Source organism: Agathobaculum sp. Marseille-P7918 (assembly GCF_900625105.1).
Taxonomy (GTDB): domain Bacteria; phylum Bacillota; class Clostridia; order Oscillospirales; family Butyricicoccaceae; genus Agathobaculum.
In genome coordinates, this window is record NZ_UYYD01000007.1 from 57,672 (window position 1) to 111,117 (window position 53,446).

Consider the following 53,446-nt stretch of genomic DNA (forward strand, 5'->3'; position numbering starts at 1 on the left):
GTACAGGTCGTCGATGACGGCATCGGCTTTGACACCGCAGCCGTCCCCCTGTCGGATACCGGCACGGATTCGCACAACAACATCGCTTTATCCAACATCCACCGACGGATTCGGCTGCTGTACGGCAAAGAATACGGTCTGCAAATCCACAGCACGCCCGGCAAGGGCACCGAAGCCTTGCTGACGCTGCCGCATGACACATCCAACGTATGATTCGCATAATATAGAGGGATTTTTATGCTCAAAGTTTTGATTGTTGACAATGAAGCCGTCATCCGTCACGGACTGATGCATTGTATCGACTGGAATGCATTGGGCTGCGAAGTGGCCGCAGAAGTCCGTGACGGCACGGAAGCGTTCGAATGCATCCCGGACGTGCAGCCCGATATCATCATCAGCGATATCCGCATGCCGGGCATGGACGGCATGCAGCTTGCCGAACGGGTTTCCGTTACCTATCCGAACATCAAAATCATTATCCTGACCGGATTTCCTGATTTTGAATACGCGCAAAAGGCCATCCAATATCATGTGGTGGATTTCGTGCTCAAACCCACCTCTATCGAACAGCTCACCAACGCGGTGCGCAAAGCCATCCAAATGATCCATCAGGAAGAGCAGCAGCGTGAACTGTACCGCACCATTCAGGCGCAGTCCGAACAGAACCTGCAGCTGGAGCAAAGCATCCTGCTGCGCGACCTGATCCAAAACGAACACCTGTCCGAAGCCTTCATCAGCAAGCGCACCGCACAGAGCGGACTGGACTTGCAGCAGTATTACATCCTGCTTTTCCATGTCGAACCCGATCAGGACGCCGACCCGGATTTCTCCTCCTGTCTGGACGAAGCCCGGAAAATCCTGGGCAAATGTCTTGCCGCTTGCAAGCTCTATTCCGTGCCCGCCGGCGAAAAGTCCTGCTATATCGTCGTCAACGTGCCGGATGACCGGAGCATCATCGGCGCCTGCAAGGAAACCGCGGCCATCGTCCGCAACCTGACCCGCGCCATCCTGAGCATCGGCATCAGCCTGCTGCACAACGGGCCGTTTGAGGTGCATCAGGCTGCGCGCGAGGCAAAAAGCGCGCAGAAATTCGCGGAATACAACACCGATCTGCAAGTAACCTCTTATGAAGACCTGCCGCAGACCGGTGCGGAAACGCTGGAGCATATCACACAGGACCTCAAGCTTCTGAAGGCCGCGATCGAAAACCAGAATCTCTCCGTCTCACAGTCGCTTTTGCATTCGCTTTTCCAGTATATCCGCCAATGCCGCCTGCCGTTTAACGAGATCCGCGGCATCTGCATCTATATTTATAACTTCTGCATCGGCCCATTGTTTCTGCACAAAGCGGAAAGCTGCGTGGCCTCGCTCGTCTCCATCGAAGATATTCTGGACGGCCAGAACATCGACGGTATCGAATCGCGGCTGTCCGAATTTCTCGACAGTTGCCTGGAACTGGCCAACTGCAACCCGGAAAAACTGGACCATTTGGTGCTCACCATCAAAAATTATATCGACGAGCACTATGCGGACAATATTTCTCTGGAGATGCTGGCAGGCGTCGTACACTTAAGCCCCAGCTATCTGAGCAAGCTGTTCAAAAAGGAGCTGGGCGAAAACATCAGCACCTATCTGCAAAACGTCCGCATCGAAAAGGCGAAAATGCTGCTGCAAAACACCTCCATGAAATCCTACGAGGTGGCGGAAGCCGTCGGCATTTCCAACCCGATCTATTTCTCCCGCATTTTCAAGCGGGCCACCGGCATCAAACCCAAGGATTACAAAAACGCCATCAGCCACAAAAATGCCGCATCCGATTCGCCCTCCACACCGGATGAACCATAAGAAAAGCTCCTGATGCAAACTGCATCAGGAGCTTTTCTTTTTCACTTGTCGCCCACTCTCCGGATAGAAAGACGGGCGATTTGCATCGCCCGTCTTTCGAGAAAGGAGAGAGAATCAGAGTGCCTGCTGGAAACGCATCAGCACAGAAGCTACCTCGGCGCGGGTAGCGGTACCCTGCGGTGCCAGTTCTGTGTTGCTGCGGCCAGAGATCAGGCCTTCTGCAACCGTCCATGCGAAGGGAGCCTTTGCATATGCAGATACTTCGGACGCATCCGCAAACGCATTCAGCGACGCGCTCTTGGAAACATCATAGCCCTTGTACTCTGCATAGCGGTACAGGATCGCTGCCATCTGCTCACGCGTGATGTTGTTATCCGGTGCAAACTGGGTTGCGGAAACACCGTTTACGATGTTCTTCTCCGCCGCCCATGCAACTGCCTCTGCGTACCACGCATTGGCTGCCACATCGGTGAACGAGCTGGAAGCGGCATGCTTTGCGCCTTCCATACGGTAGAGAACGGTAACCAGCATCGCGCGGGTCATGCTGCTGTCCGGCGCGAACTTGGTATCGGATACGCCGTTGAACAGATCGTTTTCGACGACGTAGCAGATCGCATCCTTGCCCCAGTGATTCTGGATATCGGTGAACGCTGCGCACTTATGGCCTTCGGTGTCCACCTTCGCGAAGGTAACGACGACCTTGTCGCCGGTCTTCAGGTTGGCAACCTGCGTTACAGCGCCCTTGGAAGTGCCGTTTACGGTGACGTCCTTGACCTCATAGCCGGCGTCCGGCTTGATGGTCAGGGTCTTGCCGTCGCTCGAGAGCGTCGCGGAGCCGCCGGTGCCCGTCGAGATCGAGGGCTTCTGCACGGTAACGGACGAACCGCCGCCGCTGCTGCTGGAACCGCCGGAGCTGCTGCCGCTGCCGGAGCCGGAGCCGCTGCCGTCGTCCGGATCTTCGGTCACACCGACATTACCGGAGCCTTCGGTGCCCATCGAGATCAGGTTTGCATACAGCTTGTACGCACCCGGGGTGAGTGCCTGCAGCTGACGATCCCAAACCACTGCGCTGTAAGTGTAGTGGCCGCCGTTTTCCATTTCCTTGTACAGGATCGCAGGACGCATCTCGCCTTCCGGATCCTGGCCTTCAAACAGTACGGTGTAGCCCAGTGCTTCCATGGCCTCTACCTGGCCGGCTGCTGCCGTGCCCGGAGTCCATTCGCAGCGCTGCTGGGTCCAGCCGTCCCAGATCGAGGACTGGGAGAGCTCGCCGTCGCGCTCGAGGTCGATCTTGTTGATGCCGGTGTAGAACGGAGTCTCCGCCGCTGCATCGCTGACATAAACGTCGCAGTCTTCCTTGTTGATGTTGGAGTTGCCCAGCGTGAACGGAACCGGTGCAAACGGCATCATGCCGTCCTGCTTCCAGTTCTGATAATGCAGAACCAGGTTGCCGCCTGCGTTTGCATAATCCAGCAGGTTCTGCATCGCGCTGCGCAGTGCGCTGCTGACCGGGCTCTGATCCGCCAGTGCGGTCTTGCCGATGATGATGGTGTCAAACTGCTGCGCCAGTTCCGCACCCGACTTGGTGATGTCGGCAGTGGTCAGTTCCTTGAGGTTTGCGTCCGCCTTAGCGGTGGAAGAATACATGCCGCGGATGTAATCGTATACGAAGTCGTCGCTGCCGCCCTTGAGGAAGCCGATGCGGATATCGTCGGTCGGGAGCTGATACTCAGCTACGGTCACATTCTGGACTGCCTTCTTGTAGTAGTTCTGGGTGTTGATATGGTCATAGTCAATGACCTGATAGCCTTCCGAGAACGCCTCGCCATCGGGCAGGGTCGCGGTTACTACCAGAGCAGTGCCCTTGTCCTTGTACGCCGCCGGAACAGTCACATCCAGAGTGACGGAAACGGTCTGGTTCTCCGAGGACATGGAGACCGTCTTGGAGGAAACCTTGATGCCGGAGGAAGCGTCTTCCGGTGCCGCGGTCACGGTGACTTCACCGGTCGCGCCCGGAATGTTGTTGCGGATGACAACGTCAATCGTGCTGTTGATATCCTTGCCGGTGTACTTGAGCATGGAGGACTCATTGTTGACCGTCAGGGACAGCTTGGGAACGACGCGCATTTCCGGCTCGCCTTCGATGGAGTACGACACATTGTCGCTTTCCGCCGTCAGTTCCGCACGGATCGGGGAATGAGAGTACGGATCGGTCGGGTTGACCGTCACGCCGAAATCAATGTCTTCATATGCGTTCTGGTTCTTGATCATCGCAGCCGTCATCTTGGCGGGGTCCTGATGATCTTCCACACCTGCCAGCGCCGGGGTATTCGGGGTCGCGCCTTCTACCACGCCGCCGTTCGGGTACGCATCGTTGGTGTACGGCTCGTCGTACGGTGCATTGTACGGGCCGGTGTATTCCTTATAGCTCTCCGGTACGGTTACTTCACAGACGAACTTCTTGCCGGCAACCTTGCCGTTGGAGCGAACGTCGGTTGCGGGCTGTTCATTTGCAATCGACCAGCCGGACGGCAGAACCAGCAGATCGCTGATCGAGCTCGGCAGAACCACATCGTCGCCGCTTGCGTTGCGCGCCCATGCGGTTGCCGTGACCGTTACGGTCTGCCCAGGAACTACGTCGGTGTCGTTGACACTGATGTCGATATCAATCGCATAGATTTCCTTGAGCACGGTGGTGATGTGTTCGCGGATGCGGCGGGCATATTCCAGATTGTCCGCATCGTCTGCACTCAGATTTGCTTCGATCACATCCAGCGCCTTCAGGGCGGTGGTCAGCTTGTCCGCGTTGGCCGTGACGTTCTTGGTGCTGAACTCATCCTGGAACTCGTTCAGGTTATCCACCAGAGTCTTGACCGCGGTATCCGGCGTGATCGTATAAACATCGCCGCGTGCCTGCGGTACGCTCAGTGCAACAGGCGTATCACCGGTGTCTTCCGAAGTCTCGATATCATTTTCAACGGGTTCGGCAGGCTGTTCCGAAACCTCGCCATCATTCTCGACGGGTTCGGCAGGCTCTTCCGAAATCTCGCCATCGTTCTCGGCGGGTTCGGCAGGCTCTTCCGGAATCTCGCCATCGGTCTCGGTGGGTTCAGCAGGCTCTTCCGAAACCTCGCCATCGGTCTCGGCGGGTTCAGCGGTCTCTTCCGGAACCTCGCTGACCTCTTGCTCTGCCGGGAGCACATCCTGTGCATCCAGCTGATCGTCAACGGTCATGTACGAAATCGAGCCGGTGCCCAGCGGATCCCAATCGTCGATATCCACAACATCCAGGCCGCCGAAAATGGTGGAGCTGAAGTCGCCGGATACATCCGCGCCGGGCGCGGCTTTCTTCAGGATATAATTGCGATCGGATTCGCCCTTGGTCGGCGTGCCGATCATCTTCTGGCACTTGTGCATGTTGCGGCCGAGAACGCCCCACTCGTCATAGCTCATGCCGAGAATCGGGTCATACTCGCCCAGATCGAGCACCAGATCGGAATCGGTTGCGTTTTTCGAGGATTTCTCACCGACTGCCGTGAACTCATCCGGATAGGCGTTGAGCAGGCTCTGGCTCGGCGTGGTGGAGAAGAATTTCTGTACCTGCCATGCCTCCAGCTCGGAGCCGTCCTCATCATAAATCGTATAGGAGTCATCCGCCGCCAGATCGATCGCGTATTCGATCAACCAGCCGACTGCACGGTGCTGGCCGTGGTCCGTGTTCGGCGCCTTGTGGTTGGAGAACATGACCTGCGGACGCGTCGAACGGATGATCTTGGCCAGATTGTAGCCCAGCGCATCAATGCTGTAAATGCCGTCCGAATTGGTGTCCGGATCGCCCAGCAGGGATTCCTTCAAGGAGACCGAATAGCCGAAGTCAACGGCGCCGCCGTACATCTGTTCCGCCAGATCAAACATACGGGCGGAGTTGAGTTCCTGCGAACGCAGGACGCCCAGCGCGCCATACAATTCTGTACCGATGGAGTTCTCGCCGCCTTCGCCCCAGTTGATGGTTGTGTAAATGGCGTCGGCGCCTTCCTTGCGGTTGAGATAAACCAGCAGGGAGTTGGTCTCATCGTCAGGATGCGCACCCACGAAGAGCACACGTTTCAGGCTGTCCAATTGCCCGACGTAGTTGATGGTATCGGTAATACCCTTATCCGGAGCATATTTCAATTCGTTCAGCCGTGATGCCGAAGCCGTCGGCACCATTGTCGCGAACATTACCGCAGCCATGGTGGATGCAAGCAGCCGTTGGTGTTTTCGTTTCATAATGACCCTCCTTTTTATTTTTCCTTTATGGAATCTCAAGTTTTTCCCCGAGCCTCGCCCCTTTCCTTCAACCTTGTGCCTGTTATGACGGGCGCTTGTTGTTTCTTCATTTGTTTTGAAATTTCTTGCTGCAAAACGGAATGTTTTTCTGGCGTCCATGTTTTTAAGTATAATAACAAACCATTCCTTGTCAATAAGTTCAATTAAGCGCCAAAATTTCCCCGTAAAATTATGCACAACGCCAATTTCTGCGATATTGTGCGCAGATAGCCAACTTTTAATTATGTTTTTCCGGTTTGTGTTCCGTCATTTTTGCAAGTATCCCATCCGTCGTTTTTTTCTGAAACAAACTTTGTTCACAAATCCCCGTGTTCCACAGTGAAAATCAAGAATATCCTACGGTTTTCCATGGTTTTTTCAGCAATACGGAAAAATATACCAACTTTTCCCGTGTCATTCGGATCTCTCTCCTCTTATCCCTTTGTTTTTCCCCATCGTCTCCGCATTGTCGTTTCAGAAACAAAGATTGTTGTTTCCGACAATTGAAGCATCTCCCTGTGCCCGATATACTAATAACGATCACTCCATGTTTCAGAAATACAGATGGGAGGAATTTCTGTGAAACTTACCGTTATTGGCGGCGGCGGCGTCCGCTCCATGTTCCTTGCAAAAAGCATTGCCCAGCGTGCACAGGCCCTGCATATCACAGAGCTTGTTTTTATGGATACCGATCCGGAAAAACTGCGCATTTACGGCGGTATGGCGGCGCATGTGTCCCGCCTGCTCAACCCCGACCTGTCTTTCCGGCTGACGACCAACGCGATCGACGCCATTCGGGATGCGAACTATATTATCACCACCATCCGCGTCGGCGGCGACCACATGCGCGTGCGTGACGAGCGGATCGCGCTGGCGCAAGGCGTCCTCGGGCAGGAAACCACCGGCGCGGCAGGCCTGTCGTTTGCCATGCGTTCGGTCCCGGCGCTTGCGCAGTATTGCGAGCTGATTCGTCAATATTCCAAACCTTCGGTCAAGGTATTCAACTTCACCAACCCGGCCGGCGTGGTGTCGCAGGCGCTCCGCGATCTCGGATATGATTTCACTTACGGCATCTGCGATGCACCGAGCGGCATGCTGCATCAGTTTGCCGACCTCTATGGCTGCGCCCCCGAAGCGGTCACCGGAGAGTGCTACGGTCTGAACCACCTGTCCTTTTTCCGCCAGATCATGCTCGACGGCCGCGACATCGTGCCCGAGCTGATCGAGCGCAGCGACGCCTACCAGCATACCGATATGCGCTTTTTCGGACAGGATCTGCTCCGGCATATGGGCTGCATCCTGAACGAATATCTCTACTACTACTTTTACCGGGAGCAGGCGGTCGCCAACATCCTGCACGCCGGTGTCACCCGCGGCGAAACGATCGAGCGCATCAACCGCGGCATGACCGCCGAGCTGTCTAAGATGGACATTGAAAACGACTTTGAAAACTGCCTGAAGTGCTATGAATCCTGGTACGGCCAGCGCGAAAACGCCTACATGGCCAACGAGACCGGCATCAAGCGGGATACTCCGTGGCATTTCGATATTTATGACGGCGACGCCGGCGGATACGCGGGTGTTGCACTCCGCTTCATCGAGCTGGTCGAGACCAATACGCCCGGCAGCATGATCCTGTGCGTGCCCAATCAGGGCGCCATCCCGGGTCTGGCGGACACGGATATCATCGAATCGACCTGCGATATCTCGCGCGAAGGCTGCCGTCCGCACGCCGTTCCCGATCCCGATCCTCGCGCGCTCGAGATCATCCACCGCGTCAAGTGCTACGAACGTCTGGCCGCGCAGGCGATCATTCATCGCGACAAAAAAGCGGCCATCGACTGCCTGATGCTGCACCCGCTTGTCAATTCCTATTCCATCGCGTGCAATCTGGCCGACGCATATTTTGAACTCAACGCACCGTACATGACAGAACGGGGGTAAGGAACATGTTTGTTTCCGGTGTCGGCAACACCAATATCGACCTGATTTTCTCCGGTCTCCCCCGCATCCCCAATGAAGGAGAAGAGCTGTATTCCGAATCGTTCACCCTGCAAATGGGCGGCGGCATCCCGGCCACACTGATCAATCTGGGCCGTCTGGGCGTGCCCACGCGCATCCAGACCATGCTCGGCAGCGATATGTTTTCCGACTTTGCCCGCTCGGTCTTTGCACAAAGCCATGTTCAGCCGGTCAACCTGTACCACGGTGACAAGATCCCGCTCAATATCACCGCCGTCATCCTCACCCCGGCCGACCGCACCTTTGTCTCCTTCAGCGACCAGATTCCCATCACCGACGATATGAAGCAGGCGGTCTATGAAGCCTCCCACGGCGCGCGGATCGTGGAAATGCATCTGGGCTATCTGGATGTGTACCGCACGCTCAAAAAAGAGGGCACCACGCTGATCTTCGACACCGGCTGGGAGGACGACCTGAGTCTGGAAAAGTATATCGACTATATCGAACTGGCCGATTACTATACGCCCAACCAAAAGGAAGCGCTGAAAATCACCGGCACCTCCACGCCTGCCGCCGCCGCCAACGTGCTGGCCGATTACTTTGACCATGTGATCGTCAAACTGGACAAGGACGGCTGCCTCATTCAGGAAAACGGCAAAAACACCCTGATCCCCAACATTGCGGAATATGTCCATCAGGACTCCACCGGCGCGGGCGACGCGTTTCTTTCGGGCTTGATTTATGGGCTGTACCACGGTTATAATTTTAAAGAGAGCATCCTGTTCGGCAACATCACCGGCGGGAAATGCATCACCGGAACCGGATGTCTGACCGCGTATTGTACCGAAAACGAGCTTCTGGAAACGGCTGAAAAATACCGCAGCCTGTTGAACGGATAGAAGATCACAGGCGATGAGGAGTGACCCGACATGACCATCCGAGAATTCGCCCAACTGTGCAACGTTTCCCCCGCCACCATCTCCCGTTACTTCAGCGGACAGGGCAATATCCGCGAAGAAACGCGCAAACAGATCGAAAAGGTGGCCAAAAAGACCGGATATCACCCGCCGGACGGGTATCGCACGCGCCGCAAAAACAACGCAACCATCGCCGTCCTCCTTCCGCACCTGCAGCACACCTTTTTCGCCGATATGGTGGAGGAGCTGCGCCGTCAGGCGGATTATTTACAGAAAAAGCTGGTCTTCCTCATCATGGATGAGAAAACCCCACAGAATACCCTTTCGCTGATCCAGGCGATCTCGCCCATCGGGATCATCCTGCTGCACGAGAGCACGGAGGACCCGATCTCCGACGCCCTGAGCCGGCAGAATATCCCCATCGTGGTGTGCGGCGCGCTGGCGGTCGGCCGACGGTTTTCCTCGGTCCATATCGACGATATGATGGCCACCTACGACGGGATGAACTACCTGATCGGCATCGGACACAAGGAAATCGGCGTCATCTCGGACAACAGCCACGCCATCAGCTCGGGATTCCAGCGCATCACCGGCTGCAAAAAGGCGATGGAAGACGCTGGGCTCAGCCTGCCCGAAACCCGTATCGTGCATGGCGGCCTGACCTTTGAGGCGGGCTACAAGGGCGCGCAGCAGCTTTTGCAGCAGGCAGCCACGATCAGCGCCATCTTCGCCTTCAGCGACGACGCTGCGGCCGGGGCGATTGCCTATCTGCAGGACGCCGGCAAAAACGTGCCGGACGACATTTCCGTGCTCGGCTTTGACGACAATTCGCTGGCCGAGAAGCTCCGCCCCCGACTGACCACCGTGCACCAGCCATTCACCCTCATTGCGCAAAAAAGCATCGAACGACTCCTGGCCATCCAGGGGACCCACGATATGGCATCTTTCACGTTATCCTACGAGATCATTGAGCGTGAAAGCTGCCGTTCCAAAAACTGACACCCAATGCAACCCCCTCAACAGTGAGCGGAGCATCTTTTCCGGCCATCGGAAGGATGCTCCGTTCGCTTTTTGGGGCAGCGCGGCCGGTCCGCGGCGCATGTTGTCCTCGCCCGACGCATACATATGGGTGAGGAGGGATCGCATCCATGACCACAACCACCCGCATCTCCCAAAGCCCCGATGCGCCCAGTCCCGGCGCACTCAAGGCGCAGATCATCCGCATCCGCCAGGGCTTCGACCGCCCGCCGACGTCCGGCAGCGCGCCCGCACGTCCCTCGTAAACCGACATGCCCCCTGCAATCCGGAAAGGAGCTTGACCATGGTCGCCATCTACACCCGGCAATCCGTCGAGCGGGCGGACAGCATTTCGGTCGAGCAGCAGGCACAGATCTGCCGCGACGCGCTGACCGCGCGCGAGCTGGCGGACTGCAAACTGTATACCGACAAGGGGTTTTCCGGCAAAGATGTCAACCGCCCGGCCTTGCAGCAGCTGCTTGCGGACACGGAACGGCGGCAGATCAAAAAAATCCTGGTCTACCGGCTCGACCGCATCAGCCGTTCGGTGCACGATTTCACCGGTCTGTGCGCACAGTTATCCGCGTGCGGCGTGCATTTCCAGTCGGTCACCGAGGGCATCACGCTGGACGACTCCCCCTCCGGCACCGTCATGGCGCAGATCATGATGGTGTTCGCGCAGTTCGAGCGCGAAACCATCCAGCGCCGCGTCACCGATAACTACTTTGCCCGCGCCAAAACCGGCATGTATTTGGGCGGGCGGCCGCCGTTCGGCTTCCGCAAAGGGGAAACCACGGTGGACGGCAAGAGAACCGCCTGCTATGTCGCCCAGCCGGCGCAGGCTGCGCTCGTGGCGCAGCTGTATCAGCGCTATCTGGAAGAGGGTGAAACCTTAGGCTCTCTGGTGCGCTGGCTGAACGCCAACCGGCTGCGCACCGCGCGGGACGGCAGCTGGTCCACACTGCCGCTCGGCCGGCTGCTGCGCAATCCGGCCTTTGTCCGGGCGGACGCCGCGGTCTACCGCTATTTACAAGCGAAAGGCGCCGCCATGAACGACCCGATCCAAGCCTATACCCAGCAGCGCGGCTGCTACTGTTATGCCCCGCTCCACGCCGTCCCGCCGGGCCAGCCTGTCACCCGACGGAAATTCACCGATCTGTCCGGCAGTTTTGTCACGCTCGCGCCGCACGAAGGGCTTGTCGATGCCGCGCTGTGGCTGGACGTCCAGCACAAACTCGACCGAAACCACGGGCTGAAAAACAGCGGTTCCGGCTCGCACAGCTGGCTTTCCGGCCTGATGAAGTGCCGCAAATGTGGTTACGCCATCACGGTCGTGAACAAACCGGCCGGCAGAGGCGGCCATTACATCAACTGCGGCGGACACAAGCGCGGCAACGCCGTCTGCCCCGGGCGCAGCAAAGTTGTCACGCTCGAGCAGATCGAACACGCCGTCGAGATCCAGCTGCTGCTCTTTCTGCAAAGCTACCGCACGGTCGCCATTCAGACGCCACAGCGCCGCAGCGCGCAGGTTAACCACTTGGAGATCGAAATGACCCAGCTGGAAGAGGAGATCCGTCAGCTGACCCGCAACCTCGCCCAGATCTGCGAGACCGACGTCATCCAGATCCTGTCCGCGCAGATCCACGCCGCAAACGGCCGCTTGACCGCGCTCCGCGCACAGCGAGACGCCCTGCTGCTGCAAGCGCAGGGCCCGGATTTGCAGCCGGTTTTTGACGCTGTGCTGACCGAATGGCCGTCCTACACCATCCCGGAAAAGAAACAGATTGCGCGCGCGGCGATCGAGCGCGTGCTGGTCGATGAGGACTGCGTGGATATCACGTTCCGCGCGCCCTACGGCAGCACATAAAAAAAGACGTTCCCAAAAGGAACGTCTTTTTGCTTGTATTATCCGGATGCGCCGGCTCTTACCTTTGCGGCGTACCGGCGGCATGCGCCGGAGTGTCCACGTCGTACAGTTCCCGCTCGCAGCCCGCCTGCACCAATACGCAGTCCGCGCCGCGCAGCAGCTCGCGGCCGCCCTCGTCGCCCCGCAGGGCGTACAGTTCGGGCACCAGCGCCGCGCAAAACAGGTTGGGGTTGCCGCGCCGCTCGCCGAACACCACGCGCGCCATGCGCACGCCGGGCGCTGCCGCGTCCAGCAAGTGCGCGACCGTTTTTCCGGTCAGGTACGGCTGGTCGGCCACGACGAACACGACAAAATCCCCGTCCTGCACGTCAATCGCGTCCAGCCCCGCGCGGATGGTGTAGGACAAGCCCTTTTCGCTCTCCGGGCTGTCCACCGCGCGCACGCCCAGCGCCTGCGCGCCCGCGCGCACCGCCGCATAGCGCGAAACCACGGTCAGCGTGCAGTCGTCCCGCTCGTGCATCAGCTCCGCCAGCGTGTCCAGCCCATGCCGGTAGAGCGGCTTGCCGTCCAGCATATACAGCAGCTTGTTTTCGCCGAACCGACGGCTATTGCCCGACGCCAGAAACAGAATATGCTTCATTCTTGCCCCTTCTTGATGCCCCACAGCACTTTTTCCGGCGTGATCGGCAGCTCGCGGTGCCAAACACCGGTCGCGTGTGCGATCGCATGCGCGAGGGCGGGCGACGGCGTGTTGATGACGATCTCGCCGATCGACTTCGCGCCGAACGGGCCGGTCGGCTCGTAGCTCGACTCAAACTCAACCCGCAGCTTGCCCATATCGAGGCGCGTCGGAATCTTATACTGCATGAAGGAATTTTCCATGATGCGGCCGGTCGGCTCGTAGGTCACGTCCTCAAACAGCGCCATGCCGATGCCCTGCACCAAGCCGCCTTCGACCTGCACACGCGCCAGATGCGGGTTGACCGGCGTGCCGCAGTCCACGACCGCCACATAGTTCAATACGTCCACCTGTCCGGTTTCCTTGTCCAGCTCGATCTCGACCATGCCGACCATGAACGGCGGCGGCGAGACGGGCGACGAGTTGGACGCGGTCGCCTCCGCGGCGATCCCGTTGCCGCACATCGACTTGGTGGCAATGTCAAAGAGCGAAACCTCGCCCGTGCCGTCCAGCTTCTTGATCGACTTGCCGGCAAATTCGACCTCGGAAACGTCGCAGTCCAGCATGCCCGCGGCAATCCGGCACAGGTTTTCCTTGAGCTGCGCGCACGCCTTTTCGACCGCCTTGCCGGTGACATAGGTGGTCGAGGACGCATACGAGCCCGAGTCATAGGGCGACGCGTCCGAATCCGCGCCGAACACCGCAATATCGTCCACCGAGCAGTCCAGGCACTCGGCCGCCATCTGCGCAAGGATGGTGTCGCAGCCCGTGCCCATGTCGGCCGCGCCGATGGACAGGTTGTAGAAGCCCTCGTCGCTCAGCTTGATGGTCGCGGAGCCCACGTCCACGCCCGAAATGCCCGAGCCTTGCATCGCCATCGCGACGCCCGCGGTGCGCACCTTGCCGTTTCCCATGTCGCGCACGGGATACTTCTCGTCCCAGCCGAACAGCTCTTTGCAGCGCTCCATACAGCGGTCGAGCGCGCAGGCGTTGGCTTGCTCGTTGTAATATGCGGTCATTACCTGTCCTTCGCGCACCATGTTGCGCTCACGGATGACGACCGGGTCGATTCCCAACCGGTCGGCCAGCTCGCTGACCGCGCTCTCGACCGCGAAAATGCCCTGTGTCGCGCCGTAGCCGCGGTACGCGCCCGCGGCCTGCACGTTGGTGTATACCACGTCATACGCAAAGCGGAACGCCTCGAGGTTGCCGGTGTAGAGCGGAATGGACTTGTGGCCGGACAGGCCGACCGTTGTCGGGCCGTGTTCACCAAATGCGCCGGTATTCGACAGCGTATAGACGTCGATTGCACGGATAACGCCGTCCTTATTTGCACCGACACGCACGCGAACTTCCATCTCGTGGCGCGGCGAACCTGCAATCTGGCATTCCTCGCGGGAGTAGATCATCTTGGCCGCCTTGCCGGTTTTCCATGTCACGAGCGCGGGATACACCTCAGCGACCACGGTCTGCTTCGCGCCGAAGCCGCCGCCGATGCGCGGCTTTTCAACGTGGACCTTGCTTTTCGGGATATCCAGCGCGTTTGCAATGATGCGGCGCACATGGAACACGATCTGCGTCGAGGAAATGATGTGCAGCCGCCCGTAGTGGTCGATCTCGGTGTAGGTGCGGAAGGTCTCCATCATGGTCTGCTGGCAGGCCTTGGTGTGGTAGGTGTGCTCAACGACCTCGTCGCAGTCGGCCAGCACCGCGTCCACGTCGCCGTCGCCGCAGGTTTCACTCGCGCACAGGTTGCGCTGGTTGTCCGCTCCGACCGGGCAGAGCGCGCGCCAATTATCCTCGGGATGCACCAGGATCTTGTTGTCCTTCGCCGTGTGGAAATCCAGCACCGGCTCGAGCACCTGATACTTTACTTTGATGAGTTTTAACGCTTTATCGACCGCTTTTTCGGTTGCGCCCGCGACGATCGCGACCGCGTCGCCCACAAAGCGCACCCGCTGATCGAGGATCAGCCGGTCGTAGGGCGACGGCTCGGGGAAGGTCTGGCCCGCCATGGTAAACCGCTTCTGCGGCACATCCTTATAGGTGAAAATGCACTCGATGCCCGGCACCTTGCACGCAATATCGGTGTTGATCTCCTCGATCAGCGCATGCGCGTGCGGCGAACGCAGCACCTTGACGACCAGACAGTCGTGCGGGGTGACGTCGTCCACATAAGCGGGCTTGCCCAGCAGCAGCTGCATCGCGTCCTTTTTGCGGACGGGCCGGTTTACCACGCGAAAATTGTTCTCCGCCATCACGCCTCCCCCTTTCTGCCGTCCAGATAGGCACGGATGCCGCGCAGCTGGCCTTCATAACCCGAGCAGCGGCACAGGTTACCCGCGAGATACGCGCGGATCTCGTCGTCGGTCGGGTCGGGGTTTTCGCGCAAGAGCGCGATCGTATTCATCACAAAGCCGGGGTTGCAGAAGCCGCACTGCTCCGCGCCCTGATCGGCGATAAAGCCGACAAAGTCCTCGGCCTCCTCCTGTAAGCCCTCGAGCGTCTGGACATGGTGTCCCGCCGCGCGCGCGGCCAGCACGCTGCACGATAACACCGGCGTGCCGTCCAGCAGCACGGTGCACAGGCCGCAGTTTGCAGTTTCGCAGCCGCGCTTGACCGAATAGCAGCCATGCGCGCGCACAAAGTCGATCAGCAGCGTGTCCGCCTCGATCTCGGCGGACAGCGGCTTGCCGTTGAGTGTCAGTTTGATCTCCATGCCTTATCCCTCCTTTGCCAGTGCGAGCGCCGCGCGGCGCACCAGCACCTTGCAGATCTCGCGCCGGTAGTCCGCGCTGCCGCGCATGTTGCCGCCGAGCGCCGCGCGCGACGCGATATCCTCCGCGAAGGCACGCGCGCTGTCCTCGGTGATGCCCTGCGCGAGCAGTCCCTTCTCGTCCGCGAACACGGCCGCGGGCATGGGCCGCGCGCCGATGACGCAGGTATACGCCCCGTCCCGCGCGGCAAGCGCCACGGTCAGCACAGGGAAATCGGTCGAAATGTTGCGCTGGGACAGATAAACCACCCGTCCCGCCGTCTTGGGCACAATGACCTCTACGAGAATGTCGCGCGTCGTGCGCGGCAGCGCCGCGAAGTCCGCAAGCGCCATTTCTCCCGCGTGGTGCAGCCGGACCCGCGCGTCCAACGCGAGAAACAGCGTCAGCACATCGGAAAAGCCGAACCGGCCCCACAGGCTGCCGCCGAGCGTTGCGCAGTTGCGGAACTGCACGCCGACGATATGGCGTACCGCTTCCTCCATCGCGCCCTGCGTGAGTTTTGCAAATCCCTCGTGCAACTCAAGTGCGCGCAGCGGCACCATCGCGCCGATGCGGTATGCGGTTTCGGTTTCCTCGATTTTGTCCAGCCCGAGATCGCACAGGTCGATCGCCGTGCCGATGTTCCGTTTCTGCATTTTGAGCCACAGCATGCCGCCCAACACCACATTATTTTTCTTTTGGCAAAGTGTATATGCTTCGTCCAGGCTCTGCGCCCGTACATATTGATTGATCGAAAGCACCTTTCTCATCCTTCCGTCCTCATTTTCCCGTATCCTGTCCTTGCGGCGTCCGGCGGCCCACAGCCGCCTTGCCGTCACGGTTCATTTTCGGTCTTCTTTGCAGTCATTATACCATAGCAAACGGGTTTTCCAAAGCGGTTTCCACTATTTTTCCAAAGAAACCGCGTTTCCCTTTTTCCCGCTTGACTTTGGTCCGAAACCGTACTATACTATAATCCGAATTCGGACTGTTGGAGGGAATATCCTATGGAACTGCGTGCCAAAATGGAGCAGCTCAACACCTGCATCTGCAAGATGACCGAACTGTACCGCACCTGGGCCAAGCGGCACGGCATGAGCTACAACACCATGATGACGCTTTACGCGCTCGCCCAGTCACGCAAATGCACGCAAAAGCAGATCGCAGATGAATGGCTGATCCCTAAGCAAACGGTCAACACCATCATCAAGGAGCTGGAGCGGCTGGGCTACATCCGCTTCGAGCCGCTGCCCGGCAGCAAGCAGAAGGTCGTCTGTCTGACCGAAGCCGGCCATACCTATGCTGACGGCTGTCTGCATGAACTGTACGAGATCGAATCCAGCGCGCTGCGCTCACTCGGGCAGCCGCTGACCGATATTTTCATTGAGTGCAATCTGGCTTTTGTCGAACGATTGGATGAGGAGGTGCACCGTCATGCCGGAACATAACGCACTGGCGCGGCAGTTTACCCTGCCTTCCCTGATGCGCTTTGCGCTGCCCAATATCATTATGATGGTTTTCCTGTCCATGTATACCATCGTGGACGGCATGTTTATCTCCCGCTATGTCGGCACGCTGGCGCTTTCTGCCGTCAACATGACCTATCCGCTCAACTGTCTGGAAATGGCGCTCGGCATCATGCTCGCCTCGGGCGGCAGCGCGGTCATCGCGCGGCAGCTGGGCGAAGGAGCGCCGGAAAAAGCGCGGCACAACTTTTCTTTCCTGCTGATCGTATCGGTTGCCGTCAGTCTGGTGTTCCTGCTGGCAGGGCTGTTTGCGCTCGACCCCATTGTGCGTGCGCTCGGCGCGAGCGAAGCGCAATTCGAGCTGTGCTGCACCTATGCGCGCATCCTGCTGCTGTTTTCGCCCGCGTTTTTCCTGCAAACCGCCTTCCAGACACTGTTTATCACGGCGGGCCGGCCCGGTCTGGGCCTTGCGGCGACCGTGGGCGGCGGCCTGACCAACATTGTGCTGGACTATGTGTTCATCGCGCGGCTGCACTGGGGCATTGCGGGCGCGGCGGTCGCCACCGGGCTTGGTTACCTCGTGCCCGCCGTGGCCGGGCTGATCTTTTTCTCGTGCAACCGGCGCGGCACGCTGTTTTTCGTCCGCCCGCGCGCGGACTGGCGCATGCTGCTGTTCGCCTGCGGCAACGGCTCGTCCGAAATGGTCACCAACATCGCAAACGCCATCACGACCTACCTGTTCAACCTGATCTTCCTGCACTACTGGGGCGAGGACGGTGTCGCGTCGATCACGATCGTTTTGTACTTCCAGTTTGTGTTCACGGCCGTGTTTTTCGGCTTCTCGATGGGCGTCGCGCCCGTGTTCAGCTACAAATACGGCGCGCAGGACGCGCCGCAGCTGCGGCGGCTGTTCCGCTACTGCATGGGGTTTGTCCTGCTGTGCTCGGTGTGCTGCACCGCGCTTTCGCTCGCGGTCATCCGGCCAAGTCTTACGCTGTTCACCGATGCCGGCAGCCGCGTGTTTGCCATCACGATCGCGGGCTTCCCGCTGTACGCCGCGTCCTTCCTGTTCATGGGCGTGAGCATTTTCGCGTCCTCGCTGTTCACCGCCTTTTCGGACGGCCGCGTCTCGGCGATCATCTCGTTTGCGCGCACGCTGGTGTTTCTGGTCGGCATGCTGCTGCTCCTGCCCCTGCTGCTGGGCGAGACCGGCGTGTGGCTGGCCGTGCCCGCCGCCGAGCTGCTCGGCCTTGTGGTTTCCGTGCGCTATCTGATCCGCCTGCGCGGCACCTATCACTACGGCGCGGCGAACAAATGACAAAAAAGCGCCTCCGCTTGATGCGGAGGCGCTTTTTGGTTTCACAGAAATCAATCGTTCTCTGCCTTTTTCTCCTTGGGCAGCAGCACATTCAGGATGATCGCAACGAACGCCGCCGGCACGATGCCCGAACCGCCGAATACCAGCTGCACCGCCTGCGGCAGGCCGGCCAGCACCGCGCTGTTCGCGCCGAGGCCGTAGCCCAGACCGAGCGCGACCGATACGATGGTCATGCTGCGCGCGGTCAGCGGCTCACGGGTGATGAGCTGGATGCCGCTCATGACGATCGACGAGAACATGATGACCGCCGCGCCGCCGAGCACGCTCTGCGGCATGATGGAAACGATCGCCGCGAGCTTGGGCAGCAGGCCGCACAGGATGAGGAAGATCGCGCCGCACGCCAGCGCGAAACGGTTGACGACCTTGGTCATCGTAACCAGACCGACGTTCTGGCTGAACGAGGTATTGGGCAGCACGCCGAACACCGCCGCAAAGGAAGAACCCAGGCCGTCGCAGATGATGCCGCCGGACAGTTCCTTGTCGGTCGCCTCGCGGCCCATGCCGCCTTCCATGACGCCCGAGATATCGCCCACGGTCTCGACCGCGGTGACGATGAACATAATCATAACGGGTGCGATCGCGCGCATGTCAAACACCGGCTTGACCGGCAGGATCTCCGGCACGGCAAACCAGCTTGCCTGCGCCACCTTATCCCAGTTGAGCACCCATGCCTTGGTGTACTCCACGCCGTCGGCAGTCACGCCGGTGGGCGAGATAAACAGCGGCAGCACCGCGCACAGGATATAGCCGAAGATGATGCCCAGCAGGATGCAGGAATAGCTCAATACGCCCTTAGTGCAGTGCTTGAAGATCAGGATAACGACCAGCACCGCCAGCGCGATCAGCAGATTTTCGACCGAGCCGTAATCCTTCGCGCCCGAACCGCCGCCGAACGAAGCCACGCCCACGCTGATGAGCGACAGGCCGATCGACAGCACGACCGTGCCGGTGACGACCGCGGGGAAAAACCGGCGCAGCGGCTTGAGGAACAAGCCCAGCACGCCTTCAAACAAACCGCCGATGATGGACGCGCCCATGATCGCGCCATAGGCGAGAATGCCGCCGCCCATGACGTTGGCAACGCTCTGGAACACGCCGATAAAGCCCGAGCTCGTGCCCATGATGATCGGTACCTTGCCGCCGATCGGGCCGATTGCGAACAGCTGCACAAGCGTCACAAGACCCGCCACCAGCATCGCGTTCTGCAGGAGCGACACCTGGATCGAAGCGAACTGCTCCGCATCGCTCATCGCGGCGCAGGCGCTCGTGATGATCAGGATGGGGGTCAGGTTGCCCACGAACATCGCCAGCACATGCTGGAGTCCGAGCGGGATCGCCTGTCCCAACGGCAGCTTGCCGAGGAAATTATACGGCCCGAAAAAGTTTTTTTCGGCTGCCGCACCGTTTTGCTGTTTTTCTTTTTCCATTTTATCCTCCCTGTTTCCCGTTTTCTGTGAAATGAAGTGCTTCCATTATAACAAAAAAACGCCCGTTCTCCCACACGGTTTTCGCGTTTTTTTGCATCCGCGCCGCATTTTCTACAAATGGGCCAACCGGCCGCGCCGCAGACCGCCCTCTCTTGTCTTGTTTGACGCAAACCGGTGGTGCGCACGCGCCCCGCAAAAAGGCAAAACCGGCTGTATCAGCCGGTTTTCTGCGTGTTTTTCGGTCAGTCCCGGAAGCGCACGGTCTGGGTTGCCGCATCCATCCCGTCCACGATCGCCAGCGACTCGACCCGCAGGCCCTTTTCGCGCAGCATCTTGCCGCCGCACTGGAAGCCCTTTTCGATCACGATGCCGATGCCCGCGACCTTGGCATGCGCCGCCTCGATGATCTGGCACAGACCCATCGCCGCGCAGCCGTTGGCGAGGAAATCGTCGATGATGAGCACATTCTCGTCCGGTTTCAAAAAGCGGCTGGCTACAATGACCTCGTATTTGCGCTTGTGGGTAAACGATTCGATCGGCGCGGACAGCATCGTGCCGTCCAGATTGATCGACTGCGACTTTTTGGCAAACACCACCGGCACATTGAAATACTGCGCCGCGATTGCCGCAATGCCGATGCCCGAAGCCTCAATGGTCAGGATCTTATCGATCTTGACGTCGGCAAAACGCCGCTTGAACTCCTTGCCGATCTCGTTGAACAGCTCGATATCCATCTGATGGTTGAGGAAATTGTCCACCTTGAGCACATTTCCCTCTTTGATCACGCCGTCTTTTCTGATTCGTTCTTTCAAAAGTTCCATGCTATCGTTCTTCCTTGTCCGTTTCATCCTCGTTGTTTCTTATAAAAAGCATACCATTTTTCGCCCGCACTGTATAGCTTTTTTTCACGGTTTTTTAACAGATTGCTGATTTTTATCGATCGGTATCCTTTTGCAACGCTGCGCGACCGCAAGGACCGCATGAGCATGTTCTCGGGTCTTGAGGTGCGTGTGCCCTTCTGCGACCACCGCATCGTGGAATACGCCTATAACATGCCGTGGGATTTCAAGGCGCTGAACGGCCGCGAAAAAGGCATTGTGCGGCGCGCATTTGCGCACGAACTGCCCGAAGAGATTGTAGTGCGCAAGAAAAGCCCGTACCCCAAGACCTTCCATCCAGCCTATACCCGCCTGTGCGCGGACTATGTCCGCCGCATCTTCCAGGACAGCGACTCGCTCGCCGCGCAGCTGTTCAACCGCAGCGCGGTCGAAGCGCTGATGGAGCAGCCGGAAAGCCTGACCGAGCCGTGGTACGGCCAACTCATGCGCACCCCGCAGATCTTCGCCTATATCATCCAGATCGACCGCTGGCTGCGGCAATACAAGGTGCGGCTGGTCTGACCGGCCGCAAAACCGCCGAAACAAGAAAACGACCGCAAAGCGGTCATTTTCTCGCATCTCTGTCAGCCCAGGAATTCGGCCAGCGTGTCCACCACCAGCCGGTGGTCCTCCCGGTGGTCGGGCAGGCCGGATACGCAGATCGAACCGATCACGCCCGTGCCGCGCAGCCGGATGGGGAATCCCCCGCCGCCTGCCGCGTATTCGTTTGCCGGCAGCTTGCGGCTCTCGAGCGTCTCGCCGTTCTGCTCCAGCCATGCCAGAAAATGCAGGGACGACATCTCCATCAGTTCGACCGAATTGCGCTTGCGCGCGAGCCACAGCTCGCTGTCCGGCAGCGCGCCGTCCGGAAAGTACCGGAACACAACCAGGCCGTTGACCGTGATCTCGATCGCCACCGGAACCGGCTGCTTTTTCGCATTTTCATGGATCTTGAGCCCCAGCGCCAGCGCATCCGCGCGGGAAAACTGCTCAAATTGCAGCCGTTCTTCCTCTTCTTCGCACATGGCGAGCAATGTTTTTTCGTCCTGCATACCTTTTCCCTGTCTTTCCCATGTCTTATGGATAGTATACATCATCCCATCCCACCCCGCAAGGAGGTTTTGCCCATGCCCAATCCCGCTGAAGATTCCGCCGTGCTGCGCGTAATCGTCACAACCGCGCTCGGCGCGCTGCCGCTGGCAGACGCCTCGGTCACGGTATCCACCGCGGCGGACGAGACCGGCGCACGCGATCTGCTCTATTCCGTGCGCACGGATACGGGCGGCATGACGCCGCCCATGACGCTGCCCACCCCGCCGCGTGCAAACTCCATGACGCCCGACAGCGGCCTGCCTTACGCGGTCTACACCGTGGAGGTCGCGCGCGAAGGCTACACCCCGGTGACCGCGCTGCATGTGACCATGTTTTCCGGCGTGCCCGCCGTGCTGCCCGTGGCACTCACGCCGCTGCCGGAAAACCAGTCCTCCGGCCAGACCGACCTGACCGCCACGGGTGATCCGCAGGTGCTGTACCACGACCAAACCAATGCAGAGGAGTGATCCAATTTGCCCCAATCCCCGGTGACCATCCCGGAAACCATCACGGTGCACCTGGGCGCACCCTCGGCCGCTGCCCAGAACATCACCGTGCCCTTTGCCGACTACATCAAAAACGTTGCCTCGTCCGAAATCTACCCGACCTGGCCCGAGGAAGCCATCCGCGCCAACATTTACGCGCAGATCTCCTATGCGCTCAACCGCGTGTTCACCGAATGGTACCGCGCGCAGGGCTATGATTTTGACATCACCAACTCCACGCGCTACGACCAATCTTTTGTGCCCGGGCGCGACATTTTCGAGAATATCTCCACCATCGTGGACGATATGTTCAACAGCTACCTGACCCGCGGCGACGCCATCGAGCCGCTGTTTGCCCAATACTGCAATGGCACAACGGTCACCTGTCCCGGCGGCCTGAGCCAATGGGGCACGGTGCCGCTGGCCGAGCAGGGCCTGACTGCGGAGGAAATTGTGCGATATTACTATGGAGACGACATCAACATTGTGCGGAATGCACCAATCGCGCCCAACCTCGGCGGATCGTGGCCGGGCGTGACCTTCCGGCTGGGCGACGTGTCCGAAGAGGTGCGCACCATCCAGAACCGCCTCAACCGCATTTCGACCAACTACCCGAACATCCCCAAGATCTACCCCGTGGACGGCATCTACGACGCGGACACCGAGCGCGCCGTGCGCGCCTTCCAGAAGCAGTTCAACCTCGGCGTGGACGGCATCGTCGGCCGCGCGACGTGGTACCGCATCGCGTTCATCTACAACAACGTCAAGCGCCTCTCCGAACTGGACAGCGAAGGCCTGCTGCTCGACGAAATCTCGCGCCAGTTCCCCGAAACGCTGCGGGAGGGCGCGAGCGGACCGGGCGTGCAGCTGCTCCAGTATTTCCTCGCCATCGTCGGCGAGTATTACGACCAGCTGCCGCGCTGGCAGGCCAGCCAGATCGACGGCATTTTCGGCCCGCAGACGCGCGAAGCCGTCGAAGCCTATCAGCGCATGATGGGCCTGACCGTGGACGGCATCGTCGGCCGCAACACCTGGAACGCGCTGGTGTCCACCTACCAGTCCGTGCTGGCCGCGCAGCCCGATCAGGGCTTTTTGGAGGAGGTCGCCGGCCTGCCGGACATCTTCCTTGTCGAAGGCATGCGCGGAGAGGCCGTGCGTCAGGCGCAGGAGATCATCAACATCATCGCGCGCGGCTATCCCGAGGTGCCCGCCGTCTCCGTGGACGGTATTTTCGGCCCCGCGACCCGAAACGCGATCTCGGTCATCCAGTCGATCTCCGGCCTGCCCGCCACCGGCGCGATCGGCCCGCTGACATGGGAGGAAATGGCTCTGCTCGCGCGCGACGTGCTGACCGCCTCGCAGACCAGTGAAGGACAATATCCGGGCTATCCGGTCGGAGAGGAGGGAAACGCCTGATGTATACCGACAGCCAGCGCCGCACCCATATCTATGATTTGCAGCGGTTTTTGCGCCGCATCCAGCAGGAGCAGGGCGCGGCCCAGCCGCTCGCGCCCGACGGCATCTTCGGTCCGGAAACGGCCGCGGCCGTGCGGGAATTCCAGCGGCGGGGCCGCCTGCCCGTGACCGGCACGGCGGATTTCGACACTTGGACGGCGATCTACGCAGCCTATCTCGCGCTGACCACGCTGGATGCGCTGCCCGCCGCGGTCAACTTTTTCCCGGCGGGCGCGGCCAGCCAGCTTGCGCGCGGCGACAAAGGCCCCGCGGTCTTTGTGCTCCAGCTCATGCTGGGCACCGCCACGCCGCACTTTGGCAACGCACTGCCCGTTCCGCTGACCGGCGAATACGACGCGGATACCGAGGCTGGCGTGCGCCAAGCGCAGGGCGTGTTCCAGCTGCCGCAGACCGGCGTGACCGACCGCGCCACCTGGGCGGCGCTTACCCTGTTCCACAACAGCTTTTTCGGCCGCACCCCGCTCGCGTGGCAGATGGGCTGACCCCAGACAGACAAAAAGGACGCCCCAAAGGGCGTCCTTTTTCTGTTTTGTTTTACTGCGCGGCAGCGTCGGTCTCGGTCGTTGCCGTATCAGTCGATGCATCCGACTGCGCTGCATCCGTATCGGTCGATTCGTCCGACTGGGCTGCATCCGTATCGGTCTGCTCCTCACTCTGCGCGGCAGCGTTCGCCGCATCCACCGCATTCAGGGTTTCCTGCACGTCCGCCGGCAGATAGTCGCGGACGTTCTGATAGGTGATCTCATCGTAGGTCTCGGTCGTCTGCACATCGGCTTCCTGCATCCACTGGCTCAGCAGATCGTCCATCGTGCCGGCAACCGCGGTCGTCAGCAGGCTCTTGTAGTTCTCAAACTGGCCGTCCACATCCAGCGGCTCGCGCTTGATGATGTGATAGCCGTAGTCCGACTTGACCAGACCGGACACCTCGCCGTCGCCCAGCGCCTTGGCCGCGTCATAGAACTCGGTGACCATATCGCCTTCAGTGAAGATGTAGCCATCCGGATTGCCGGACAGGCCCGGGTCCTCGCTGTACTCGTTCATCAGCGCATCGAAGTCCTCACCCGCGTTGATGCGGTCCAGAATCTTCTGCGCTTCCGCCTTGGCTTCCGCATCCGTGCGGACCGTCTCGCCGGTGGTGGAATCCACGGTCGAGATCAGGATGTGCTTGGCGGAAATGTAGTTGTCGCTGAAATACTGGCGCAGCTCGTCGTCGCTCGGCACGTTTACGCCGTTTTCACCGTAGTAGTAGTCGTTCAGCGCCTGATAGCACTGGCTGATGTACATGAAGTTGCTGTAGGTCTGCTCCGAGAAGCCAAAGTGCGCGATCTGCTTGGCAAACGCGTCATAGCCGTTGGCATCGATCGCATCCTGAATCAGCTGCTTCATCTGCTTTTCCTGATCGTAGGTCATCTTCAGGCCCAGCTCGTTATACTTCTGCATAACCACGCGCGCATAGACCGACTGGTCCTTTGCCGCCGCGGGCATGGACGCGCCCAACGTTGCGGCTGCATAGTCATCCGACCACACGTCGCTCATGCCGAACTGCGCATACATATTCTCATAATAGGCCATGTTGTACAGCATGTAGCCCGCGTACTCATCCGCGCACACCTCGTCACCGTTGACGGTCATGACGACCGGCGCACCGCTGTTCAGCGGCTGATAGCGGATGGTCGTGCTCGAAGCGCCCCAGATGGTGCCGCCCAGCGCGACGACCAGCATCACAACCAGCGCGATGGCGCGCTGTACCATTTTGCTCATATTCCGACTCTCCTTAATTGCGTAATCTAAACAGACTTTAATCAGTATAGCACCTTTTCGGGGTCGATACAAGCAAAATCACAAAATCGTCACAATTCGTCGTCCATTTGCGCCGCAGTCTGCTCGTATAACCGCTGCGCGCTGTAATTGGAATAGTGATTCCAAACGGCGTCGTCAAACGTCCTGCTCGCCCGCTCGAGCGGCGTCAGATACGGCAGCCGGAACGGATGCGCAGCATGGTAATACACAAAATTGGTGCCGCCATACAGGCTGTTTTCATCCAGATACATCACATAGAGCACATAGCCGCGCGGGTTTTCCGCGCCAAAGGGATAGCTGACCGTGCCGCTGATCTGCCGGCTGTCTCTCATCCCGAAATACCCGTTTGCCGTCACCATGCCATCTGTCAGATCCGGCACGGGCGCGGTGTAGGTTATTCCCTTCCGGTCATAGACCATCCTGGCGCCGACCACCTCCGCGCCAAGGTCGTTATAGGCAACCGTTCGGAACGCATCGCCCCAATACGCGCTGCCCCGCTCCCAGCGGAACCAGTTGAGCACCGCCATGCGGTCCTCCGGCAGTTCGAGATAGACCGTATGGACGCGCAGCATCGGACATCGGTCGGCCGCGGCCCGCGCCTTGTCGCGCTGTTCCGAGCGGGGAGATGCATGCGGCAGCTCGGCTTCGGCCTCGGGCAGCACCATGTTGTCCTCATGGCCTTTTCCGGTATGGAATGTCTGCATTTCTTCATACCGTTCGATATAAAACGCGCCGTCCAGCGCGCGCACGTCCTCGTCCGCGAGGTCAGCCAGCACTTCGTCCGGCACGCCGAGGTCAGCAAGCTGCTGCCGGATTTCGGTTTCTCCGTGTTCCTCCATCGGCGTTTCGTCCAACGGCGGGTGGCTGACCAGCACGCATGCCGCCAGCACCAGCATCAGGCAGCCGCCGAGGTAGCACAGCTTAACCCAGCCCGCGCTCAGGCGCACGGGCGCTGCGACAAAGCAGTACCCCGCCTGACTCAGCTCGCCGCCCAGCCGGAACAGTGCGCGCACGATGCACACAAAGGCGATGATCACCGGGATGCCCACCAGCCAGCTGTGGGCCAGCGGCGAGAACGCCAGCACCGCGCAGACGATCTGCCAGCACACGGCACTCCTGAGCGGGTCGCTCTGGGGCGTGATGCCCGCTTTCTGATACACCTGCCGCAGGCCCGCCCGCAGAAGCAGCAGCTGCACGACCTGCACGACCAAGCTCGTCAGACCGGCCGCCAGATCGATCCCCACGACCGGCAGGCCGGGTGTGGCCTCCAGCACCAGAAAGACCGCAAACCAAATCAGCCGCACCATGGAAATGACCCACGCCGCGCGGAACGCCGCGCCGTTTCTCCGCAGCGCGCGGAAGCCCAGATATTGCAGCACGACGCCCACTGCGGGCAGCAGATATTGCAGATACAGGAAATTCAGCGTAAATCCAGTCAGCGTCAGGCCCCATGCGATGCGGTCGATCGGCTCGTGCCACGGGTTGACCTCCTCGACCACGCTCTGCGCAGGCACAGTCCCGGCGATGTCCTGTTCGATCATCCGATCAAATTCGTCCCGTTCCGGTCCGGTCATAGCGCGTCACCTCCCAACGCTTTTTGCAGGCGGCGGCGCAGACGGTACAGCCGTCCCTCGACCGCCCGCTCGGTCAGCCCCATCTCCGCCGCGATCTGCGCGGTGGACTGGAGATAGTAATACTTGCGGTAAAACAGCTGCTGATCGGCCGCACCCAGCGCATCGACCGCTTTTTGCAGCAGCTGCGTGCGCTCGCGCCGCAGCACCTCTTCCTCGGGTGAGGGCGCGGCGCCGTCCTGCTCGTCCCACGCTTGGTCCGCCGCGCGCCGGCGGCGCAGCCGGTCCACCGCCGCATTGCGCGCCACGACCGTCATCCATGCGGCAAGCGTGCCCTTTGTCCGGTCGAAGGATGCAAACCGCTCCCACACGCGCAGCCAGACATCGCTGACACACTCTTCCGTGTCCCGCGCGTCGCGCAGGATGCCGCGCACGATGTACTGCACCATCGGGCCGTACTGCTGTTGCAGCAGCGTCACGCCCTCCGGATCGCCCGCGGAAAGCAGCTGACAGATCCTGTCGTCCATACCGTCCCCTCCTTTCTCCATGCTCTCTCCTTTTTGCCTTCTACTTCTATCTACGCAAATTTGCGGCAAAACCCACGCCCCGCCGTATAAAAAACGGCACAGCCTTTCGCTGTGCCGTTTTCTGTTGTGCTCTGTTATTCCATCAGGCCGACGCAGTCGTAATACGGCTTTTCGGCGATCTTGTCCTTGTTTTCCTTGAACAGCGTATGGCCGAGCGTGATGACCAGATAATCCGCCTTGGCGAGAATTTCGTCAAAGGAGACATTCGGGATGCCCTTGACTTCGCTGTCCTTCGCAAACGGCTCGCAGGCGAGCACCTTGACGCCCTTTTCCTGCAGGATGTGGCACAGCTCGATCGACGGGGATTCGCGCAGGTCGTCCACGTCCGGCTTGTAGGACAGACCGAGCACGCCGACCGTATCGGTCACCTTGCCCATCTTGGAAACGACCTTCTCGGCCACAAAGCGCGGCTTGTTCTCGTTGCGCTCACGCGCGGCGAGGATGACCTTGGCCTCGGCCGGGAACTGCTCGTAGATGAACCACGGATCGACCGCGATGCAGTGGCCGCCCACGCCGACGCCCGGGTTGAGGATGTTGACGCGCGGATGGCAGTTGGCGAGCTTGATCAGCTCGAACACGTCGATGCCCATCTTGTCACAGATAACAGACAGCTCGTTCGCGTACGCGATGTTGACGTCGCGGAAGGTGTTCTCGGTCAGTTTGCACATCTCGGCGGTCAGGTCGTCAGTCTTGTGGACAACGCCCTTTTCGAGCACCTTTTCGTAAATGGACGCGGCCATTTCGGCAGCTTCCGGTGTGCGGGCGCCGACGATGCGGTCGTTGTTCTTGAGCTCATACATCATGTTGCCCGGGATAACGCGCTCCGGGCAGTGCGCGACGTGGATCTTGTCCATGTCGATGCCGGACTCCTCGCTCAGCACGCGCGCGAGCATTTCGGTCGTGTGCGGCGGCACGGTGGACTCGAGGATGACCAGATTGGGCGCTTCGAGCACCTTGCCCGCCATGCGGCCGGCAGACTCGACATATTTCAGATCCGCCTTGTGGCTGCCGGTCTCGTCCTGATAGAACGGGGTCGGCACCGCGATATAGAACACGTCGGACTTGCCCAGCTCCTTGGAGAAGTGCAGATGGCCGTGCTTTACAGCGATCTCAAACGCCTGCTGCAGACCCGGCTCGACGATATGGATATGCCCTCCCTGAAGGGTTTCGATCGTTTTTTCGTTTACATCAAAGCCGCAGACCTCGAAACCGGCTTCCGCGAGCGTGATCGCGGTCGGCAGGCCAATATAGCCCAGACCCATGACAGTAATTTTCATAATAATCTTCCTTTATTCAGCAAAATCTTCTTACATTATACCACTTTTTTTACGAATTTCAATCAAAGGTTTGAATTTTCATGCCAAAGCCGCTATAATGGATGGTATTATGAATTCACACTATTTTGATAGGATGATTTTTTATGATTTTCAAAGGGCTGCTTGATGATGCGCGCTCGATCCGCGACCGCGATCCCGCCGCGCGCACCACACTCGAAGTCTTTCTGCTTTATCAAGGCTTTCACGCGCTGATCTACCACCGGCAGGCGCACTGGCTGTACAAACACAAGCATTTCTTTCTGGCGCGTGCGCTGTCACAGTTTGCCCGCCATATGACCGGCATCGAAATCCACCCGGGCGCAACCATCGGCCGCCGTCTGTTCATCGACCACGGCATGGGCATCGTCATCGGCGAGACCGCCGAGATCGGCGACGACTGCACGATCTACCACGGCGTCACGCTCGGCGGCACGGGCCACGACACCGGCAAGCGCCACCCGACGATCGGCAACAACGTGCTGATCTCGACGGGTGCGAAGGTGCTCGGTCCGTTCACCGTGGGCGACAACAGCCGCATCGGCGCGAACGCGGTCGTTTTGCAGGAAGTGCCGCCCAACTCGACCGTCGTCGGCGTTAAAGCGCGCGTGGTCAAGATCGACGGCCAGCGCGTGCCGTCCTACGACCTCGACCAGATTCATCTGCCCGACCCGCTGGCGCAGGAGCTGTGCCGTTTGCAGCACCGCGTTTTCGTCAACGAGCAGAAGATCAAGCGCGAGGAGATGCGCGACCGCGAAGCGGACGAATAAAATACTTCATTTTCTGGCTTTTTCCGTTATATGCGCGCCTTCCGGCGCGAAAAAAAGAACCGCCCGCGGGCGGTTCTTTTTTTATTCTTCAAACCCTTCGGCGATCACGCCGAACAGTTCGTTGATGCGGTCGTACCGGCCTTTGAGGTACAGCCAGCCGAACAGTGCTTCCAGCGCGGTCGCCTGCGAATACTCGGCGGACGAGGCGCTCTTGGGCACGCTCTTGGGCTTGGCGTTGCGGCCGTGACGGTAAACCTCCTGCTCATGTTCGTCCAGCAGGGGCAGGATGCGCTGCACCGCTTCGGCCTGCGCGGGCGCGCAGACCAGCTGGGTCGTGCGGCGGTGCAGGTTTTTGGCGGTCTGCAAGCCGTCGCTCGCCAGCAGCGAGCGCACCAGCACTTCATAAACGGCATCGCCCACATGGGCGAGCGCGAGGCTCGACATGCGGGCGATAGCAGCGTCATCCAATATCGGATGCAGATAATCCATTACTTGTCCTCGGATGCCTTTTCGGCAGCGGGCGCTTCCGCAGCAGCCTTGGCAGCCTCAGCCTTGGCCTTGGCGGCAGCCGCCTGCTTTGCCTGCATTTCCTTGAACTTGGCCTTTTCCTCTTCGGTCGGCACCGGCTCGATGCAGCCCTTCGGGCAAGCCTTGGCGCACATCTTGCAGTTCTTGCACTTGTCGTAGTCGATCTTGGCCACGCCGTCAATCACATGGATGGCGTCGAATTTACAGGTCTTTTCGCACATCTTGCAGCCGATGCAGCCGTTCGAGCAGACCTTCATGACTTCCGGACCCTTATCCTTGTTGACACAGTTGACGTGTACCTTCTTGGATTCGGGCACCAGGTTGATCAGCTTCTTCGGGCAGGCCGCGACGCACTTGCCGCAAGCCACGCACTTGTCGGTATCGACCTTGGCAACGCCGTCCACAATGTGGATCGCGTCAAACGCACAAGCCTTGACACAGGAGCCGAGGCCCATGCAGCCGTAAGCGCAAGCCTTCGGGCCGCCGGCAACACGCATCGCTGCGGTGCAGTCCTGCAGGCCTTCGTACTTGGTTTTATCAACCGCGTTGCAGCCGCCGTTGCAGTAAACGTGCGCTACCTTGCGCTCGCCAGCCTCGACCGCGACGCCCATGACCTCCGCGATCTTGGCGGCAGCCGCTGCGCCGCCGACCGGGCAGCCGTTGACCGGCGCCTTGCCTTCTACGATCGCAGCCGCCAGACCGTCACAGCCCGGGAAGCCGCAGCCGCCGCAGTTTGCACCCGGCAGGCACTCACGAACCAGCGGTACGCGCTCGTCTACCTCGACCGCGAACACCTTGGCCGCGATGCCGAGCAGGATGGCGAACACGATGCCCATGATAAACAGGACCGCGACCGCTGCAATGATATTATTGATATCCATTTCTTATCTTTCCCCCTTGCTTACCAGATCGACAGGCCGGAGAAGCCCATGAAGGACATCGCGAGCAGCGCCGCGGAAACCAGCGCAATCGGGAAACCTTCAAAGCACTTGGGGCACTTGGCAGTCGCGTCCAGACGCTCACGGATGGAAGCGAACAGAACGATCGCCAGCGTGTAGCCCAGGCCGGCGCCCACGCCGTACACCATAGAACCGATGAACGAATAGCCGTTGTCGATGTTCGAAATGGCTGCACCGAGTACCGCGCAGTTGGTGGTGATCAGGGGCAGGAAGATACCGAGCGCGGAATACAGGGCCGGCATCGACTTTTTCATGAACATCTCAACGAACTGTACGAGCGTTGCGATAACCAGGATGAACGCGATGGTCTGCATGTAGTCCAGACCGAGCGGCTCAAGGATGAAGTACCAAACCGCCCACGACACGGCGCTTGCCAGCGCCATAACGAATACAACCGCCATGCCCATGCCGATAGCCGTATCGGTCTTCTTGGAAACGCCGAAGAACGAGCAGCAGCCGAGGAACTGAACAAGGATGTAGTTGTTGACCAGAATGGACGCTACCGCGAGCGACAGCACTTCGGTCAGGCCCATTGCATCAGGAAAGTTAAACATTTACTTGTCCTCCTTTCCGGCCATGATCTTCTGGATCGCTGCAAAGATGAAGCCCATCATCAGGAAGCCGCCGGCCGGCAGAATCATCATAACCGCCGGGTTGGCGCTCAGGCCGGGGATGGCGAAGCCTTCCGCCGGGATAACGCCCGCGAGGAACGGCAGCAGGGTGGACAGGCCGGACAGAATGGTGCCCGCGCCCAGCAGCTCACGGAAGAAGCCCATGAGGACCAGCGCGAAGGTGAAGCCCAGACCCATGCAAACACCGTCCAGCGCGGAGGGCAGCACCTTGTTCTTGGATGCAAACGCCTCTGCACGGCCGAGGATGATACAGTTAACAACGATCAGCGGCAGGAACAGGCCGAGCGAAGCCGCAAGGCTGGGCACGAACGCCTGCAGGGACAGATCGATCAAAGTAACGAAGGTTGCGATAATGGTGATGAAGCACGCAATACGAACCTTATCCGGAATAAACTTACGCAGTGCGGAAATAACGACGTTGGAAGCGATCAGAACGATCGTCGCTGCCACGCCCATGCCGATAGCATTGGAAAGGGACGTGGAGGTAGCCAGCGTCGGGCACAGACCGATGGTCTGCATGAAAATCGGGTTGTCGAGGATGACGCCCGCTTTCAGCTGTTCAGAAAATTTCATTTGGCTCTTCCTCCTTTAACCCAGACTTGCGACGCAGTTTGCCGCAGTATTGACACCGAGGGTGACCGCACGGGAGGTGATGGTCGCGCCGGTGATGGCGTTGATCGTGCCGCCGTCCTTGGTAACGGCCAGGCTGCCGTCCGCCGGCTGGCCGGCGAACTGTGCGATCCAGTTCTTATCGCTCTGGGACTTGGCGCCGAGGCCCGGGGTCTCGGATGCTTCGGTTACCTTGATGCCGGCAACCGTGCCGTCCGCATTGATGCCGACGATCATCTTGAGCGCGCCGCCGAAGCCCTTGGGGTTGACTTCCACGCAGTAGCCTGCGTCCGCGCCGTCGAGCGTCGCCTTGTATACGCCGGAAACCACCGGCTGGTTCTTATCTTCCGGAGACGCAAAGTCCGCCGGAACCTCTACATCGGAAAACTCCGCATCCGGAATGATCTCGCTCATTGCCGCATTGCGGGTCTCAATGCCGTTCTGTTCGATCTTGTCCTTTGTCACACCGTTGACAACGCCCAGAAGCAGCGCGCAGACAAAGGTGATCAGGCCCAGTACGACGACCAGCATCAGAATGCCGCCGCCCTTTTTGCTGCTATCCATAACTTACTGTGCCTCCTTCTTCTTATCCAGCGCATAGCCGAACTTGCGGGGATGGGTGGCCTTGTCGATCGCCCAAACCAGCGTGTTCATGATCAGGATGGAGTACGAAACACCTTCCGGCAGGCCGCCGAAGTAGCGGATAAACACGGTCAGCAGACCGCAGCCGATGCCGAAGATGATCTGGCCCTTGGGGGTAACCGGGCTGGTGACGTAGTCGGTCGCCATGAAGATCGCGCCGAGCATCAGGCCGCCGGACAGCACCTGGGACAGCATCCACTGTACACGGGATACGTCGCCCATCGGGAACAGGAAGGTAATGACGGCAACCGTCAGGATGTAAGCCGCCGGGATATTGATGGTGATAACCTTGCGCCACAGCAGGTAAACGCCGCCGGCGATCAGCGCCAGCGCGCAGGTCTCACCGATGACGCCGCCGGTCTGGCCGAGGAACATGTCCAGCAGGCTGACGCCCTCCGGCAGGGTGCCGTTCTTGAGGGACGCGAGCGGGGTCGCGGTCGAGATCGCGTCGGTCACGGAAACCGAACCGATGATCGGCAGGGACGCATGCGGCTGGGTCCAGGTGGTCATCAAACCAGCCCAGGACGCCATCATGAAGGCACGCGCGCCGAGCGCCGGATTCATGAAGTTCTTGCCCAGGCCGCCGAACAGCATCTTGACGATGATGATGGCGAACAGCGCGCCGAACACCAGCATCCACCACGGGGCGGATACCGGCACGTTGAACGCGATCAGGATGCCGGTCACGAAGCAGGACAGGTCGCCGATGGTGTTCGGATGTCCTACAATCTTGTTATAGATGGTCTCAAACACGGCGCAGGCAACCATGGAAATCACGGTCAGCACGAGCGCACGGGGACCAAAGGTGTATACCGCAACGCAGAGCGCGGGAAGCAGTGCGATCAGCACATCCAGCATCAGGCTGCGGGTATCGTCATCCGCCTTGATATGGGGTGAGGAGGTGACGACGACTTTACTCAGATCATACATTTTCGTTTCCCCTCCTTACTTTTTCTCGTCGGCAGCGGCCTTTTCCGCCTCAGCCTTTGCCTTTTCGGCTTCCGCCTTGGCCTTTTCCGCCGCACGCTTGGCCTGAATCTTACCCTTGGTCAGGCGGAACTGCGCCACCAGCGGGATACGGGCCGGGCAGACGTATGCGCAGGAACCGCATTCGATGCAGTCCATCACGCCGCACTCGAGTGCGTTGTCCAGATCTTCTTTCTTGCCGTACAGGTTCATGTAGTTCGGCAGCAGATGCATCGGGCAGGCGCCTACGCACTTGCCGCAGCGGATGCACTGCGGATCGGCAACGCGCTTATCCTCTTCGCCGCAGAAAGCGAGGAAAGCGTTGGTGCCCTTGAGCACCGGAACTTCCAGCGAGAACTGCGCCACGCCCATCATCGGGCCGCCGGCGAGCAGCTTGTTCGGAGCTTCCTTGAAGCCGCCGCAGGCGTCGATCAGCTTTTCGATCGGCGTGCCGATGCGCGCTTCGAGGTTCTTCGGTTCCGCAATCGCAGAGCCGGACACCGTGACGACACGGCGGATGACCGGCATGCCGGTCGTGAAGCGGCGGTAAACCGCACCTGCGGTATCCACGTTGAACACCGCGCAGCCAGCGTCCGCCGGCAGCTTGCCCGAGGGAACCTCGCGGCCGGTGCAGGCGTTAATGAGCTGCTTTTCCGCGCCCTGCGGGTACTTGCACTTGAGGGGATAGAGCTTGAGGCGCGGATCGTCCGCGATCAGCTTTTCGATGCCCGGGAAAACGTCGGACTTGTTCTCCTCGATGGCGATGATCGCGTTCTGCACGCCCATGATGTCGGCCAGCATCTTCAGGCCGCCGATCACTTCTTCCGGACGCTCGAGCAGCAGGCGATGGTCGCTCGTTATGTACGGCTCGCATTCCGCCGCGTTGATGATGACCGTGTCGCACTTGCCGATACCGGACTGGATCTTGACATGGGTCGGGAACGTTGCGCCGCCGTGACCGACGATACCGCCGGAACGGATGCACTCGATGCGCTCCTCATTGCTCATCGAAGCAAAATCATACGGATGCACGGACTCGTGCTTGCGATCCTCGCCATCGTTTTCGATCACGATGGACAGAACCTTGCTGCCGTTCTGGTGCAGGCGCGGCTCGATCGCCTTTACCTTACCGGACACGGTTGCATGGACAGGAGCGCTGACAAAGCCGCCGGCTTCCGCGATGGGCTGTCCCAGATCCACGGTATCGCCGACCGAAACAATCGGCTTTGCCGGAGCGCCGATGTGCATGGAAACCGGCAGGATGACCTCATCCGGCAATGCCAGCTTCTCGATCGGCTTGGTGTTTGTCGCGGATTTAAACCCGGGGTCGCTGTGCGTACCCGGGTGAATGCCGCCACGGAACGAATACACCATGTTTTTCACCTCTCTATTTTTTTGCGCAAGAAGAACCTGCGCCGAGGGGGCGCGGCTCCATCTTCATAAGGAAATTGTAAGGCCGTGCCTTGGCGCAGCCTTACAAGATAGATTATACTGTCTCTTATACCAAATAAGCAAGTCCAAAACACAAAAAAATTGACCAAAAAACAAAAAATCTTTGTGTGGCTTGATTATCTGCTGGTGTTTTCTCTACTCCTTTTGTGAACAAACTGTGATTTCCCATCTCTGGGACCTACTTCCAAAAGCATGAAAAAAGCCGGCGCTCGAAAGCGCCGGCCGGCCGGTCTCATTGCTTGTTTTTCGGGTTTTGGCAATACATTTCGGTATATGCCGTTGCCGCGGGATCGCCGCGCGGCGGCTTGTCCTGCGACCAAGGCGGCACGGGCGCGACCGCGGCGGAATCGATATGTGCCGCGTCGTCATATTGCGGGAACGGCTTGGGCTCGCGTTCAGGGGTGTGCTTGTCCTTCATCTGCTCCGCCCTCCTTTATACCGCGACCCGCTTGGCCATGAACTGCGCCGCGGTCTGGCACAGCTTGACCGTCCCCTCGGTGGCAGACGTCCCCTCGTCCTCACTCAGGTACGCCACGCAGCCGGTCACATCCCCTTCGGTGATGATCGGCACCGCCACGACCACATTATATGCGTCGTGGTCGGAGACCGTCAGCTCGGGCGCGTCGTCCACGCCGCGCTCATACACCACGCGCTGCTCCATCAGCTGTTCCAGCTCCGCGGAGATGCGCTTTTCCAAAATGTCCTTTTTCGCGCCGCCCGCCGCGGCAATCACCGCGTCGCGGTCACAGATCGCGCAGCTCATCCCCGCCGTGCGGGCCAGCGCCTCGGCCAGCTCACCCGCCAGCGCTCCCATTTCCCCCATCGGGGAATACTTTTTGAAAATCACCTCACCGTCGCGGTCGGTGAAAATTTCCAGCGGGTCGCCTTCGCGGATCCGCAGCGTGCGGCGGATTTCCTTCGGAATGACGACACGCCCCAAGTCATCGATACGGCGCACAATGCCGGTTGCCTTCATTTACGCGTTCCCTCCCATACGCAATTTCTGGTTGTACAGGTAGTATGACTGGAACGCGGCGCATTATGCAGCCCGCGCTTTGGCAATTTTTAACGCGCGGACGGGCGGTTTTCGGTCAGCGCGCGGTCACACACGCGCCCGTCACGATGGCGCGCGGCGCGCCGGAAAGCGGCATGCCGGTATACGGCGTGTTGATTCCTTTTGATTTATACGTTTTGTAAACCGTCTCGGTATCCCAGTTGAGCAGCACCAGACGGGCAAAATTGCCCTCGGCCACGGCGCGGCCAGTCAGCCCGTAAATCTCCGCGGGCGATTTGCTCATCTTTTCCATCAGCTGCATCGGGGTCAGGTGTCCGGTCTTGACCAGATAGGTGTTGCACACGGAAAACGCGGTTTCCAGCCCCGTGATGCCGCTCGGTGCCTTGGCAAACTCGCGCGCCTTCTCCTCCGCGGTGTGCGGCGCATGGTCGGTGGCGATCATGTCGATCGTGCCGTCGCACAGACCCTCGATCAGCGCCTGCCGGTCGGCCTCGCGGCGCAGCGGCGGGTTCATGCGCGCATAGGTGCCGTGCGCGGGCACGTCGTCCTCGGTCAGGCTCAGGTGGTGCGGCGTGACCTCGGCATAAACACGCGCGCCGAGCGCCTTGCCCGCGCGGATGAGTGCGACCGACTGCCCACAGGAGATATGCTGGAACACCACGCGCGCACCCGTATCCAGCGCAAGCGCGATATCGCGCGCGATCATCGCGGTTTCCGCGCTGGCGCGTGCGCCCGGCACACCGAACTGCTTTGCCGCGGCCGAACCGTAGTTGACGCCGGGCGACGGCACGAGCGACGGCTCCTCCTCGTGGAATGACAGCAGAATGCCGCGCGCGGCAGCCTGCTCCATCGCGGTGCGGCACAGCCCCGCCGAAGTCAGATTGACGCCGTCATCGGTCAGACAGGGCGCGCCGGCGGCCGTCAGCGCGTCAAAATCGGTCAGCTCCTGCCCTTTCAGCCCCTTTGTCACCGCGCCGGCCTGCAGCACCTCAACCGGGCAGTCCTTGGCCTTGTCGGTCACATAGCGAATGATCTCAGGCGTATCGCAGGTCGGCAGTGTGTTGGCCATGCAGATGACGGTCGCGTAGCCGCCCGCGGCGGCCGCCGCCGCACCGGTCAACACGTCCTCTTTCTGGGTCTGGCCGGGATCGCGGAAATGCACATGCCCGTCCACAAAGCCGGGCGAAACCGTCAGCCCGGCCGCATCATATACTTCACAGCCCGCGGGCGCGTCCAGGTGCGGCTGCACCGCAGCGATCACGCCGTCGTCCCCGATGAGCACATCGCGCGGCGCGTCCACGCCGGTATACGGGTCCAGCACCCGGCCGTTTTGAATCAGCAGCATAGGAAAACCCTCCGTTACATATATTGTCCGCCCGTCCGGACGGCAATTCTCTTTCCTTATTGTATCATGCCGCCCCATGCACCGCAAGGCATCCCCTTTTCCCGCGCCGCAAGGCGCATAAAACAAAAAAGAACCGCTAAAAAGCGGTTCTTTTCATCAAAAGCCCGGCTTTGCCGGGCTTTTGATACAAGGAAGAGAAAAAGTTTCGCTTGTCGGAACTTTTTCTCGCGCGGGACGCATCCGCGGCACCGCCGCGGTGCGTCCCTCTTCGACCAAACCTGTACGGTTTGGTCGAGATTTTTACATTTGGTGATCCAGCGTCACCACCGGATTGTACCGCGTGTCGATCTCCTTGAGGCGGTCATAGATCTGCATCATCAGATCGCGCTTGCCCTTCTCGTCATAGGTAAACGGTACGACCACGTCGAAAATCAAATTGATCTGCCGCTCGCCGTCCACCACGCGGAAATCATGCATGGAAAGGTTTTCGTCAATATCGCGCAGCACGCTGTCTACCTGCTCGCGCAGCGCGGCAACATGCTCGTCGTTGACGTCGATCGGGTCCATGTGAATGACCAGATACACGCCCGTGCGCTGCCAAACGCGCTTTTCCGCCTCGTCGATCACCTCATGCACGGCGACGAAGTCGGAATCGCTCGGCACTTCGGCGTGCAGCGACGCCAGCGAGCGGCCCGCGCCGTAGTTGTGTACGATCAGGTCGTGCACGCCCACGATGTAATCCGACTCCCGCACGATCTCTTCGATGTTGTGCGCCACTTCAGGATCGGCAGCCTCGCCCAGCAGCGGCGCGACCGTGTCGCGCACAATACCGATACCGGCCCACAGAATGAACAGCGCCACCAGTACGCCGACATAACCGTCCACCGGCAGGGTGGTAAAGCGGCCCGCGATCATGCCGACGACGACCACCGAAGTGGTGATCACGTCGTTGCGGCTGTCCTGTCCCGCCGCCATCAGCACGGGCGACTCGATCCGGCCGCCAATCGACGAGTTGAACGCGCCCATCCACAGCTTGACCAGCATGGAAACCGCAAGAATCACCAGCAGCACCACCGAAAACGCCACCGGCTCAGGGTGGATGATGCGGTCGAACGAGGTTTTCAGGAACTCAAAGCCCACCAAAACGATGATGAACGCCACGATCAGGCCCGCGATATACTCGGTGCGGCCGTAGCCGAACGGATGCTTGGCGTCCGGCGCCTTGCCGGACACCTTGAAGCCCACGATCGAGATCAGGCAGGACAGGCCGTCGGACAGGTTGTTGAACGCATCCGCCGCGATCGAGATCGAGCCGGTGAGCAGACCAATCACAAGCTTGAGCAGAAACAGAAATACGTTGCATGCAATACCGACCGCGCCGGACAGCACGCCGTACTTTTCGCGCACGCGCGCATCCTTAATATTGTCCGCGTCACGGATGAACCAATGGACCAATGCGTTGGTCATAACAATCCCCTCGAATACAAAATGTTATATATACCGCATATGATTGCGATCTGCAATATCATAATCGCCGGAATCCCCAGCATAAAGCTGCGGTGCAGCGTCTTGTGGCGGATGAGCAGCATGGTCAGATACACCCCTGGCCCGCCGCCGACCAGCGCCCAGAAAAACAGCGTGCGCTCGGGCACGCGGCGCCACCCGCTGCGCGCAGCGAGCTTGTCGTAGATGCAGACGACCGCGCCGATCACGCTGACCGCAATGAAGTAGTATAATACACCCTGCACGTCCGTCATGCCCTCCTCCGGCGAAATTTCCTTATATTGTACCACAGTCTGCGGCAAATCGCAAACCGCAGCGCAAAAAATAGCCGCCGCTAACGCTTTTCCGCGCTCCCGCCGCATATACAATAGAAAAAGCCTGCATTGGCAGGCTTTTTCATAAAATCCGGGGACATGCACCCCGGATTTTATACAAGGAAGAGAAAAAGTTTCGTTTATCGGAACTTTTTCTCGCTTTGGACGCATCCGCGCTTTGCGCGGTGCGTCCTCTTCAATGGAAAGGCGTGCCTTTTCATTGAGGTATTTTTTTCGGGCTTCCGTTGTCAAACGGCTGCTTAAAGTGGCAGTGCAGCTGTAAACCCGAATCGAACTGCGCGGCATACTGCCCGGCCATCGCGGCCGCACCGATGCGTGCCAACCCAAACAGCTCGGGCACGGAATCCGTGCGCGTCTCCTCGGGCGTCCACAGGTTGTGCCAGGGCGTGTGCTGCTCGTTGAGCGCGTCCCACGCCGGGCGCTCGATCTTCATGTGGCCAGTCAGGATGGCGCCGCGCCCCGCCATGCGCTCAAGCCGCTGCGCGCCGCGGTACACCGCGCGGTTTTCCGAATACAGGAAGCTCTCCCACGACAGCATCTCGTCGAACGCACGCCGCAGGTCGCGCACCGGCACATCCTCGCCATACACATTTTCCAGCACCGCGTGCAGCAGCACCGCCAGCACCGCTTTTTCCTCCGCCGGCAGCCGGTAAAAGCCCTCGGGTTTGAACTCGGTCACCGGCGCATGGTACGCCCGCTCGTACACCAGATAGTCGATGTCGCTTTCGATCTGACAGTGCACCGCGGAAGCGCTCAGCTTGGCATCCGCCGAGCAGATCTGCTCCTGCCGGCAGTACACATAGGGGTGAATCTGGCTGTCCAGCGCATAGTGGCACAAAAAGCCGTAAAAATACGCCGCGGCGGCCTCCTGCGCCGCGCCGGTCAGGCAATGTACACCGCGCGCGAGCGCCGTGAACAGTTCGTCGGTCTTTTCCGAATGCATGCGGTTGCCCAGCTTGTGCAGCGGACTGCCGAACAAGATCTTGCGGTAAAACAGCGGGTCAGGGCCTTGACAGCCCCACCGGAAGCTCACCGGATGCTTGCGCACCAGCTCCTGCACGGTCGCCGGGAATACACTGTGCACCTGTTCTCCAAACAGATGATGCGATACAAAATCCGCCATAACCGGACCTCCTCTGTCCCATGGGTCGTTTTTTTCTATTATACACGCTTTGCGTGCGAAGGAAAAGCCCCCGCTCACTCCGCGTCCGGGAATGTGATGCCCGCGTCCTGCCGCGCGCGCTCGAGCAGCGCCGCCATTTCGACGGTTTTCGCCATCCGGCGGCGGCATTCCGCCCGGTCCCCCGCACGGACCAGCGCCGCGATGCCCTGCATCTCCCAGTACCACGCGGTCTCGCCCTGCTGCTCGTCAAAAACCTGCTCGCCCGCGTCTGTCACGACCGTCACGCGCGTGCACATGCTGACCGGGTTTTCCACAAGGATCCTGCCCTTTTCCCCGATGATCTGCGCGCCGTTTTCGCCCTGGCAGTCTTTCGCGCCCGTACACGCGGCGATGCAGCCCGGATATTCCAGCACCGCCACGCCGCCGAGGTCGATGCCGTTTGCGTGCCGCCGCGCGTGGTAGTGCACCGCCTGCGGCATGCCGAACAGGCCGTACACAAAATACAGGTTATACAGGTTGATATCCATGAGCGCGCCGCCCGCGAACGCGGGGTTGAACACATTGGGCGTCTGCCCGGCCTTGAGCGCGTCGTATTTGCTCGAATACTGGCAGAACGAGCACGACACCTGCCGCACCGGCCCGATCGCGGGCAAGGCTTCGCGGATGCGCGCAAAATGCGGCAGGAACAGTGTCGTGATGCCCTCAAACAGGAACAGCCCCTTGTTCTCGGCAAGCGCGGCCAGCTCCTCGGCCTGCGCGCGCGTGGGCGCAAACGGCTTTTCGCAGATCACATGCTTGCCCGCCTCGAGCGCCGCCTTGGTCTGCGCATAGTGCAGACTGTTGGGCGAGGCGACATAAACCCAATCGACCGCCGGGTCGGCCAGCATGTCCTCCAGCGTGGTATACACCTTGCGCACGCCGAACCGCTCGGCCAGCGCGCGGCCGGTCGCTTCCCCACGGGAATAGACCGCCTCATAGGTCACGTCCTGCACGCGCACGGCTTCGGTCATCACCCATGTCACGATATTGCCCGTTCCGATTGTCCCGATGTTCATATACAAACCTCTTTCCTGCCTGGCGGCGTTCCGTTTGCCTTTATCATGGCATACTTTGCCGCCGTGCGCAACGGATTTTTTGTCCCCGCTGCAAAAAAACACAGCCGCCTTTCCCGTTGGGAAAAAGCGGCTGCGCCATTCATCTGATTTTTCCGAAAACGAACGCGGCTTAGCCTTCGTAATCCGCTTCGTTCTCCCAGTTGTGCCAAACGGCCTGTACGTCGTCATTATCCTCGAGGTTGTCGAGCAGCTTGCGCATCTGCGCCATGTCCTCTTCCTTCTCGAGCGTGATATAGTTCTGCGGCACCAGCTCAACCTCAGCCTCGACGAAGGAGTAGCCCAGCGTCTCAAGCGCTTCGCGCACCGCCGAAAAATCCTCCGGCGTGGTGTAGATCTCGAAAGTCTCGTCGTCCGCCTGGAAATCCTCGGCACCGGCTTCGAGCGCCTGCATCATCACGGTGTCCTCGTCCAGATCGCCGCGCTCCATGATGATAACGCCCTTCTTGTCGAACTGCCAGGATACGCAGTTGGTCGCGCCCAGACCCGCGCCGTACTTATCGAACAGGTGGCGCACATCCGCTACCGTGCGGTTCTTGTTATCGGTCAACGTTTCGACAACGACCGCGACGCCGCCGACGCCGTAGCCCTCATAGTTGTTGGCCTCGTAGTTGACCTGGCCGTTCGCGCCCGAATACTTGTCCAGCGTGCGCTTGATGTTGTCGTTGGGCATATTGTTGGCCTTGGCCTTGGCGATGCAGTCGCGCAGGCGGGAGTTGAAGTCCGGGTTGGCCGAACCGCCTTCCTTGATGGCGATCGCCATCTCACGGCCGATCTTGGTGAAAATTTTTGCCTTTTTCGCGTCGTTTGCGCCCTTGCGCTTGGCAATATTATGCCACTTGGAGTGTCCCGACATGGTGGAAAAGTCCCTCTTTCTATCTGAAATGATTTTAATATAACCTCAAAAACGCCATACGGCGCAAACAAATTTTATCAGATTTTTCATGTTTCCGCAATACCCGCATGCATATTTTTCGCATGTTCTGTGCAAACTACGCTCGAAAACTTCAAAAAAGAGGTGATTTCCCATGAGCAAGCAGAACAAGCGTCAGAACCCGTCCACCACCAACCAGTGTCCGAACGGCAGCCAGAACAAGAACCCGAACCCGAACACCCAGAGCAAGAATCCGAACAGCACGCAGGACTGACCCCCTCCGCATTACCGTTCTGATTTTCGCTTCGGCAGACAAAAGGACGTGCCACGGCACGTCCTTTTGCTATATTTTTTCACTTTAGTCGCCCATCGACAGGCCGAGCGCACGCGCGGCGCGCACGACTTCGCCGTCGGGCGGCACGGTCTTAAGCTTGCCGGCCACGTCTTTCAGCGGCACGGGCACGATCTTGTCGTTTTGCAGCGCCACCATATAGCCGTACTTCTTCTGGCGGATCAGTTCGGCCGCCGCCACGCCGAAGCGGCTGGTCAGCAGGCGGTCTGCCGGGCAGGGCGCGCCGCCGCGCTGATAGTGGCCCGGGATCGTGACGCGGATCTCCTGCCCCGTGATCTCCTTGAGCTCGTCCGCAATGCGGTAGGAGATGGACGGATAGGGCATATTTTCGCGCGCGGCCTTGAATTCCTTCTTGCTCATCTTGGCCTCTTCCTGGCTGATCGCGCCTTCCGCGACCGCAAGGATGGAGAACCGCTTGCCGCTCTTGGAGCGTTTCTCGATCGCTTCCGCGATCTTCTTGGCCGAATACGGGATCTCCGGAATGACGATGACGTCCGCACCGGACGCAATGCCGGAATACAGCGTCAGCCAGCCGGCCTTGTGGCCCATGACTTCCACGATGAACACGCGAGAGTGCGAGAACGCGGTCGAGTGGATGGAGTCGATGACCGTCGTGGCGATGTCGATCGCGGACTGGAAGCCGAAGGTCATCTCGGTGCCCCACAGGTCGTTGTCGATCGTCTTGGGCAGCGTAACCACGTTGACCCCGTTCTCACTGAGGAGGTTCGCGGTCTTGTGCGTGCCGTTGCCGCCCAGAATGACCAGGCAGTCAAACCCTTCTTCATTGACGGTTTTGAGCATTTTCTGCAGCTTGGTTTCCTCGCTGTCCTCGGTCGCCTTCTGCATTTCCTTGAACGGCTGGCGGGACGTGCCCAGGATCGTGCCGCCCACGGTCAGGATATCGGAGAAATCCCGCGGGTTCATCTCGTGGTAATCGCCCTCGATCAAACCGCGGTAGCCGTCCCGGATGCCATAGATGGTCACCTTGCTGCCCAGTTCGTTATACAGCGTCTTTGCCACGCCGCGCAGGGCAGAGTTCAGGCCCTGGCAGTCGCCGCCGCTTGTCAGCATGCCAATCTTCATAAGCGCAACCTCCTTTTTATTACCATTATCATACGCCAATTTTTCCGCCTTGTGAAGAGCCTTTCGTCAGCTTTTCCATCCGCGGCGCAATTCATCCGTTTTTGACTTCTGTCGCAGTACGCAGTATTTTCCGCGCGGAATTTTTGTAGGATTCATCAGTTGCATCCCCTATGCTGTTGTGCTATGCTTAATGCAGACAAGTTCCCTGCAACTGACGGACAAGGTGGAGCGCAAACCACCGGGGAGCAGGGAGTTCCGTAAAAAATGCCGACCGTCTGGGCAGTGTCGCACAAGATACGCGATGCTGCCCTTTTTTGTACCCAAAAAAGGGCAGCTGAACCAAAGAAACAGGAGGAATCACTCACATGAACGCATGGAACACCTTCATCGGCGGCGATTGGCAGACTGAAATCAACGTCCGCGACTTCATCCAGAAAAACTACACCCCTTACGAGGGCGACGGCGCGTTCCTCGCGCCCGCAACCGCCCGCACGACCGCGATGCGCGAAAAGTTTGACGCGCTGCTCGCCGAAGAGCGCGAGAAGGGCGGCGTGCGCAATGTCGATACCGAGACTGTCATCACGATCACGGCATTCGACCCGGGCTACCTCGACAAGGACAACGAGATCATCGTCGGCCTGCAGACCGACGAGCCCCTCAAACGCGCCTGCAACCCGTTCGGCGGCATGCGCATGGTGCGCGAAGCCTGCAAGGCCTACGGCTACGAGGTTTCCCCCAAGATCGAAGAGGAGTTCAAATACCACAAGACGCATAACGACGGCGTGTTCTCGGCCTACACCAAGGACGTGCGCGAGGCGCGTCACGTCGGCCTGCTGACCGGCCTGCCGGACGCTTACGGCCGCGGCCGCATCATCGGCGACTACCGCCGCGTCGCGCTCTACGGCGTCAACCGCCTGATCGAAGAGAAGCAGCGCGACAAGGACGCGCTGGGCGAAGTGCCGACGACCGAAAAGGAGATCCGCACCGCCGAGGAGCTGAACGACCAGATCACCGCCCTGGGGGACATGATCAAGATGGCCGCTTCCTACGGCTTTGACATCACCCGCCCGGCGGAAAACGCCAAGGAAGCCGTGCAGTGGCTGTACTTCGGCTACCTCGCGGGCATCAAGGAGCAGAACGGCGCGGCGATGAGCCTGGGCCGCACCTCCACCTTCCTCGATATCTACTTCGAGCGCGACCTCAAGGCCGGCATCCTGACCGAGTCCGAGGCGCAGGAGATCATGGACGATTTCGTGCTGCATCTGCGCATGGCGCGCCATCTGCGCACCCCGGAGTACAACGAACTGTTCGGCGGCGACCCGATGTGGATCACCGAGTCGGTCGGCGGCATCGGCGAGGACGGCCGTCCGCTCGTCACCAAGAACAGCTTCCGCGTGCTGCACACGCTGTATAACCTCAACCCGGCGGCCGAGCCCAACCTGACCGTCCTGTGGAGTGAGCAGCTGCCGGAAAACTGGAAGAAGTTCATCGCCAAGGTGTCCATCGACACCGACGCTTTGCAGTACGAGAACGACGACGTCATGCGCCCGTACTACGGCGACGACTACGCGATCGCCTGCTGCGTTTCCGCGATGCGCGTTGGCAAGGACATGCAGTTCTTCGGCGCGCGCGCCAACATCGCAAAGCTGATGATGATGGCCATCAACGGCGGCCGCGACGAGAACAAGTTCGAGCAGGTCGGCCCGGAGATGCCGGTCATGGACGGCGACACGCTCGATTATGACGAGGTTTGCCGCCGCATGGACTTCTACCGTCCGTGGCTGGCCAAGACCTACGTCTCCGCGATGAACACCATCCACTATATGCACGACAAGTACGCCTACGAGAAGAGCCAGATGGCCCTGCACGACACCGAGGTGCGCCGCCTGATGGCGTTCGGCATCGCGGGCATGAGCTGCATGGCGGACTCGCTCTCCGCGATCAAGTACGCCAAGGTGCACCCGATCCGCAACCCGGAGAACGGCATCATCGTGGACTTCACCATCGAAGGCGACTTCCCGAAGTTCGGCAACGACGACGACCGCGTGGACTCCATCGCCTGCGAGCAGGTGGAGAAGTTCTACAACGCGCTGACCCAGTACCCGCTGTACCGCGGCGCGATCCACACCCTGTCCATCCTGACGATCACCTCCAACGTCATGTACGGCAAAAAGACCGGCAACACGCCGGACGGCCGCCGTCATGGCGAGCCGCTCGCCCCGGGTGCAAACCCGATGTCGGGCCGCGACAAGTCGGGCGCGCTGGCCTCGCTCAACTCGGTTGCCAAGCTCAGCTATGACTACTGCCGCGACGGCATTTCCAACACCTTCTCGATCACGCCGGGTGCACTCGGCAAGACCGACGAGGAGCGCGTAAACAATCTGGTTGCCATTATGAGCGGCTACTTTGCGCAGAAGGCGCATCACCTGAACGTCAACGTCATGAACCGCGACACGCTGATCGCTGCTTACGAGCATCCCGAGCAGTACCCCAACCTGACCATCCGTGTGTCGGGCTACGCGGTCAACTTCTACAAGCTCAGCCGTGAGCAGCAGCGCGAGGTCATTTCGCGCACCTTCCACGAAGCGATCTAAAAAATACTTTGCGCGGCGGCGCGGGCGCTTTTCCCCGCTTGGGACGCGCTTTGCCAAAGCGGAAAAAAATGCGGCTGCGCGCCGCAGGCGGGCAAGAGGGAGACAACCTGCGGTTTTCTCCCTCTTGTCAATCCCCCTCTTTCCCGTGAGGGCGCGCTGCGCGCGCAAAGCAGGGCCCCGCTTTGCGGCTGCCACCCAATTGCCAACACAACAGGGAGAGGATGGCTGCCACCCCAGAGGGACAGGCGCTCGTCCCCCTTGTTTCAGAAACACGATTGATGAAAGGTTGTGACAAAATGACCGGACGCATGCATTCCATCCAGTCCCTCGGCGCGGTGGACGGGCCGGGCGTGCGCTGCGTGATTTTCCTGCAAGGCTGCCCGCTGCGCTGTGTCTACTGCCACAACCCGGACACCTGGGATGCGTCGGGCGGCGAGGAGATCGACACCGATGAACTCGTGCGCCGCGTGCTGCGCTACCAGCCGTACTGGAAAAACGGCGGCGGCGTGACCGTTTCAGGCGGCGAGCCGCTGCTGCAAGCCGCGTTTGTCGAAGAGTTTTTCGCCAAGCTGCACGAGCACGGCGTGCACACTGCGCTGGACACCTCGGGCACGGGCTGCTCGACCGCCGCGGCCGAGCGCGTGCTGCAGCACACCGATCTGGTGCTGTGCGACCTGAAATTCCTGACGGCGGCGGACTATCGCCGCTACTGCCGCGCCGAGCTTTCGCAGGTCGAGCGCTTTTTGCAGCTGACCGCGATGAAAGGCGTGGCGCTCTGGGTGCGGCATGTGGTCGTGCCCGGCCTGACCGACAGCCTCGAGCATCTGCGGCTGGTCAAGGCGCGCGCCGAGCGCTATCCCAACCTGCAAAAGATTGAATTTCTCCCCTTCCACAAGCTGTGCATCGAAAAGTACGACCGGATGGGGATCGACTTCCCGCTGCGTGATACGCCCGCGATGAACGAGGCGTGGCTCAAGCAGCTGCTGGAAAAACTGTAAACAAAAAAGCGGAGGAACGTTTCCTCCGCTTTTTCTTTTGTCCTGCGTCAGCCTTCTTCTTTTTCCGGCCGCCGGCCGCAGAAATGCACCTCATACCGGCGCATGCAGTCCTTGATGACTTCGATCGCCTTGTCCCGGTTGAGCGCGTCTGAAGTGGTCGTATGCTTGTGTTCCAGGCCCTTGTAGACCTCAAAAAAGTGCGTGATCTCGTTGCCGTAATGCGGCGGCAGCTCGTCCATATCGTGATAGAAGTTCCAAGTCGGCTCTTCAAACGGGATCGCGATGATCTTGTCGTCGATCTCGTCCTCATCGATCATACGGATAACGCCGATCGGATAGCAGTCCACTTCGACCAGCGGATCGAGCGACTCGGTGCACAGCACGAGCACATCGAGCGGATCGCCGTCGTCCGCGTAAGTACGGGGGATAAAGCCGTAATTTGCCGGGTAATGCGTCGAGGTATACAGAATGCGGTCCAGCCGCAGCAGGCCGGTGCGCTTGTCCAGTTCGTACTTTTTCTTGCTGCCCGCCGGAATCTCGATGACCGCCGTAAAGCGCTCCGGCGTAATGCAGCGCGGATCAATCTCGTGCCAGATGTTTCTCATGCCGTTTTCTGCTCCTTTCTCTTTCTGATTCCAGTATAACAGACCGTTTGACGCCGCGCAAGGCTGCATCCGCAGTAAAAAAACCGCTCTTTTTACATGCTTTTTACACAAAATGGATTGTCCCGACGCAAAAAAGCAGTATAATAGTAGTATACTGACTGATAGTATGGCCGCTTTGCGTTTGCAGCGGCCGCAATAAAAACAGGGGGATGTCTTGCATGACACAGGCAATCTGGGAACAGGGCTATACGCAAAACCGTGAACTGTCATGGCTGCAGTTCAATGCGCGTGTGTTGGCCGAAGCGGAGGATGACGCCGTGCCGCTTCTGGAACGGTGCAAGTTCCTTTCGATTTTCACCAGCAATCTGGATGAATTCTTTATGATCCGCGTGGGCAGCCTGTGCGATATGGCCGCGGTGGACAAGGAGCATGTGGACAACAAGTCCGGCATGACTGCCAAAGAGCAGCTGCACCGCATCTACGCCGCGGTCGAGCCGCTGTATGCGCGCCGCGACGAAGCCTTCGCCGACGTGGACGCGCGGCTGTGCGCGGAAGGGCTGCGGCGCCTGTCCGTGCGCGATCTGGAGCCCGCGGAACAGAAATACATCAAGCAATATTTCAAAAATGTGATCGCACCGGTGCTCAGCCCGCAGATCGTGGATGCGCACCATCCCTTCCCGCATCTGGAAGGCAAGGTGCTGCATATCGCGGCCCTGCTCGGCCACAAAAAGAGCGAACGCCTCGGCCTGCTGCCCGTGCCGGCTTCGCTGCCCGCGCTGGTGTTCCTGCCGGGCGAGGAAAAACGCTATGTCCCGATCGAGGACATCCTGCTCGAATACACCGGCCATGTGTTTGAAATGTACGACGTGCTGGAAAAAACCGTGTTCTGCGTCACCCGCAACGCGGATATCAACCCGGACGACGAGACTTTCGGCGCCGAGGAAGGCGACTTCCGCAAGAAAATGGAAAAGCTGCTGCGGCAGCGCCGCCGCATGGCGGTCGTGCGCGTCGAACTGACCCGCCCGATCAGCGACCACTTCACCGAATACTTCCGCAAGCGCTTTGACGTGTCGGATGCGCAGATCTTCCTGTCGCGCAAGGCGCCGCTCCAGATGAGCTATGCTTTCTCGCTGGGCGAGCACTTCCCGGATAAGCAGCGCGCCGCACTGTCCGACCCGCCGTTCTCCCCGCAGCAGCCCGCCATGCTGCCCGCGGGACAGAGCCTGCTCAAGACCGCGCTCAAGCGCGATGTCCTGCTGTCCTATCCGTATGAATCCATGGAGCCGTTTTTGCAGATGATCCGCGAGGCCGCCAACGACCCGGCGGTGCTGTCCATCCGCATCACGATCTACCGCCTCGCGCGCAAGGCCAAGCTGGTCGAATACCTTTGCGCCGCGGCGGAAAACGGCAAGGACGTCACCGCGCTGATCGAGCTGCGCGCCCGTTTTGACGAGCAGAACAACATCGACTGGTCCGAGCGCATGGAGGAAGCCGGCTGCAAGATCATCTACGGCTTTGAGGACTACAAGGTGCACTCCAAGATCTGCCTGATCACCCGGCAGGAGCGCGGCACCGTGCGCCACATCACGCAGGTCGGCACCGGCAACTACAATGAAAAAACCGCCACGCAGTACACCGACGTCTCGCTCATCACCTCGGATGAGTCGATCGGCACGGACGCGGGCGCGTTCTTCAACAACATGGCGATGGGCAACCTCGAAGGCCGGTACAACCGCCTGCTGGTCGCGCCGAGCAGCCTGAAAAACAACCTTCTCGCCCTGATGGACGAACAGATCGCCCGCGGCAGCGAAGGATATATGCTGCTCAAGTTCAATTCGCTGACCGATATCGACATCATTCACAAGCTGCGCGACGCGTCCTGCGCGGGCGTGCGCATCGAGATGATCGTGCGCGGTATCTGCTGCCTGCTGCCCGGCATCAAGGGGCACACCGAGAACATCACGGTCACCAGCATCGTCGGCCGCTTCCTCGAACATTCGCGCATCTTTGTGTTCGGCCGCGGCACCGAGGAAAAGATGTACATCTCCTCGGCCGATATGATGACCCGCAACACCGAGCGCCGCGTCGAGATCGCCTGCCCGATCGACTCGCCCGAAGTCCGCGCGCGGCTGCATGATATCCTGTATGCGATGCAGCATGACACGGTCAAGGCGCGCGTGCTGCAGCCGGACGGCACCTACTGCAAAAAGCCGCCCGTGCCCGATCCGATCTGCGCGCAGGTGCTGCTCATGCAGCAGGCCATCGAACAGGCCCGTGAGCAGGCCGCGCATCCCGCGCCGCCCGAACCCGGCTGGCGCAAGCTGCTGAATCGTCTGCTGGGCAAATAAAAAACGGAAAACACAAAAAGCGCCGGAAATCCGGCGCTTTTTGTATCGGGAAACAGAAAAGCACCGCATATCTATGACATGCGGTGCTTCTTTTTGGTGGGGTTGGCGGGGCTCGAACCCACGACCTCTCGCGTGTGAGAAACAGCATATATTATTATAAAAATCGACATGGTATCTACAGGTTTTGAAAAGTATAGCAAAACTTATTGCAACATTTTTGCAACGAATCCAACAAAAGCCCCGGCCGGATGGCCGGGGCTTTCCTGTGTCCAAATGGAACACCTTATTGGTGCATTGCCGCGCGGTATGCCACAATCGCGGCCTTGAGCGCCTCGTGACGCATATTGACGTCGTCCGGATTGTCATCCGTGCCGCCGTCGATCGCGCCGCAGTCAAGCATCACGCGCACCACCTGCTGCCAGTAGCCCGGCACATCATCGATGGTCTTGTACAGCGGGTTTACCTTGTTGTACATCGCTTCAAACTCTGCCTGTGTCACTTTATGTTCCTCCTTCTCCTCGTTCATGTAGTCCTGCGCCTCCGCCCATGGGAAGTTCTTGCCCGGGCAGTCGGTACTGTTCACATCTTTGTGTCGGAGCAGAGTCAGCTTGCCGTACCGCCCCATGATATCCCGCAGCAGCGCCTTGAGGCTCGCCAGCTGCGCCGCCGGCATGGTCTCGGTCATGTACGCGCCCTCGCAGCAGATGCCGATCGAGCGGTCGTTGTGCCCGACCGCATGCGCGCCGAGTGCCCACTCCGGCCGGCCGCGGTACACGCTGCCGTCTTTGCGGATGTAATAGTGATAGCCGATTCCCGTCCAACCGTTATTCAGATGCCAGTCGTTGATATCCCACACGGTCGCACTGGACGCCTCCGCGTGGTGCAGGATCACCTCGTCGGTCTTGCTGCGGCGCGTGAAATTGCCGTTTCGCGGCAAGTTGCATTCGATGATCTTCATTCTCCCTTGTCCTCCTCCGTCTTTTCCGGCAGCACCTTGTCCCCTGCCGCATCGACCACACTGTGCGCTGCATTCAGGCCACGCACGACGATCTCCGGCACGTCGTAGCCCAGCACCACCAGATTTTCCACGATGCTTGTCAGCTCATTGAGGATGTATACGCCCAGCGTAAACCAGCCGAGCAGCCGCAGGAAAGAAAGCGGCGCGCCGATCGTCTCACCGAAGTCCACTAGCACCTCGGACACGGCGAACGCCAGCGCGATCACCACCCAATAGCTGACCTTCTTGCAGATGCCGTTTGCCCCTTTGGCACTCGACAGCGTGTCCGTCCGCTTGGCCTTCAGCATGCCATAGGAAAAATCGACGACGTTGAGCGCCAGAAACAGCACGAACACCTGCCAGTGCGCGCCGAACGTCCAGCTGAGCACCGCGACCACCGCCGCACCGATGAGGTTTGCCTTGTCTGCAAACGCGGTGAATAACTGATCCATTTTTATATCTCCTTTCACTTGTCCATATCCCGACGCAGTCTTGCCAACGCGCAGGCCAGCTCGGCACGCGTGACAGGATCATCCGGCCGGAAGCTGCCGTCCGCGTCTCCCTGCATCAGGCCGATCTCCTTGCAATAGTACACATCCTCCCGCGCCCAGTCCGGGATTTTGTCGTCGTCCTTGTACATTGTTTTGTCCTCCCTACTCTGATATGCCCAAATGTCGATTTTCGCCGGGTCAGGAAGGATCGGCGCGCCGTATCCGGCCTTTGTGTCAAACCCTTCTGCGCCGATATCCACCGCGCAGTCCGCCAAAAAGCGGTGCATGCCGTCCTGCGAGAGCGGCCGGCCGGTCACAGCGATTGCCATATCATTGACCAATGCGGCCATACCGCAGAGGCAGGGCGTCGCGCAGCTCGTACCGGAAAACTGATTTATCAGAGTAGGCGCGGCGAAATCGACATGCTCGGAAACGCTCGAAAAATAGGCAGGGCGCATTTCGTTCGTCCCAGCCATCAGATAATAAGCACCCACGCCGAATATGTACTTGCTCTCGGTGATTTTGCTGTATCCCCTTGTGCTGTCGTTACCGATGCCGTAAAAAATACTGCAAAAATCCTTTACCGGCTCAAGCCCCGCATCGACAACGGATACATCGCACCGGTCATCCACGATCTCGGCTGAATACAGCGTATCGACATGCTGCCGGATGATCTCCGGCACGGACTCCTCAATCAGCCTGTGATGCGTCACGCCGTCTATGACGCTGCTGCCGGTGCGCAGCCGGATCACCTTGCGATCAGGCGCGATCAGCCGGAAAACAGCGAGCGTATTTGCCGCATGATCGTCTGAACCATCCAGCACCTCAGTTGTCGCCGTAAGGCCGCGGCTTCCCGTCCATCCGGCAGCATGCCAGGCAGTTACGCCGAGGTGATCTAAAAACCGCTTGTTTTCATCGACCATTTTACATTCCTCCCGACTTTGCGCCCTGTGTGGGCGCTTTTTTCCGTCTTTTGGTCAACCCGGCAAAAGATCACCTCCCCTGCCGGTGCGTCAGCCGCGCCGCCAGCCGGTGCAGCGCGTTTTCCAGCCACACGGCCAGCGCCGAGAGAAAAAACCACGCGACCGCAAACTGCGGGCACACTTGCCCCCAGAGGTTGAGCGGCACGTCGGAATAGTCCCAGACATTCCAGCCAAGCCAGCGGTTGACGATCAGTCCGGTGATCAGCTCGAGCGCGGTCACGAGCATCGCCCCCTCGAGCATTTGCAGCCAGAGCGGCGGGTGATCCTGCCACTCGTCGAGCAGGCCGATCAGGACGAAGCACACTC

50 protein-coding genes and 1 riboswitch (1 of these 51 running past the window's edge) are annotated in these 53,446 nt (G+C 59.8%); of the genes, 17 read left to right on the forward strand and 33 right to left on the reverse strand.

Translation table 11 applies throughout. The annotated features are described in order from the left end of the window. Positions 1-213, forward strand: partial view of a sensor histidine kinase gene (locus EJL02_RS10075; RefSeq protein ID WP_125116282.1) — the final stretch only. Its footprint begins 1,494 nt before the window's first position; 213 of the gene's 1,707 nt are visible here — the last part of the coding sequence; its start codon lies off the left edge, out of view; its stop codon occupies positions 211-213. Positions 214-237: 24 nt separating this feature from the next. Continuing rightward, entirely contained in the window at positions 238-1,845 is a 1,608-nt protein-coding gene (locus EJL02_RS10080) for a response regulator (RefSeq protein ID WP_125116283.1), read from the forward strand. A gap of 114 nt (positions 1,846-1,959) precedes the next feature. Here the strand turns inward: EJL02_RS10080 and EJL02_RS10085 are convergent, their stop codons facing one another. Beyond that, positions 1,960-6,114 carry an S-layer homology domain-containing protein gene (locus EJL02_RS10085; RefSeq protein ID WP_164510379.1) on the reverse strand — a complete coding sequence of 1,385 codons (4,155 nt, stop codon included), beginning with the start codon at positions 6,112-6,114 and terminating at the stop codon, positions 1,960-1,962. Positions 6,115-6,732: 618 nt separating this feature from the next. On the opposite strand from EJL02_RS10085, the gene EJL02_RS10090 reads away from it, so the two are divergent. From EJL02_RS10090 to EJL02_RS10105, 5 genes are all read left to right on the forward strand, one after another. Continuing rightward, positions 6,733-8,097, forward strand: coding sequence for a family 4 glycosyl hydrolase (locus tag EJL02_RS10090; RefSeq protein ID WP_125116285.1), 1,365 nt, complete (start codon positions 6,733-6,735; stop codon positions 8,095-8,097). A 5-nt stretch (positions 8,098-8,102) separates the two neighbouring features. Continuing rightward, on the forward strand, positions 8,103-9,014 hold the full coding sequence (locus EJL02_RS10095; protein WP_125116286.1) for a carbohydrate kinase family protein: 912 nt from the start codon (positions 8,103-8,105) through the stop codon (positions 9,012-9,014). 30 nt (positions 9,015-9,044) lie between these two features. Next, positions 9,045-10,031 (forward strand): LacI family DNA-binding transcriptional regulator, encoded by a 987-nt coding sequence (locus EJL02_RS10100; protein ID WP_125116287.1) that lies wholly within the window; start codon positions 9,045-9,047, stop codon positions 10,029-10,031. 149 nt (positions 10,032-10,180) lie between these two features. Beyond that, positions 10,181-10,315 (forward strand): hypothetical protein, encoded by a 135-nt coding sequence (locus tag EJL02_RS14595; protein ID WP_279221212.1) that lies wholly within the window; start codon positions 10,181-10,183, stop codon positions 10,313-10,315. Between the two features lie 38 nt (positions 10,316-10,353). Then, positions 10,354-11,916, forward strand: a complete 1,563-nt coding sequence (locus EJL02_RS10105) for a recombinase family protein (RefSeq protein WP_164510380.1) — start codon at positions 10,354-10,356, stop codon at positions 11,914-11,916. Between the two features lie 58 nt (positions 11,917-11,974). Here EJL02_RS10105 and EJL02_RS10110 read toward each other — a convergent pair whose 3' ends face one another. From EJL02_RS10110 to EJL02_RS10125, 4 genes are read right to left on the reverse strand one after another with little or no spacing between them, the layout of a single operon-like run. Then, positions 11,975-12,556: a nucleotidyltransferase family protein gene (locus EJL02_RS10110; RefSeq protein WP_125116289.1), complete on the reverse strand. Its 582-nt coding sequence runs from the start codon at positions 12,554-12,556 to the stop codon at positions 11,975-11,977. Beyond that, positions 12,553-14,853, reverse strand: a complete 2,301-nt coding sequence (locus EJL02_RS10115; protein WP_206426965.1) for a xanthine dehydrogenase family protein molybdopterin-binding subunit — start codon at positions 14,851-14,853, stop codon at positions 12,553-12,555. Before EJL02_RS10115 ends, EJL02_RS10110 begins: the two co-directional genes overlap by 4 nt. Next, positions 14,853-15,314, reverse strand: coding sequence for a (2Fe-2S)-binding protein (locus EJL02_RS10120; RefSeq protein WP_125116291.1), 462 nt, complete (start codon positions 15,312-15,314; stop codon positions 14,853-14,855). Before EJL02_RS10120 ends, EJL02_RS10115 begins: the two co-directional genes overlap by 1 nt. 3 nt (positions 15,315-15,317) lie before the next feature. Further along, positions 15,318-16,121: an FAD binding domain-containing protein gene (locus EJL02_RS10125; RefSeq protein ID WP_442858012.1), complete on the reverse strand. Its 804-nt coding sequence runs from the start codon at positions 16,119-16,121 to the stop codon at positions 15,318-15,320. A gap of 237 nt (positions 16,122-16,358) precedes the next feature. On the opposite strand from EJL02_RS10125, the gene EJL02_RS10130 reads away from it, so the two are divergent. Together EJL02_RS10130 and EJL02_RS10135 are read left to right on the forward strand one after the other, a co-directional pair. Next, positions 16,359-16,799: a MarR family winged helix-turn-helix transcriptional regulator gene (locus EJL02_RS10130; RefSeq protein WP_125116292.1), complete on the forward strand. Its 441-nt coding sequence runs from the start codon at positions 16,359-16,361 to the stop codon at positions 16,797-16,799. Continuing rightward, positions 16,786-18,135: an MATE family efflux transporter gene (locus EJL02_RS10135; RefSeq protein ID WP_125116293.1), complete on the forward strand. Its 1,350-nt coding sequence runs from the start codon at positions 16,786-16,788 to the stop codon at positions 18,133-18,135. The genes EJL02_RS10130 and EJL02_RS10135 overlap by 14 nt, the downstream gene beginning before the upstream one ends. A 50-nt stretch (positions 18,136-18,185) precedes the next feature. On the opposite strand, the gene EJL02_RS10140 is transcribed toward EJL02_RS10135, so the two are convergent. Together EJL02_RS10140 and EJL02_RS10145 are read right to left on the reverse strand one after the other, a co-directional pair. Further along, the gene (locus EJL02_RS10140; protein ID WP_125116294.1) at positions 18,186-19,622 is read right to left on the reverse strand and encodes a uracil-xanthine permease family protein; all 1,437 of its coding nucleotides are present in this window, start codon (positions 19,620-19,622) and stop codon (positions 18,186-18,188) included. Positions 19,623-19,864: 242 nt separating this feature from the next. Further along, positions 19,865-20,443 (reverse strand): xanthine phosphoribosyltransferase, encoded by a 579-nt coding sequence (locus EJL02_RS10145; RefSeq protein ID WP_125116295.1) that lies wholly within the window; start codon positions 20,441-20,443, stop codon positions 19,865-19,867. A 102-nt stretch (positions 20,444-20,545) separates the two neighbouring features. Here EJL02_RS10145 and EJL02_RS10150 point away from each other — a divergent pair, with 102 nt between their 5' ends. Beyond that, a complete protein-coding gene (locus tag EJL02_RS10150; protein ID WP_243114455.1) occupies positions 20,546-21,022 on the forward strand; it encodes an asparagine synthase-related protein in 477 nt (158 codons plus the stop codon). 62 nt (positions 21,023-21,084) lie between these two features. Here EJL02_RS10150 and EJL02_RS10155 read toward each other — a convergent pair whose 3' ends face one another. After that, a complete protein-coding gene (locus EJL02_RS10155; protein WP_164510381.1) occupies positions 21,085-21,552 on the reverse strand; it encodes a heme-degrading domain-containing protein in 468 nt (155 codons plus the stop codon). Positions 21,553-21,627: 75 nt separating this feature from the next. Between EJL02_RS10155 and EJL02_RS10160 the strand changes: the two genes are divergently transcribed. From EJL02_RS10160 to EJL02_RS10170, 3 genes are read left to right on the forward strand one after another with little or no spacing between them, the layout of a single operon-like run. Continuing rightward, positions 21,628-22,059, forward strand: coding sequence for a hypothetical protein (locus EJL02_RS10160; RefSeq protein WP_125116297.1), 432 nt, complete (start codon positions 21,628-21,630; stop codon positions 22,057-22,059). 6 nt (positions 22,060-22,065) lie between these two features. Then, complete coding sequence (locus tag EJL02_RS10165; protein WP_125116298.1) at positions 22,066-23,493, forward strand: peptidoglycan-binding protein; 1,428 nt, start codon at positions 22,066-22,068, stop codon at positions 23,491-23,493. Then, complete coding sequence (locus EJL02_RS10170; protein WP_125116299.1) at positions 23,493-24,035, forward strand: peptidoglycan-binding domain-containing protein; 543 nt, start codon at positions 23,493-23,495, stop codon at positions 24,033-24,035. Before EJL02_RS10165 ends, EJL02_RS10170 begins: the two co-directional genes overlap by 1 nt. A gap of 52 nt (positions 24,036-24,087) precedes the next feature. Here EJL02_RS10170 and EJL02_RS10175 read toward each other — a convergent pair whose 3' ends face one another. The 4 genes from EJL02_RS10175 to EJL02_RS10190 form a co-directional block, all read right to left on the reverse strand. Then, positions 24,088-25,314 carry a peptidylprolyl isomerase gene (locus EJL02_RS10175; protein WP_125116300.1) on the reverse strand — a complete coding sequence of 409 codons (1,227 nt, stop codon included), beginning with the start codon at positions 25,312-25,314 and terminating at the stop codon, positions 24,088-24,090. 89 nt (positions 25,315-25,403) lie between these two features. Next, positions 25,404-26,927, reverse strand: a complete 1,524-nt coding sequence (locus EJL02_RS10180) for a hypothetical protein (protein ID WP_125116301.1) — start codon at positions 26,925-26,927, stop codon at positions 25,404-25,406. After that, a complete protein-coding gene (locus EJL02_RS10185) occupies positions 26,924-27,451 on the reverse strand; it encodes an RNA polymerase sigma factor (RefSeq protein WP_164510382.1) in 528 nt (175 codons plus the stop codon). Before EJL02_RS10185 ends, EJL02_RS10180 begins: the two co-directional genes overlap by 4 nt. Before the next feature lie 134 nt (positions 27,452-27,585). Next, positions 27,586-28,788 (reverse strand): nucleotide sugar dehydrogenase, encoded by a 1,203-nt coding sequence (locus tag EJL02_RS10190; RefSeq protein WP_125116303.1) that lies wholly within the window; start codon positions 28,786-28,788, stop codon positions 27,586-27,588. Between the two features lie 146 nt (positions 28,789-28,934). On the opposite strand from EJL02_RS10190, the gene epsC reads away from it, so the two are divergent. After that, positions 28,935-29,594 (forward strand): serine O-acetyltransferase EpsC, encoded by a 660-nt coding sequence (gene epsC / locus EJL02_RS10195; protein WP_125116330.1) that lies wholly within the window; start codon positions 28,935-28,937, stop codon positions 29,592-29,594. A gap of 81 nt (positions 29,595-29,675) precedes the next feature. On the opposite strand, the gene EJL02_RS10200 is transcribed toward epsC, so the two are convergent. From EJL02_RS10200 to EJL02_RS10275, 16 genes are all read right to left on the reverse strand, one after another. Then, positions 29,676-30,083 carry a Mini-ribonuclease 3 gene (locus EJL02_RS10200; RefSeq protein ID WP_125116304.1) on the reverse strand — a complete coding sequence of 136 codons (408 nt, stop codon included), beginning with the start codon at positions 30,081-30,083 and terminating at the stop codon, positions 29,676-29,678. Further along, entirely contained in the window at positions 30,083-31,003 is a 921-nt protein-coding gene (locus tag EJL02_RS10205; RefSeq protein WP_125116305.1) for an RnfABCDGE type electron transport complex subunit B, read from the reverse strand. Before EJL02_RS10205 ends, EJL02_RS10200 begins: the two co-directional genes overlap by 1 nt. A gap of 20 nt (positions 31,004-31,023) precedes the next feature. Then, positions 31,024-31,635, reverse strand: coding sequence for an electron transport complex subunit RsxA (gene rsxA / locus EJL02_RS10210; protein ID WP_243114456.1), 612 nt, complete (start codon positions 31,633-31,635; stop codon positions 31,024-31,026). Then, positions 31,636-32,286: an electron transport complex subunit RsxE gene (rsxE, locus tag EJL02_RS10215; RefSeq protein WP_125116306.1), complete on the reverse strand. Its 651-nt coding sequence runs from the start codon at positions 32,284-32,286 to the stop codon at positions 31,636-31,638. It lies immediately after the preceding gene. A gap of 15 nt (positions 32,287-32,301) precedes the next feature. Beyond that, the gene (locus tag EJL02_RS10220; RefSeq protein ID WP_125116307.1) at positions 32,302-32,886 is read right to left on the reverse strand and encodes an RnfABCDGE type electron transport complex subunit G; all 585 of its coding nucleotides are present in this window, start codon (positions 32,884-32,886) and stop codon (positions 32,302-32,304) included. A gap of 3 nt (positions 32,887-32,889) precedes the next feature. Next, a complete protein-coding gene (locus EJL02_RS10225; RefSeq protein WP_125116308.1) occupies positions 32,890-33,894 on the reverse strand; it encodes an RnfABCDGE type electron transport complex subunit D in 1,005 nt (334 codons plus the stop codon). A gap of 15 nt (positions 33,895-33,909) precedes the next feature. Beyond that, positions 33,910-35,304, reverse strand: coding sequence for an electron transport complex subunit RsxC (gene rsxC / locus EJL02_RS10230; RefSeq protein ID WP_125116309.1), 1,395 nt, complete (start codon positions 35,302-35,304; stop codon positions 33,910-33,912). A 310-nt stretch (positions 35,305-35,614) separates the two neighbouring features. Beyond that, positions 35,615-35,800, reverse strand: coding sequence for a hypothetical protein (locus tag EJL02_RS10235; protein WP_125116310.1), 186 nt, complete (start codon positions 35,798-35,800; stop codon positions 35,615-35,617). Positions 35,801-35,815: 15 nt separating this feature from the next. After that, positions 35,816-36,358, reverse strand: a complete 543-nt coding sequence (locus tag EJL02_RS10240; protein ID WP_125116311.1) for a stage V sporulation T C-terminal domain-containing protein — start codon at positions 36,356-36,358, stop codon at positions 35,816-35,818. A 115-nt stretch (positions 36,359-36,473) separates the two neighbouring features. Next, positions 36,474-37,742 (reverse strand): dihydroorotase, encoded by a 1,269-nt coding sequence (locus EJL02_RS10245; protein ID WP_125116312.1) that lies wholly within the window; start codon positions 37,740-37,742, stop codon positions 36,474-36,476. Positions 37,743-38,042: 300 nt separating this feature from the next. After that, complete coding sequence (locus EJL02_RS10250; protein WP_125116313.1) at positions 38,043-39,209, reverse strand: cation diffusion facilitator family transporter; 1,167 nt, start codon at positions 39,207-39,209, stop codon at positions 38,043-38,045. Beyond that, complete coding sequence (locus EJL02_RS14200) at positions 39,206-39,499, reverse strand: DUF1294 domain-containing protein (protein WP_164510383.1); 294 nt, start codon at positions 39,497-39,499, stop codon at positions 39,206-39,208. Before EJL02_RS14200 ends, EJL02_RS10250 begins: the two co-directional genes overlap by 4 nt. A gap of 277 nt (positions 39,500-39,776) precedes the next feature. Further along, positions 39,777-40,703 carry a zinc dependent phospholipase C family protein gene (locus EJL02_RS10260; protein ID WP_164510384.1) on the reverse strand — a complete coding sequence of 309 codons (927 nt, stop codon included), beginning with the start codon at positions 40,701-40,703 and terminating at the stop codon, positions 39,777-39,779. A gap of 74 nt (positions 40,704-40,777) precedes the next feature. Next, a complete protein-coding gene (locus EJL02_RS10265) occupies positions 40,778-41,758 on the reverse strand; it encodes a Gfo/Idh/MocA family protein (RefSeq protein WP_164510385.1) in 981 nt (326 codons plus the stop codon). Between the two features lie 169 nt (positions 41,759-41,927). Continuing rightward, a complete protein-coding gene (locus EJL02_RS10270) occupies positions 41,928-42,671 on the reverse strand; it encodes a YebC/PmpR family DNA-binding transcriptional regulator (RefSeq protein ID WP_125116317.1) in 744 nt (247 codons plus the stop codon). Positions 42,672-43,047: 376 nt separating this feature from the next. Beyond that, positions 43,048-44,124 (reverse strand): 6-phosphofructokinase, encoded by a 1,077-nt coding sequence (locus EJL02_RS10275; RefSeq protein ID WP_125116318.1) that lies wholly within the window; start codon positions 44,122-44,124, stop codon positions 43,048-43,050. Positions 44,125-44,321: 197 nt separating this feature from the next. Then, a riboswitch (ZMP/ZTP riboswitch) is annotated at positions 44,322-44,412 on the forward strand. 77 nt (positions 44,413-44,489) lie between these two features. Between EJL02_RS10275 and pflB the strand changes: the two genes are divergently transcribed. Beyond that, complete coding sequence (pflB, locus tag EJL02_RS10280; RefSeq protein ID WP_125116319.1) at positions 44,490-46,718, forward strand: formate C-acetyltransferase; 2,229 nt, start codon at positions 44,490-44,492, stop codon at positions 46,716-46,718. A gap of 296 nt (positions 46,719-47,014) precedes the next feature. After that, positions 47,015-47,716: a pyruvate formate-lyase-activating protein gene (gene pflA / locus EJL02_RS10285; RefSeq protein ID WP_125116320.1), complete on the forward strand. Its 702-nt coding sequence runs from the start codon at positions 47,015-47,017 to the stop codon at positions 47,714-47,716. 47 nt (positions 47,717-47,763) lie between these two features. Here pflA and EJL02_RS10290 read toward each other — a convergent pair whose 3' ends face one another. Further along, on the reverse strand, positions 47,764-48,321 hold the full coding sequence (locus tag EJL02_RS10290; protein ID WP_125116321.1) for an inorganic diphosphatase: 558 nt from the start codon (positions 48,319-48,321) through the stop codon (positions 47,764-47,766). A gap of 218 nt (positions 48,322-48,539) precedes the next feature. On the opposite strand from EJL02_RS10290, the gene ppk1 reads away from it, so the two are divergent. Further along, the gene (ppk1, locus tag EJL02_RS10295; RefSeq protein ID WP_125116322.1) at positions 48,540-50,669 is read left to right on the forward strand and encodes a polyphosphate kinase 1; all 2,130 of its coding nucleotides are present in this window, start codon (positions 48,540-48,542) and stop codon (positions 50,667-50,669) included. A 283-nt stretch (positions 50,670-50,952) separates the two neighbouring features. On the opposite strand, the gene EJL02_RS10300 is transcribed toward ppk1, so the two are convergent. The 4 genes from EJL02_RS10300 to EJL02_RS10315 all read right to left on the reverse strand — a co-directional run. Next, positions 50,953-51,627, reverse strand: coding sequence for an N-acetylmuramoyl-L-alanine amidase (locus EJL02_RS10300; RefSeq protein WP_125116323.1), 675 nt, complete (start codon positions 51,625-51,627; stop codon positions 50,953-50,955). Then, positions 51,624-52,118, reverse strand: a complete 495-nt coding sequence (locus EJL02_RS10305) for a phage holin family protein (protein ID WP_125116324.1) — start codon at positions 52,116-52,118, stop codon at positions 51,624-51,626. Before EJL02_RS10305 ends, EJL02_RS10300 begins: the two co-directional genes overlap by 4 nt. Positions 52,119-52,132: 14 nt before the next feature. After that, positions 52,133-53,080: an S-layer homology domain-containing protein gene (locus EJL02_RS10310; RefSeq protein WP_125116325.1), complete on the reverse strand. Its 948-nt coding sequence runs from the start codon at positions 53,078-53,080 to the stop codon at positions 52,133-52,135. Positions 53,081-53,150: 70 nt separating this feature from the next. Beyond that, positions 53,151-53,446: putative ABC transporter permease (locus EJL02_RS10315; protein ID WP_243114457.1), on the reverse strand; the 296-nt coding region annotated here is incomplete at its 5' end.

Excerpts from the sequence above, each read along its gene's own strand:
- EJL02_RS10080 (WP_125116283.1), top strand. The coding sequence starts at position 238 with ATGCTCAAAGTTTTGATTGTTGACAATGAAGCCGTCATCCGTCACGGA.
- EJL02_RS10085 (WP_164510379.1), bottom strand. The coding sequence starts at position 6,114 with ATGAAACGAAAACACCAACGGCTGCTTGCATCCACCATGGCTGCGGTA.
- EJL02_RS10095 (WP_125116286.1), top strand. The coding sequence starts at position 8,103 with ATGTTTGTTTCCGGTGTCGGCAACACCAATATCGACCTGATTTTCTCC.
- EJL02_RS10100 (WP_125116287.1), top strand. The coding sequence starts at position 9,045 with ATGACCATCCGAGAATTCGCCCAACTGTGCAACGTTTCCCCCGCCACC.
- EJL02_RS14595 (WP_279221212.1), top strand. The coding sequence starts at position 10,181 with ATGACCACAACCACCCGCATCTCCCAAAGCCCCGATGCGCCCAGTCCC.
- EJL02_RS10105 (WP_164510380.1), top strand. The coding sequence starts at position 10,354 with ATGGTCGCCATCTACACCCGGCAATCCGTCGAGCGGGCGGACAGCATT.
- EJL02_RS10110 (WP_125116289.1), bottom strand. The coding sequence starts at position 12,556 with ATGAAGCATATTCTGTTTCTGGCGTCGGGCAATAGCCGTCGGTTCGGC.
- EJL02_RS10115 (WP_206426965.1), bottom strand. The coding sequence starts at position 14,853 with ATGGCGGAGAACAATTTTCGCGTGGTAAACCGGCCCGTCCGCAAAAAG.
- EJL02_RS10120 (WP_125116291.1), bottom strand. The coding sequence starts at position 15,314 with ATGGAGATCAAACTGACACTCAACGGCAAGCCGCTGTCCGCCGAGATC.
- EJL02_RS10125 (WP_442858012.1), bottom strand. The coding sequence starts at position 16,121 with ATGAGAAAGGTGCTTTCGATCAATCAATATGTACGGGCGCAGAGCCTG.
- EJL02_RS10130 (WP_125116292.1), top strand. The coding sequence starts at position 16,359 with ATGGAACTGCGTGCCAAAATGGAGCAGCTCAACACCTGCATCTGCAAG.
- EJL02_RS10135 (WP_125116293.1), top strand. The coding sequence starts at position 16,786 with ATGCCGGAACATAACGCACTGGCGCGGCAGTTTACCCTGCCTTCCCTG.
- EJL02_RS10140 (WP_125116294.1), bottom strand. The coding sequence starts at position 19,622 with ATGGAAAAAGAAAAACAGCAAAACGGTGCGGCAGCCGAAAAAAACTTT.
- EJL02_RS10145 (WP_125116295.1), bottom strand. The coding sequence starts at position 20,443 with ATGGAACTTTTGAAAGAACGAATCAGAAAAGACGGCGTGATCAAAGAG.
- EJL02_RS10155 (WP_164510381.1), bottom strand. The coding sequence starts at position 21,552 with ATGCAGGACGAAAAAACATTGCTCGCCATGTGCGAAGAAGAGGAAGAA.
- EJL02_RS10160 (WP_125116297.1), top strand. The coding sequence starts at position 21,628 with ATGCCCAATCCCGCTGAAGATTCCGCCGTGCTGCGCGTAATCGTCACA.
- EJL02_RS10170 (WP_125116299.1), top strand. The coding sequence starts at position 23,493 with ATGTATACCGACAGCCAGCGCCGCACCCATATCTATGATTTGCAGCGG.
- EJL02_RS10175 (WP_125116300.1), bottom strand. The coding sequence starts at position 25,314 with ATGAGCAAAATGGTACAGCGCGCCATCGCGCTGGTTGTGATGCTGGTC.
- EJL02_RS10180 (WP_125116301.1), bottom strand. The coding sequence starts at position 26,927 with ATGACCGGACCGGAACGGGACGAATTTGATCGGATGATCGAACAGGAC.
- EJL02_RS10185 (WP_164510382.1), bottom strand. The coding sequence starts at position 27,451 with ATGGACGACAGGATCTGTCAGCTGCTTTCCGCGGGCGATCCGGAGGGC.
- EJL02_RS10190 (WP_125116303.1), bottom strand. The coding sequence starts at position 28,788 with ATGAAAATTACTGTCATGGGTCTGGGCTATATTGGCCTGCCGACCGCG.
- EJL02_RS10200 (WP_125116304.1), bottom strand. The coding sequence starts at position 30,083 with ATGGATTATCTGCATCCGATATTGGATGACGCTGCTATCGCCCGCATG.
- EJL02_RS10205 (WP_125116305.1), bottom strand. The coding sequence starts at position 31,003 with ATGGATATCAATAATATCATTGCAGCGGTCGCGGTCCTGTTTATCATG.
- rsxA (WP_243114456.1), bottom strand. The coding sequence starts at position 31,635 with ATGTTTAACTTTCCTGATGCAATGGGCCTGACCGAAGTGCTGTCGCTC.
- rsxE (WP_125116306.1), bottom strand. The coding sequence starts at position 32,286 with ATGAAATTTTCTGAACAGCTGAAAGCGGGCGTCATCCTCGACAACCCG.
- EJL02_RS10220 (WP_125116307.1), bottom strand. The coding sequence starts at position 32,886 with ATGGATAGCAGCAAAAAGGGCGGCGGCATTCTGATGCTGGTCGTCGTA.
- EJL02_RS10225 (WP_125116308.1), bottom strand. The coding sequence starts at position 33,894 with ATGTATGATCTGAGTAAAGTCGTCGTCACCTCCTCACCCCATATCAAG.
- rsxC (WP_125116309.1), bottom strand. The coding sequence starts at position 35,304 with ATGGTGTATTCGTTCCGTGGCGGCATTCACCCGGGTACGCACAGCGAC.
- EJL02_RS10235 (WP_125116310.1), bottom strand. The coding sequence starts at position 35,800 with ATGAAGGACAAGCACACCCCTGAACGCGAGCCCAAGCCGTTCCCGCAA.
- EJL02_RS10240 (WP_125116311.1), bottom strand. The coding sequence starts at position 36,358 with ATGAAGGCAACCGGCATTGTGCGCCGTATCGATGACTTGGGGCGTGTC.
- EJL02_RS10245 (WP_125116312.1), bottom strand. The coding sequence starts at position 37,742 with ATGCTGCTGATTCAAAACGGCCGGGTGCTGGACCCGTATACCGGCGTG.
- EJL02_RS10250 (WP_125116313.1), bottom strand. The coding sequence starts at position 39,209 with ATGACCAACGCATTGGTCCATTGGTTCATCCGTGACGCGGACAATATT.
- EJL02_RS14200 (WP_164510383.1), bottom strand. The coding sequence starts at position 39,499 with ATGACGGACGTGCAGGGTGTATTATACTACTTCATTGCGGTCAGCGTG.
- EJL02_RS10260 (WP_164510384.1), bottom strand. The coding sequence starts at position 40,703 with ATGGCGGATTTTGTATCGCATCATCTGTTTGGAGAACAGGTGCACAGT.
- EJL02_RS10265 (WP_164510385.1), bottom strand. The coding sequence starts at position 41,758 with ATGAACATCGGGACAATCGGAACGGGCAATATCGTGACATGGGTGATG.
- EJL02_RS10270 (WP_125116317.1), bottom strand. The coding sequence starts at position 42,671 with ATGTCGGGACACTCCAAGTGGCATAATATTGCCAAGCGCAAGGGCGCA.
- EJL02_RS10275 (WP_125116318.1), bottom strand. The coding sequence starts at position 44,124 with ATGAAGATTGGCATGCTGACAAGCGGCGGCGACTGCCAGGGCCTGAAC.
- pflB (WP_125116319.1), top strand. The coding sequence starts at position 44,490 with ATGAACGCATGGAACACCTTCATCGGCGGCGATTGGCAGACTGAAATC.
- pflA (WP_125116320.1), top strand. The coding sequence starts at position 47,015 with ATGACCGGACGCATGCATTCCATCCAGTCCCTCGGCGCGGTGGACGGG.
- EJL02_RS10290 (WP_125116321.1), bottom strand. The coding sequence starts at position 48,321 with ATGAGAAACATCTGGCACGAGATTGATCCGCGCTGCATTACGCCGGAG.
- ppk1 (WP_125116322.1), top strand. The coding sequence starts at position 48,540 with ATGACACAGGCAATCTGGGAACAGGGCTATACGCAAAACCGTGAACTG.
- EJL02_RS10300 (WP_125116323.1), bottom strand. The coding sequence starts at position 51,627 with ATGAAGATCATCGAATGCAACTTGCCGCGAAACGGCAATTTCACGCGC.
- EJL02_RS10305 (WP_125116324.1), bottom strand. The coding sequence starts at position 52,118 with ATGGATCAGTTATTCACCGCGTTTGCAGACAAGGCAAACCTCATCGGT.
- EJL02_RS10310 (WP_125116325.1), bottom strand. The coding sequence starts at position 53,080 with ATGGTCGATGAAAACAAGCGGTTTTTAGATCACCTCGGCGTAACTGCC.